Here is a 55,859-nt window from a genome sequence, read left to right as displayed (position 1 = left end):
GTGATTGTAACGGGAGGGATGCAAAACCACAAGGGTGATTTTGCGGGAATTGCAGGGAATGTTCGAAAAGCCGTTTCGAACATGCATTCAGGCACCAGTTTTTCGGCTCCAAGCATCAAGACGTCATTTCCGCGAAGGCGGGAATCCAAGTTTTTGGCGCACCGTGGGCGCTTTACCGTATGCATCCGGCACCGGACAATGGCATCGGGTTCCACCTTCGCGGGAACGACGGTTTTTCTGCTAACGGAAGAAAAAGAGTGCAGTGGTGCGCGGTCACCCCTGCCCCAGCGCCGCCAGAACCTGCCCCTTGAGCGCCTTGATCAGGGCGGTCTCGTCCGGCGGCACGCCTTCGGGTGCCGTATTGGCGCGGTCCGCATAGAGCAAGCCCAGCTGGGCCTTGCCCACCACCAGCGGCAGCACGATGAAGCTGCGCGCGTCGGGCAGCAGCTTGCGGTGCCACTCGGGCAGCAGGTCGCGGATCTTCGGGCTGGAGGCGTCCGAGATCATCAGGTCGGCATCGTTTTCCATTGCGAGGTGAAACAGGTCGCGCGCGGCGGCGGTGGGGAACGCGAAGCCCGCCTGCAGACGGCTGCCGTCCTCGCCCAGCGCCAGCCGCGCCCGGTACTGCCCGGTGCGCGCATCTTTGAGGCACACGGTGGCAAAACGAAATCCCAGTGCGCCGTACAGGGTTTCGAGTACCGCCAGCACCACGTCGTTGAGCTTGCCCTGTCCGGATGCGCGCAGCTGGGTCACGTCCTGCACGCCTGCCAGCAGCAGCTCGCGGGCGTTCTTCGGCTTGCCGCTCGGGTGGCAACCATCCTGCTCCTGCTCGCCCGCATCGAGCGTGGCCAGCAGCAGCACATCGGGCAACCCGTCCTTGGCCGCCTGGGGTACGGTCTTGGGCGCCGGCTGCATGTTCATGCTCTCCAGCAGGCCGCGCATGCCTTCCTGCACTGCCGCCATCAATTCCTCCATGCGCGCGCCGTCCAGGCCGAGCGCCTCGCCATAGCGTGCCTGCAGGCTCGCCGCCGCCAGGGTACCGGCGGGTTCGTGGGTCTGCGCCAGCAGGCGCGCCACGTCGAGGCCGAAGGAGGCCACTTGGCGCATCCACTCGCCGCGGTTGCCTGCCATCCGTATGCCGGTGGGCGGCAAGGCGGCCTGGGCGCGCACGATCACGTCCGGGATCTTCCACTCGGTGAGCACCGCCTGCGACAGCATGTCGTAGCTGCAGCCGAGGATCATCTGCGAGGCCTGGCCGGCCGTGTGCTTGCCGCCGGCGACCAGGGCCGCGATCTCGCGGTAGCGCTCGTGCTCGTGGCTGGCCACTAGCAGCGGGCCGAGGTTCTTGAACAGGGCGCAGATGGCCGCTTCCTCGGCGCCCTGGTAAAAACTGTGGCGCGCCATCTCGCGCCCCACCAGGCTGGCGCACAGTGCCGCTTCCAGCTCCACGCGTACGCTGCCCGCGTGTTCCGAGCTGTCCAGCGCATCGACCAGCAGCATCGCCAGCGCCGTGGCCTTGACGTTGTCGAAGCCGAGCAACGAGATCGCGCGCGAGATCGTGGTGACCGGCGTGCCGGACGCGGTGCGGTACTGGATGGTGTTCGACAGGCGCAGGATGCGCTGGGTCAGGGCCACGTCCGACACCACGTAATAAGCCAGGTCGTGGGTGCCCTGGTCGTCGCTGGACGCCATCTCGATCACCCGGGCGATCGAGGCGCCGAGGGCGAACATCTCTTCGTCGCCGCACACCTTGTGCATCAAGGCGGCACGCACGCGGCGGGTCGCGCCTTCGGACGGCGCGGAAAATTCGTTCATTACTTATCTGCTTTCCTGGATTGCTTTCTGGACCGGAGCGGCCTTGACGACGCGGCCTTGCCCATTGCGGTCGTATTTCCTGAGCACCTGGTGGTGCAGCGCCGAGAGGGCGCCGAGCTTGGGGTTGCCCGGGTCGAGCTGGCGCACGTTGCCGATCAGGCCCGTCACCTGCTGGCCGAGCCGGTCTTCCCAGCCTTCGTGCTCGAGGCAGCGCAGCAGCGCCAGCGCGGCGTTGAAGGCCACCGAGGGGTTGCTCGGCAGCTTGGCCGCCGCTTCCAGCATCAGGTTCACCGCGCCCTTGTAGTCGCCGCCCCGGGCGCGGGCGGCGCCGTCGGCCACCAGGTCGACCACGTGCTGGCGGCTCTCCTGCGCCAGCGTGCGCGCCAGGTCGGGGAAGCCCGCGCTTTCGAGCACGCCCATGGCGCGCGCCATGCCGGCATCGTTCGACGCGTTGCGCATGACTTCGCGCACCAGCTCGGCGCCGCCCTCTTCCATGTCGTTCTCGAGGCAGGCGCGCGCCAGCTCCAGCTTGAGGTCGGCCGACAATCCGGGCGCCTCCCTGCAGGCGCCCAGGGCGGTCGCGAGCGCCTCGCTCAGGCGCGCCGTGTTGCCGGTGTACTCGTGCAGCAGTGCCGACGAGATCGCGCTGCACAGGGTGGTATTGGGGCGCCCGCCCATCGAGCGCTCGAGGTCGCGGATGACCGAAGCGGCCGCTACCGGATCGCCCTTCCTCACCAGGGTGCGCACCAGCTTGACGTGGTCTTCGGGGTCGCGGAATTCGGAATACCTGGCCTTGGCCAGCACCTGCTTGAGCGCCTTCTCGGCGGCCCCGGTGTCGCCGGCCTCGAAGGCGGTCTCGCCCAGGGTGCGCAGGCGGCGCACCGCGTGCGGCGACACCGCCACCGCATCGGCCAGGACGGCCTGCGATTGCGCCAGGTCGCCGACTGCCGCGTGGGTGCGCGCCAGCCAGTCGTAGGCATCGACGAAATTGCGGTTGCCGTCGACCAGTTCCTGCAGCACCCCCTTGGCTTCGTCGAACTGCCTGCGCAGGAACAGGGTCTTGGCCAGGCCGAGGCGCGCCCAGGCGATGGCCTTGACCTCGATGAGCTGGCGGTAGATCGGCTCGGCCTGCTCGGGCTCGCCCAGGAACATGTGCAGTTCGGCGCGCAGGCGCAGGAAATCGACCGCATGGCGCGGGTGCAGGCGCTGGCCGGCGATGCAGGCCTCCACCGCGTCGCGCTGGTCGCCGGCTTCCATCAGGGTGTACACGGGCATGAAGGCGGCCCGCTTGTCGAGGGCGCGGGCGATGCGTTCCAGCAGCCGGTCGGCGGTAAACGGTTTCAGGACGTAGTCGGTCGGCGCCAGCTCGGCGGCGCTGACGACCTTGCTGTGGTTGCCCTCGGCGGTGACCATGAAGAACATGGTCGCCAGCGGCATCAGCTTGTGGTGGCGCATGTCCTCGAGCAACTGCTGGCCGTCCTGGCCGCCTTCGAGGTCGTATTCGCACAGGATCAGGTCGAAGCTGCGCAAGCCCAGGTGCTTGATCGCCTGGTTCGACGAACTGGCGTGCTCGATGCGCGTGAGCCCGCACATGTTGAGCATGCTGTGCACATTGGCACGCATGCCCGCATGGGGCTCGATGATCAGGGCCGTGAGGCCTTCCAGTTCGTTCATGGGATTCCGTAAGCCTGCGTTGGGCGTGGGCAGCTGCTACATGGGCGCGCCGTATGGACCGCACTGAGCGGTCCAGTATATTACGGCCAGGGAACGAAATAGTTGAATTGGGTAAAGAGGCTGCCCGAACCGGCAGTTGATGCTGGGAAAAAGAGACAGCCGAAGTGGATCAGCCGCCCGGGGAGAAGGCGGCAGCCTGGCGCAGCGGCGTGCGGCGGCCGTTGATGCATTCGGACCTGCCGTCGCCGACGATGATGTTCTGGTAACGGACTTCGTATTTGCCGGCCGTGAGCTTGTCGATCAGGAAAGTCGCGCGCGGCTGCACGAAGGCGTGGCGCACGTTCGAGCGGCGGTCGAGGTCGTACAGCTTGACGAAGATCGGCGAGGCGTTGGCGCTGTTGTCGATCATGACCTGCATCTCGCTGCCGCTGTTGCCGAACGGGTAGCCCGGCAGGTAGCCGGACTCGGCCGGCCACGGGTCGCCGCTCGGCGCCGTCAGGGTCTGCAGGTCGGTGCCGCAGTCGGGCGCCCTGGCCGGCACCACCAGCTGGGTGACGGCGAGCGCCTTGATCTCGGGTGGCGGTTCCTTGCCCTCGCCGCCGAAGCGGCGGGCCCAGCCTTCGGTGCTGGTGTCGGCGCCGAGCTCGTCCGGCCGGGCCTCCGTGACGGCGGCAGTGGCCGGCTCCGGCTTGCCGGCCCAGGCCAGGGCAGGCGGCAGCTTGCCGGGTTCCGGCTCCACCAGCAGCACCGCGGCCGCGGCGCCGGCCACGAAGCAGGTGGTCAGGCCCAGCCACCAGCGCGGGTCGCGCAGCAGGCTGCCGCGCGGCTGCGGTTCCGCAGGGCGTGCCTCCCAGCTTTCCGGGCGGGCGCGGCCGTTGCTGCCGGTCTCTTCGGTACCGGTGCTCTCCAGCCATTCGACTTCCCACTCCTCGGACGCGATCCACTCGTCGTGCTCCTTGCGGCGTACCGGGTCGGACAGGGTGTTGTAGGCGGTGTTGACGATCGCCATGATGCGGGCGGCCTTCTCGTCGCCCGGATTCTTGTCGGGGTGATACTTCTGGCTGAGGGCCTTGTACGCCGCACGAATGACTTCCTGCGGCGCGCCGCGCGCGACCTTCAGGTTGTCATAGTGGGTGTGGATCTTGGCCATGTTGTCAGGGGTACCCGCTGTTGTCGTCCTTGCTGATCCGGTGCGCGTGTTGCAGGGTGGTACAGCTTAGCCGGATTTGTATCCAGAGCGCAAGATGTCAAAAATTCTACAGGCGGTGCGTCCGATCCGCCCGCACGATTGCTTCCGGCAAGTCCACGTCTTTACCGACCACCAATACCTTGAACAGTTCACCCATCTCGGCCGGCGACACCAGTTTCTGCACCGCCTTCGACTGCGGCAGGTAACGCAGCGCATCAAGTGGATCGAGCTCCTGCAGCAGCTCGCCGATGCCGCAGGCAAGCAGGAACGAAGCCTGGTTCATGTAGGCCAGCACCGGCAGCCCGGCGTCCTGGGACGCCAGCGCCATGGCCGTGAAATCGACGTGGGCGGTAATGTCCTGCAGGCCCGGCAAATAAAACGGATCGGGATGGGAATGGTGGCGGTAATGGCACATCAGGGTGCCGCCCATGCGCTGGTCGAGGTAGTACTCGTGCGCCGGGAAGCCGTAGTCGAGCAGGATGGCGGCGCCACGGCCGCCTTTCATCATGCCGGCCAGCGAAGCCATGAAACCTTGCGCCACCGGGTGGATTTCGGTCACGTAGCCGTCGGGCAGCAGCTCGGCATCGGGAATCTGGCGCGCCACCTGCTCCGCCAGGTGCTGCGGCAGCGCTTGCTGCACGAAGGCGAAGGCGCCCTCGTGCACCGTCACCATCTGGCGCTGCCAGCTGCCTTCGTTGCGGACGACGAGTTCCACCGGCATCGCGTCGAGCACCTCGTTGGCCAGCACCACGCCGCTGAAGCTTTCCGGCATGTCGTCGCGCCAGCGGACCTGGGGCAGGTCCTGCAAGGCTTCCTGCTGGCGCGCGCGCAGCTCGCCCGACAGTTCGATGATCGTGTACGAGTTGACCTGCACGCCCATCCGCTCGAGGGCGGCCAGGACGTCGCGCGCCAGCTTGCCGGTGCCGGCGCCGAATTCGATGATGTCGGGCGCGCTTTGGGCGATAATAGCGGCGGCCGCGCGCGCCAGCGTTGCCCCGAACAGGGACGACATCTCGGGCGCGGTCGTGAAGTCGCCGCTCGCCCCCAGCTTGGAGGCGCCGCCGCTGTAATACCCGAGCCTGGGCGCATACAGCGCCAGTTCCATGAACCGTGAAAACGCCATCGCTCCGCCGAGCTGTTCGATCTCGGCGGCGATCAGTTGTTGCAGGGAGTGGGACGCGGCGAGCGCGTCGGGAGCGGGTGCGGGCAGGGACATGCCCGCATTGTAGCGAACAGTTGCCAAACCAGCCTAGATCAACAACGTCCTGCAAGCCAACGATGACGGACCACACCGCAAACGCTTCCCCCAAAGTGGCGCTCGTGACCGGCGCCGGCCGCCGCCTGGGCCGCGCCATCGCGCTCGGCCTGGCCGCCGCCGGCTGGGACGTCGCCGTGCATTACCGCCATTCCGAACGGGAAGCGGTCGAAACCGCCGAGTCGATCCGGGCGCTCGGGCGGCGCGCCGCGCTGCTGCAGTGCGACCTGCTGGACGAGGCGGCGGTGCGCGCCCTGCCCGGCCGCGTGGCCCGGGAACTGGGCGTGATCCATTGCGTGGTCAACAACGCATCGTTGTTTGAATACGACAGTGCCACGAGCTTCTCCCCGGCCTTGCTGGCCACGCACATGGGAGCGAACGTCGCAGCACCGCTGCTGCTGGCGCAAGCCTTGCACGCCATCACGCCGGTCGGTTCCCAGTCGGTGGTAATCAACCTGCTGGACCAGAAACTGTACAATCTCAACCCGGATTTTCTGTCGTACACGCTGTCGAAGGCGGCGCTGCACACGGCCACCACGATGCTGGCGCAGGCGCTGGCGCCCTCGGTGCGCGTGGTCGGCGTGGCGCCCGGCATCACGATGGTGTCGGGCGACCAGACCGAGGAAGGTTTCAGCAAGGCGCACCGGATGACGCCGCTGCAGCGTTCCTCGACCCCGCAGGACATCGCCGACGCGGTCGTGTACGCCGCCGGCGCGCGCGCCCTGACCGGCACCACCTTGCTGGTCGACGGCGGCCAGCACCTGATGGCCTCGCCGCGCGACGTGATGTTCCTGACCGAACCCACCAATAACCATACATAAGGCATTACCATGTTATCCGCCCTGATCCACCCGAGCTTGCGCGACTGCCGCCGGCTGTTCCTGCGCAATTACGAAGTCATGATCAACATCGGCGTGCATGACTTCGAAAAGACGGCGGAACAGCGTGTCCTGATCAACGTCGACCTGTACATCCCGCTCGAGCAGTCGACCCCGAAGGCCGACCAGTTGTCGGAAGTGGTCGACTACGACTTCATGCGCGAAACGATCGCCAGGCGCGTCTCGAAAGGCCACATCCACCTGCAGGAAACCCTGTGCGACGACGTGGTCAAGGCGATGCTGACCCATCCGCGCGTGCGCGCCGCGCGCGTCTCGACCATGAAGCCGGACGTCTATCCGGACTGCGAGGGCGTGGGCGTGGAAGTGTTCCAGATGAAGGAAGAAGCATGAGCGAAGCGGATCTCGACCAACTGAACCCCGATGCCGCCAGGAAGGCGGAGAAGGTGGCGTTCGAAAACAACAAGCTGCACAAGCGCCTGTGCCGCCTGGTGGGCCAGGCGATCGGCGACTTCAACATGATCGAAGACGGCGACAAGGTGATGGTCTGCCTGTCGGGCGGCAAGGACAGCTACGCCCTGCTCGACATCCTGATGACCTTGCGCGAGCGCGCGCCGATCCACTTCGACATCGTCGCAGTCAACCTCGACCAGAAGCAGCCGAACTTCCCTGCCGAGGTGCTGCCTGCCTACCTGGACAAACTCGGTGTGCCGTACCACATCGAGAATCAGGATACTTACAGCATCGTCAAGCGCCTGATCCCGGAGGGCAAGACCACCTGCTCGCTCTGCTCCAGGCTGCGGCGCGGCATCCTGTACCGCGTGGCGGACGAGCTGGGCTGCAACAAGATCGCCCTGGGCCACCACCGCGACGACATCCTCGAAACCTTCTTCCTGAATATGTTCTTCGGCGGGAAGCTGAAGGGCATGCCGGCCAAGCTGGTCTCGGACGACGGCAAGCACATGGTGATCCGCCCGCTGGCCTATGTGAAGGAAGCGGACACCGAGCGCTATGCGGAAGTCAAAGGCTTCCCGATCATCCCGTGCGACCTGTGCGGCTCGCAGGAAAACCTGCAGCGCAAGCAGATCAAGGCCATGCTGCGCGACTGGGAAAAGAAGCACCCGGGGCGCGTGGAGAACGTGTTCTCGTCCCTGAGCACCGTGGTGCCTTCGCACCTGCAGGACCGCAACCTGTTCGGGTTTGTCGACCTCAAGACGGACGGCCTGCCGAACCCGCTGGGCGACATCGCTTTTGATGAAGAGCCGTGCTCGACGCCGGCGAACAATACGATCTCACTGCAGCAGTTGTAGATTGCGACGAGGCGGCGGCATCTGCCGCCGCCTTGGCCGGGTGCAGCAAGGAGTGATGTGTGCGCAACAGGTCGTTGCCGGATCCGCTGCTAAGATGGGCGGACCTGTCCTGTGCATGGACCTCGGGAGGCGAGATGCAAAACAAGTCCTTGTGTGGTGCCGTCCTGGCGCTGGCTGCCACATCCGCAGCAGCCAATACCACGATGACGCCGGTCGATTCCTGGAATTTCGCCTGGACCGGCTTCATTACTACCTCGCCGAGTCAGGCGACGGCCTTCTGGCCCGAGGCCACGCTCACCGGCTACTTCACCGGCAGCGATACGGACGGTGACGGCGTCGTGACGAAAGGTGAATTGAGCGAGTTCGTCTTTGCCGGCAAGATCTTTGCTGGCTGCCGCAACGATGCCTACGAGACCTGTTCGATCGAACACTTCAGCTTTACGCCCGACCATCAATTGTCCTTCGCCACCAATTGGACCTGGAGCAACCCAGGTGGCCAGATGCCGGACTTCCGCACAAGAGGCTTTACCAGGACGGGCGACGAACATTACTGGTACTGGGACCAGCCGGGCGACGACTGGTACACCAGCATGCTCTGGACCGACCAGACCGTCTTCAGCATCGCCCCGGTGCCGGAGCCGTCCGCACCGGCGCTGGCATTGGCCGGCCTGGTGCTCCTGGCGCCGGTGATGCGGCGACGGCTGCACCGGCCGGCGCGAGCCTAGGGTCTGTCTAACGGAGTGTCAAGCCGCTACAAGGTAATTCGGATCGAGGTTCGTACGGAGGCCGGCTGTGCCGACCGCGCGTTCAGCACCCTTCCGTTTGACGGGCGGCTGTTCATTCCCTGATTGAACACGTGTACGGCGAAGCCATAAACCCTACGGAAATGCGGACTCCAGCCCGTTCTTGTCAGGCAGCCCCTAACTCCAGGCCGGACGCACCCGCCAGCGGCGCGCGCCGAGCACCGCCGCCAGGCCTGCCACCAGCATCAGGCCGCTCGCCGGCTCGGGTACCGCGGATACCTGGGTCACCTGCAGGGTGGTGTCCTCGGTCCAGTAATAGGTGCCATACCGCTGCCGGTAGAACTCGTAGCGGTATACCTCGCCGGTCTGGACACTCGCATTGAACTCGCCCCCGTACCATGTGCGCTGGTACCACTGCCCGGTCATCTCGAAGACGGGCCCGAGCGGCCCGTCGGGCGCGAACCGGAAGTGGCTCAGCGAACAGGTATTGCTGTAATCGTCTGGAGCCTCGCAAGTGACGTAGTTGCCGGTGATGCCATCGTTACCGAACCTGAGTTCGCTCAGCTCCGACATGTCGAGCCAGCCGTCGCGGTTACGGTCCTCGCCCTTGACCAGGCCACTCAAGGTGGTCCGGGTGAAAGGCGGCACCGGATCCTGGCCCCAGGTAAAGGTATACGACCGGCCGCTGATTTCCAAAAAGTCCACCCGCCAGGTGATTTCCTGGCCGTGCACCCCTGTCACCGCCAGCGCCAGCGCTGCGGCCAGCAAGCGTCGTTTTCCCATTTCACTCTCCTCCTGTAGAAAGTGCACGACTGAAGCCTGTCGGCACCAATCGCCGGGCGGCCTCGACAATAGAGTAGCGCCGGCTGCAGCGCGTGTCGCGACTGCACCAATTGTGTGCACCAAAAAGCAACTCAGCAGCATGGCGCAATCCGCCGGAAGGAAATCGCAGCCGTGTTACCCTGCGTTTTTTCATCCCCCATACCTAGAAGAGGATGCCAATGAGACTGCCCGCCCGCCTGTTCCGCCACCTGTCCCCGCGCCTGTTCCTGAGCCTGGCCCTGCTTGCGCCCTGCGCGGCAATGGCCGAGCCGAGCGCCATCTACCTGGTGCGCCACGGCGAAAAGCAGAGCGAGAACGGCGATCCGGAACTGACCGCCCAAGGACGCGCACGGGCGCAGCACGTCGGGATCCTGCTGCATCGGGCCGGCATCACCGGCATCTTCAGCACGTCGACCAAGCGCACGCGCCAGACCGCCGAGCCCCTGGCACAGCGCACGGGTCTGGCCGTGCAGCTCTACGATCCGCGCAACCCGAAGGCACTGGTGGAAAAAGTAAAGGGATTGACCGGCGCGGTGCTGGTGGTCGGGCACTCGAACACGCTGCCGGAGCTGGTGCGCCTGTTCGGCGGTGTGCCGGGGGCGGAGATCGGGGATGACGAATACGACCGGCTGTACCAGCTGACGCCGACGCCGGGCGGGGCCGTGAATACGGTGCTGTTCACGACGCCGTAATCGTGGCGTGGGCGCCGGCGCCTGCCGCCGCCATGCCGGTGCGAACACCGCCGTTCAGTCATGGGATAGGAGGGTTACGGCTGGCGCTCCCGACCTCTGCGCCGTCTTTGGCGGACGGCAGGGCACCGAGCGCCGCGGCGTTGATCCGTTCGCGCTCGTCGTCGAACCACCAGCCCCATTTGTTGAAGTAGCGTACCGCGGACACGGTGTGGTGGCACAGCAGCCGCCAGTCGTGGTAGGAACCGCGCCCATACTCGTGCACCACCGTCACGTGCGGATAGAACACCGTGCGCCCGACACGCGCCAGCCGCCGTGACAGGTCGACGTCTTCGAAATACAGGAAGAAGCGTTCGTCGAACAGCCCGGCCCTGGCCAGCGCATCGGTGCGTATCAGCATGAAGCAGCCGGACAGGACCGGCACATCCATGATGCGGTCGTAGCCGCTGGCATGCATCTCGTAGTCGCGCTGGCTTCCCGCGCGCCGGTGCAGCCACGGCAGGAAACGCCGCACCGCCAGGCCGACCGGGGCCGGCAACAGCTTGCACAGCGGTTGCAGGCGGCCGTCGGGAAAGCAGATGCGCGGCGCCAGCACCGCCACGTCGGGATGGCTTTCCATGTACCCCAACAGGCGTGGAAAGGTGTCGGGAGCAAAATGAATGTCGGGGTTGAGCACGAAGTGATAGCGGCTGCCGGCTTCCATCGCGGCGCGCATGGCGCGGTTGTGCGCGCGGCCGAAGCCGGGATTGTCGGGCTGGTGCCAGTACAGGGCCTCGAAGCGCGGCGCCAGGCTGCGCAGGCTGTCGCTCGGGGAGTTCTCGACCAGGTAGACCAGCAGCCGCGGCCAGCTGCCGGCGACCGCACGCAGCAGGCGCTCGATCTGCTCGGGCGCATTCGCGTACGCCACCACCGAACAGCTGGCCAGCACTGGTTCCGGGCTCATTTCCGCGGCCCGCGCAGGTGGAAAAAGGCCATGTGCACGAGCCGGACGTCGCCTGATCCAGGGCAGGCGCCGTGGCAGTCGTCAGTGCCGGCGATCTCCTCGACATCCGTGAGCGATTCGCCATAAAGGGCCGTCTGCATGCGTGCGTACTGCTTCGGATAATCGTCCATGAAGGTCTCCGGGCCGGCCTTCCAGCCGCATGCCATCTCAGACGGCGTGGCAGGGTGCGCAGTTGCATCTGGATAGCGCGCGATTGCGCAAGATCAGCCACGTGTGGACACGGCACGCCAGAATCGCCCTTCATGTCCATCACCACTTCCACCACCATGAACGGCAGCGTGCGCAAAGTCCTGGCCGGGCCTGCCCTGACCGACCTGCGCCGCGCCTGGGAACTGCTGCACGTGATCGCCTTCATCGCGGCCAGCGACCTGCGCGCGCGCTACCGGCGCAGCGTGCTCGGGCCGTTCTGGATGACGCTCGGCACTGCCGCAGGCACGCTCGGCCTCGGCCTGGTCTGGAGCGAATTGCTGCGCATGGAACGCGCCAGTTTCGTGCCATCCCTCACCTGCGGCCTGATCATGTGGCAACTGCTCAGCGGTTGCATCCTCGAATCCACCACCACCTACTGGCGGCAGGCGGCGCTGATCCGCAACCTCAGCATGCCGCTGTCGATGCCGCCCATCCAGATGGTGGTCAAACACCTGATCAATTTTGCGCACAACCTGCCGGTGCTGCTGGTGGTCGGGCTGCTGTTCGACGTGGCCGTCACGCCCCAGACCCTGCTGGCCCTGCCCTGCCTGCTGCTGCTGACGGCCAACCTGCTGTGGATCGCGCTCCTGCTGAGCATGCTCGGCGCGCGCTTTCGCGACCTTGAATACGTGCTCGCCGCCGCCATGCCGCTGCTGATGTTCCTCAGTCCGGTGTTCTACCGGCCCGACTACCTGCCGTTCAACGCGCTGTTCGTCTGGTTCAATCCGTTCAGCCATTTCATCGAACTGATGCGCTATCCGCTGCTGGGAACGGCGCCGCCCGGGTTCGTCGTGCTGACCAATGCCCTGCTGTGCCTGGCAGGCTGGGTGGGCACGCTGTGGCTGTTCAATGCCAAACGCAACCGCATCGCCTACTGGATCTGATCATGGCCCGCCTCGAATTCGACCGCGTGACGGTCCAGTATCCCGTCTACGACGTGCGCGCCAAGTCCTTGCGCCGGCACCTGGTGCGGGTATCGACGGGCGGGCGCATCGAGTCCGAAGGGGCGGGAATCCAGCTCGTCACGGCACTGCGCGACGCCAGCTTCAGGCTGGGCGACGGCGACAGCGTCGGGCTGCTGGGGCACAACGGCGCCGGCAAGAGCACCCTGCTGCGCACCATGGCCGGGGTGTACTGCCCATCGGCCGGCACCGTGGTGCGCGAGGGCCGGGTGGCCACCGTGTTCGAGCTGGGCGCCGGCATGGAAAGCGAACTGAGCGGCTACGAGAATATCCGGCGCATGGCGATGCTGCTCGGGATCGGCACGCGCGAGATCGGCGCACGCATGCCGGACATCGAGGAATTCACCCAGCTCGGCCCGTTCCTGCACCTGCCGGTGCGCACCTATTCCGCGGGCATGGCCACGCGCCTGATGTTCGCGGTGGCCACCTCGACCCGGCCGGACATCCTGCTGGTCGACGAGATCTTCGGCGCCGGCGACGCCGAGTTCCAGCAGAAGGCCGCCAGCCGCATGGAAGAGCTGATCTCGTCGGTGCGCATTTTCGTGTTCGCCTCGCACGACATCACGGCCCTCAAGCGCCACTGCCGCCGCTTCTTCCGGCTCGAGCACGGGCTGTTGCGCGAAGTCGACGGCGACGCGTTGTAGGCCGCTGCGAACACCCGTGCGCACGATAGACATGGATCAGAAGTCCTCTCCCCACCCTACCTATGCTTGACGCATGAAACGGCTCATTATCGACCTCGACGAAACCATCGCCCACTCGACGGGCGAAGGCTATGTCCACGCCCTGCCCAACCTGGCCCTGATCGCGCGCCTGCGCGATTACCAGCGCGACGGCTTCGACATCGTCATCAGCACCAGCCGTAATGTGCGCACCTATGACGGCAACATCGGCAAGATCAACCTGCACACGCTACCCCTCATCGTCGACTGGCTGAAGCGGCACGGCGTGCCATGCGACGAGCTCCACGTCGGCAAGCCATGGTGCGGTACGCAAGGCTTCTACGTCGACGACAAGGCAGTGCGGCCGTCGGAATTCCTGCGCTACTCGCTCGCCGACATCACGGCCCTGCTGGCGGGCGAACGGCGCGAGGCCTGAATGCTGCTCATCACCTCCGGCGCCTACGTCGACAGCGAGCTGTACGCTGAATTCGGCAGGATTCCCCCGGCTTTTCTTCCCGTGGGCAACCGGCGCCTGTTCACCTACCAGGCCAGGCGCCACGGCACCCGCCATGCGCAAGTGGTCATGACAGTGCCGGGTGACTTCGTGCTCGACGAAGCCGATGCCGCCTGCCTGGATGCGTGCGGCATCACGCTGTACCGCACCGAAGCCGGCGCCCCATTGGGCTGGGCGGTGCACGACTTCCTCTCCACGCACGGCATCGCCGGGCCGATCGAGATCCTGTACGGCGACACCCTGATCGACGACCCGCCACGCCAGGGCAGCGACTGGCTGGCGGTGGGCCAGACCGACGAGTACTACGACTGGTACCACGAGATCCCCGCACACGGCCAGCCGGGTGGCATCTGGACTGGCATGTTCGCCTTCTCGGATGCCGCACGGCTGCGCGAACTGCTGGCCGAACGGGGCGACTTCATCGCCTCGGTCGTTGCCTACGAGCGCAAGGTCGGCCTGGCGCACTGGCCGGTCGCCCATTGGCTCGACTTCGGCCACGTGCACACCTATTTCGATTCCAAGCGCACCGTCACCACCCAGCGCCACTTCAACCAGTTGCGCGTGGCCGAGGGCGTGGTGACCAAGACGGGAGACGACACGGCCAAGATCGCCGCCGAAGCCGAATGGTTCGAACGGGCACCGCCCTCCGTCAAGCCCTTCCTGGCCCCGTATATCGGACGCACGGCAGGCACCTGCGGTTACCAGCTCGAGTACCTGCACCTGGCCACCCTGAACGAGCTGTACGTCTTCGGCCGGCTGCCCGAACGGGTCTGGGGACGGATCTTCCGTGCCGCCGACGCCTTCCTGCGCACCGCGCGTGCCGTCCCGGTGGACCAGCCGCCGTCGGGCGATGCCATCCGCCAGACCTACCGCGACAAGACCCTGGCCCGGCTCGACGCGTATGCGGCGGCGACCGGATGCGACCTCGACGCCGGTTGGGCGCTCAACGGGGTGCGCACGCCTTCGCTGCGCACCATCGCCGAACAGGCCAGCGCGGCGGTGGAAGCGGGTGCGTCCGAAGCGAGCTTCCTGCATGGCGATTTCTGCTTCAGCAACATCCTGTTCGACTTCCGTGCCGGCCGCGTCAAGACGATCGATCCGCGCGGAATCGACGCCAGCGGCCGCCCGACCTGCTTTGGCGACCTGCGCTACGACATCGGCAAGCTTGCCCATTCGGTCCTGGGGCTGTACGACCACATCGTGGCCGGCCATTTCGTGCTGGAAGACGATGACGGGTTCGTGCTCGACGGACAGGCGGACTTCCAGCCGGATGTTGAGCCAGGGGCCGGCCGGGGCGCGTGGTCGGGAAGCCCGCCGGGCAACCGGCAAGGGGGGCAGCCGGCTGGGCAGGCGGGCAGCCGGATGGGCGGCCAGCCAGGCGCGCGCCAGGGGGCGCAAATGAGTGGCCTCGCGAGTGGACAGTCGGGTACCCCCCTGAGCGCGCACCTGAACGCGCAGCGCAGCGCTCCGATGCACGCCATGCTGGACGACCCGCTGTACGGCCTGGCCGGCCAGCCGTCATCGGGCCAGCCCGGCAGCCTGCACGAGCAACTGCGCCCCGGCCATGCGCTGCGGTTTCGCGTGCTCGCGCAACGCACCGGCCCGATCCGGGAGCTGTTCCTGGCCACGCCTTTCGCCGGACGCCTGCCCGCCGCATGGGACTGCTATCCCGTCATGGTGCTGCTGTTCCTGTCGATGCTGCCGCTGCACGCCGACGTTCCGCAGCGCCAGCGTGCCCTGCTGGCCAATGCCATCCGCCTTTACCTCGAATGGAGTGCGCATGATCGTGATCCCGATGGCGGGAATGAGCCGCCGTTTCTTTGACGCCGGCTACACCCGTCCCAAGTATGAACTCCCGCTCGGCGGACAGACGCTGTTTGCCTGCTGCGTGCGCTCGTTCGACCACTATTTCGGCAGTGAGCGCTTCGTGTTCGTCCACCGTCACGCCTACGATGCCGGCGACTTCATCGCCCGCGAGTGCGACAGGCTGGGCCTTGAAGACTATGTCACGGTCGGCCTGGACGATACCACGCGCGGCCAGGCCGAAACCGTGCTGCGCGGCCTCGAAGGCGCCGGCGCCGGCGACAGCGATGCCCTGCTCATCTTCAACATCGACACCATCCGCCCGCACTACCGTTTTCCGGAGGCGATGGGCGCCGGCGACGGTTACCTGGAAGTGTTTGCCGGAGAGGGCGAGCACTGGTCCTTCGTGCGTCCCGCCACCTCCTTCTACCCCCTGGTTGCCGAGACCACGGAAAAGCGCCGGATCTCGCCGCTGTGCAGCACCGGGCTGTACTATTTCTCGCGCGCGGCCGATTTTGCCGCCGGCTGCGAACACGCACTGGGCGATGGCGGCCGCTTCCTGCGCCAGTGGGGTGAACTGTACGTCGCGCCCCTGTACAACGACCTGATCTCGGCGGGCGGGCGCGTGATGTACCACCAGGTCGGCGCACACGAGGTGCACTTCGCCGGCACCCCGCAGGAGTACCGTGCGTTGCACGACGGCGCACGGAGCCTGTTTTGATCTACGTATCGCTCCCCGTGCACACGCAGCCGCAGGTGGTTGCAGGACAGGCCAGGAACTTCGCCGCCTTCCTGCCCGAGGCGCGCGTCGTGCTGCACGTCTCGGCCAACGCCCGTTTTACCCTGCCCGAGCTGGACACCGCGCTGCGCGCTGCCGGCTGCAGCAACGTCGTGCTCAATCCGGTGCGCCTGGCCACGCGCTGGGGCGGCATCCTCCATGCACACCTGGCCAACATCGGCTGGATCCGCCGGGCCGGCGGAGCCACCCGCATCTGCCTGCATGCCTCGAACGACATGCTGGTGCGCCCCGGCCTGGCCGAATGGCTGGGACGCGGCGGCAATTTTCTGCAGACGCGCCCGATCCACCCGGGCAGCCGCTGGCGCTTCGCCGCGCCGGCACTGGCCGACCAGCAGCTCGCGGCCCTGTGCCGGCAGCTCGGCTGCGCAAGCCTGGTAGGTTCGCAGGCCGAGGGCAGCAGCTACGAGGCGGCACTGCTGTTCGAGGTGGCGCGCCTGCTCGAACGCCACCTCGGCGACGCCCCCGCTACCGCCTATCCGCGCGAGGAAGTCTGGCTTGCCACCGTGGCCCATGCGCTGGGAGCGCCAATCGGCGGGCGCCCCTACGTGCTGTCCGAAGTGCACCGCTTCGACCGCGCCTTCTGGCGCGTGCTGCGCTATGCCGACCCCTTGATCGGCCGGCGTGGCGATCCGCTGCACTTTCCGCGCCGCCTGATCGAATACCTGATGATCCGCAGCGGCTTTCACCGGATACGACGGCGCTGGGTCGACCGCATTGCCGCCGACGATGTCGCCTGGCTCGCACGCTACGAATGGATGTCGGACGGGAACAACATGTGGCGCGTGTTCGAGCGCCACGGCCTGTTCGGGGTCAAGCGGGTGCCGCGCCGTCCCGACCACCCGTTGCGCCGCCACATCGACGCATTGGCCGACACACGCGCTTTCCGCTCCGGCATCCGCGCCGAAGCAGGCACCCCTGCCCCACAACCGCCTGTCGCGCCATGAAGACCTCCGACATCACCCTCGTGTTCCAGGGCGCGTTCAAGCCCTACATCACGCGCGAGCGCGATGCCTTCCTGCGCAACATCCGCCTGACGCGCCAGGCGCTGCCCGGCGCGCGCATCGTCCTGTCCACCTGGGAAGGCAGCGACCTGCCGCGCAACCTGGGGGTCGATACCGTCGTGCTCAGCCCGGACCCGGGGCCGCTGGCGCCGCTCAAGCTCGACGACGACAAGGCCAACAACGCCAACCGGCAACTGGCCAGCACGCGCGCCGGACTCGCCGCCGTGCGTACCCCCTACGCGGTCAAGCTGCGCACCGACTGCTTCCTCGAACATGCGGGCTTCCTCGACTTCGCGGCCGAACAGCGCCGGCGCGACGGCGGGCGCGAACGGCTGCTGGCCTGTTCGTTCTTCACGCTCGATCCGGCCATGTTCGAACGCCTGCCCTACCACCTGAGCGACTGGTTCCATTTCGGCCCCACCGAATTGTTGCAGGCCTACTGGTCGGCCGCGCCGATGGACCCGGCCGATGCGCGCCATTACGAGAACCGCGCGCATCCACCGGGCTCGTCGATCTTCGAGCGCCGTTTCCGGGCCCGCTTCGCCGTCGAGCAGCACCTGTGCACCCAGTTCGCCGCCACCCGCGGCTACGCCTGCCCGCAGGTGCTGAACGACGCTTCCGGGCCGGTACTGCGCGACCATGCGCGCTTCATGGCCCACGAAGTGATGCTGCTCGACCCGTGGCAGATCGGACTGGTGTTCCCCAAGTATGCGTGGGTGGGCGGGTCGCGCTTCCAGTGCATGAACAACCTGATGCACCTGGACTGGGTCGCGCTGCAGGGGCCGGAACTGGCCGGCTTCGCGGATGCGGCCGGCCTGCGCCGGCTGATCCAGGACCGGATGCGCAGCAAGCGCTTGAGCGCCCTCGCCTTTCGCCACAGCCGCCTGCTGCATTCCCTGCTGTTCGATCCGCAGCGTGCCAACGAGCCGGTGCGCCGCATGGTCGGCCGGCTCGCACGCTACCTGTAGCCGGCCATGCGGATCGTCGCCGTCGTCGTCACCCGGGACCGCCCGCTGCTGCTGCAGCAGGTGCTGGCGGCGCTGCAGGCCCAGCACCGGCCACCGGAACACATTGTCGTGGTCGACAACGGCAGCGGGCCGGAAACCGGCGCCGTGCTGGCGCGCTTCAGCGGCGCCCCCGGCGGCGTGGAGGTATTGCGGCCGGCCGGCAACCTCGGCGGCGCCGGCGGCTTCGCGCTCGGCATGCGCCAGGCGCTCGCCGGCGGCTGCGACTGGATCTGGGTGCTGGACGACGATGCCGTACCACGCCCGGACGCGCTGGCGCAACTGACGCGGGCACTCGAGGCGCCGGCGGCGGGCCCGCTGGGATATCCAGGCGCCGTGGCGCCGGCCGTCATCGAATTCGGCGCCCTGGCGCTGGCCCATCGGCGCCGCTACAGCCTGGTCAGCGGCATCGAACGCGTGGTCGCTCCGGCCCTCTACCGCCGCGCCGTCGTGCCGGTCGACACCGCGTCCTTCGTCGGCCTGCTGGTATCAGCCCAGGCCGCCAGGGCGTGCGGCCTGCCCGACGCCGCCCTGTTCCTGTCCTACGACGATACCGATTATTGCCTGCGCCTGCGCCGCGCCGGGTGGGCCCTCTGGCTGGTGCCAGGCAGCGTCATCGACCACTTGCGCCTGCCCGGGAACCGGCTGCGCGCCGGACCAATCGGCGCACGGCATTACTACAATCTGCGTAACCGGGTCGTGGTGGCGCGCCGCCATGCACGCCTGCCGGCGCTGGCAGCCGGCGTCGCGACCCTGACGGGGCTGGGATTGTGGCTGGGGTGCAGGGGACGCTTCCGGAACGGCGCCTGGCGTATTGTCAGGCAGGCGCTGGCCGACGGCTGGGCGAACCGGCTGGGCGCCTTCCCCGGCACCCTGGCCGGCCGGGTGCCGGACGGCGTACCCGAGCCGGAGGCCGGCCGTGAACGGCTGGTCAAGGAGGGGCTGGTGAAGGACGGATTGGTGAAGGACGGATTGGTGAAAGACGACTGGCGCAGGACCCCGTAAGCCCGGCAGCGAACGGCGGGCGCTCCATCATGCGCGCCCGCGCGCGCGGCCCGTCTCCAGGCAACAGGCCATGAAGGCGAACACCAGGATGGCATACAGCAGGCTCGCCTTCATCGACCAGAACATCACCTCGCTCAAGCCCGACATGGCATAGGCCACGACGACCAACATGCCGGCCAGCGCCGGCGCCGCCTGCACCCCGTCGGCGGCACGGCGCAGGGTGCGCGCAAACCAGCACAGCGGCGCGAGCATGATCGCCAGCCAGCAGGCCAGTCCAGGCAAGCCGCGCGTCACCAGGGCCTGCAGGGCATCGTTGTGCAGGTGCGGCGGTTCCGGCGGCGCGAAGACGGCCGGACTGAGTTTGCCTTCGGCGATCCAGGTCCGCATCTGCGCCTTGTAGGCGGCCGTGTCGATCCCGGCCAACGGGTGTTCCCTTGCCAGCATGCCCGCCGCCTTCCACAGTTCCAGGCGCACGCTCAGCGAGGTCGGTATGGGATTGCCTTCCAGGTACAGGTTCAGGTCGCTGAGCCCGACCTCGACCCGCTCCCGGACCCCGGTGGCCGGCACCGCGTACGCCAGTACCACCAGCACGACGCTGGCCAGTGCCAGGCCGCCCGGTAACATGCGCGGCAGATGATGGCGCTGGGTCCACAGCAGCAGGAAGGCCGGCGGCAGCGCCAGCCAGCCGCCACGGCTGCCCGACAGCAGCGAGGCAGCGGCCCCTGCCAGCGCGGCAACGGCGACCCACCGCCAGTGGCGGCGCACACGCGGGTCCGCCAGGCCGGCCAGGGCCACCAGGGCCAGGACCAGGGCCAGGTTGCCGAACACGATGGGATTCAGGAAACCGCCCGCACGCTCGAACCCGGCGCCCCAGCGCTCCCAGGCCGCGAGCCCGGCGGCAGCCAGTGCGCCCGCGCAGGCGCCCTGCCACCACGGCCGCGCATCCAGCGCCGCCACCCGCAGGACCGGCACGACCGCCACGGCGAGCAGCATCCGCAAGGGCGCATCGAACGTGTGCCACCCTGTTGCGCGCGCCAGGTGCAGGAACAGTGCATAAGCGGCGTAGGCGGCAAACGCGAGCACGACCGGGCGCAGGGCCGGCCAGTCGCGGGACAGCACCGCGCGGCTGGCGCGCCAGTGCCACAGTGCGATGGCAAGGAACAGGAAGCCGGCCAGGCCGATGCCGAAGCCGGTGACCAGGCAGGACAGGAGGAACAGGACGGGCAGCGTGGCGGTCCAGGCGCGACTGCCGGACAGGACGGGAACACGGCAGGCGCGCATGGGAGGGAGCAGGCGGGCAGCGCAGGATGGCGGCAACCCTGGCAGTCTAGCGGATCGGCGCCGCCCCGGGGGCGGCATGCGATGTGCGCTTGATCCTGGTCGCGTGCCGGATCAAGCGCGGCACGACGCTCAGGGAGCGGCGTTGGTGCGCAGCACCGGATACAGGTTGTAGCGTTCGTCCCACGAGGCATGGCGCTTGTAGAAGAACTCCAGGCGCGCATGCGGATTCTTCGCGAATGCCGGGTCGGTCTCCAGGCGGCGCTTGAACTCGGCGGCGAGCGCCGGATCGGCAGCGAGCTGCTCGCGCGCCACGTCCTCGGCCACGTACTCTTCCATGTATTCCTTGCGCTCGTAGGCATTGTTGAAGAAGCCCCAGGCCAGCAGCGAGTCCGGCGCCTGCGGCTCCAGCATCGCCACCACCAGGCGCGCCTTCGGCTGCGCGACCGGCACGTAGAGCGAACCGGCCAGCACCGCACGCGGCTCGGCTTTCCAGCTGCCCTCCACGGTCAGGCGCTGGTGCGATTCGAACGAGGTGGCGCCGAAGGTCGCCTTGTCGGCGCGGAAGGTTTCGACGTCCGCCGCGGCCAGCGGCTTGTCCAGCTTGCGAAAAGCAATGCCGTGCAGTGCGAGCTTGTTCGCCACGATGTCGGCGTAGGCGGCCGGCACGATGTAGCCGGCGCGCGGCGCGCTCACCTGCAGGTCGGGCACGACTTCCTCGCGCAGCGGCACGCGCCACACCTGCGGCTTGCTCTCGTCGTAGCGGGTCATCAGCATGCCGGAGATATCGGATTGGGTGCGCGTGTATTCGTAGCCCTGGAACTCGACCATTTGCGTCTTGTCGGTAGTGCGGTAGGTCAGCGCCACCGGGCTGCCGGCCAGCGTCGCCGCGCGCGCATCGGCCTGTGCGGCGGCCTGCTGCCATTGCTTGCCGTTCTTCGCCACCTGCTCGAGGATCGAGATCACGGTGTTGTGGGTGACCCGCACGCGGGTCGGGTAATCCTTCCACGAGTGCGTTTCCACCAGCACCGCCATGCGGTTACGCAGCGGGAAGTAGCCGGTCGAGAAACGCGGGTCCGACGCGCCGTCGATGAAGCCCGACATCGGGTCGTCGGTCTTGGCGAAGGACATGTAGTAGGACTGCGGCATCGAGCCTTGACGAGCGATGTCGGCGATCACGTTGCTGCGCAGCGCCAGGCCGGCCTTGCGGAATTCCGGGTCGCCCGAATACACCGGCTCGACCTGGATCGACACGTCATGCTGGAACTTGGCGCCGTCGGTCACGTGCAGGTCGACGTAGGTCAGCGGGTCCCAGGCGTTGACCAGCTTGAGCATGGCGCCCATTTCGGGCGCGTCGGCCTTCACGTAGTCGCGGTTGAGGTTGAAGTTCTGGGCGGTGGTGCGCCAGCCCATTTCGACCGGACCGCGCTGGTTCGGGCGGTTCCACTTGCCGAAGCGCTCGTGGCCATCGACATTGAACACCGGGACGAAGACCAGTACCTGCTTGCCCAGGGAGCCTTGCGCCAGCTTGCCGTTCAGCACCTCACGCAGCGCCAGGAAGCCGGCGTCCTTGCCGTCGATCTCGCCCGCATGGATGCCGCCCTGGATCAGCGTCACCGGCAGGCCCTGCTTTTTCGCGGCCTGCGGCGTGAAGGCGGACGTCGCGCTGGCGACCAGCGCCAGCATCGGCCGGCCTTCCGGCGTGCGGCCGAATTCGATGCACTTCACCTGCTTCGGATAGGCCTTCTGGAAGGCCTTGCACAGATCGACGACTTCATCGTAGCGGCCGGTTGTTTGAAAACCCGAGCGCTCGGACACGGTAGTCAGGTCCGGCGCGGCGGCGTGGGACAGGGAGGCGGACAGGGGAACGGCGGCCAGCAGGGCCAGCAACAGGGCAGAACGGATCATCGAAGCTCCGGCAATTGATGAGGTGACAAAGCCGAAGATTATAGACCTGATTAACCAAATGAAACGGCCCGGACAGCATGCTGTCCGGGCCGCTGGTCGGCAAGCGCCGATCCCGATTACGGCCGTGGTGCCGTATAGATCGAGATCTCCTGCACCGGCGGACGCACGATTTCCATCGGCACCATGCGGGCGCGGGTGGCCGGCGGGCAGGTGCCGGTCTGGCGGTAGGCCAGCGCCGCCGCCAGTAGGCCCTCGGCGGGATCGCCGAGCGGACGCGACAGGTCATCGGCCACCTGGCAGGTCGGCGCCAGGCCGTCCGCGAAGTCGCCGAAGCCCTTGTTGTTCACGCCCTTGAATTCGATCGAGAAATAGGTGGTCCCGCAGTTCGGCACCGGCGTGAAGCCATAGGGCTTGCCGCAGGTCTGGCTGCCGATCACGTCGACCTGGATGTCCGCGCCGCGCAGGCCGTTGATCACCGCTTCGCTGGCCGAGCAGGTGCCCGAGGTGGTCAGCACCGTGACGCGCTTCAGGCCCAGGTAAGGCAGCGGCGTACCGGCGCGCACCGGGTTCGGCGAGCTGAAGCCGTAGGCGGTGGAGCGGAACGGGATCGCTTCCTGCGGCGCGGTCTTGTCATTGTACTGCGAACGCTCGAAGATCTTGCCCCTGGTCTGGTCCGGCCCGGCGATCATGTACGACAGCTCGCTGGCGATGTACAGCAGGCCGCCGCCGTTGTAGCGCATGTCCAGCACCAGGTCGCTCACCGCGGCCTGTCTGAAGGTAGTGAAGGCGTCCACCAACTCTTTTTCCGATACCGCATTGTGGGTCTCGAAGCTCAGGTAGCCGACCTTGCCGCTCGGGGTGTCGAGCACCTGCACGTGCTTGACCGGGTCGACGCGGACCTCGGTGGCCGTCATCGTCACGTCGAAGGTCGCGCTGCCGCGCTGCAGGGTGAAGCGGTGCGCCACGCCGGCCGTTTCCGGGAACAGGCCTTCGTTGATCTTGTCGACTGCCTCGGTGCCGGTACCGTTGACGAAGTCCACGCCATCGACGTTCAGCAGCATGTCGCCGCGTTGCAGTCCGGCAGCGGCGGCAGGCGAACCCGGCTCCACCAGCGTGACCAGCCAGGTGCGCGGTGCAGTGGCGCTGTTGCGCTTCCAGGTGACGCCGTAGCCGAGGTTGATGCCGGCACTTTGCATCTTCTCCCATTCCTCGGTGGCGTAGGTGAAGTGATACCTGTCCTTCGGCTGGCCCGATTCGGTCAGCGCCGGCGTCTTGAGCACGTTGAAATAATCGATGGGATTGGTGAAATCCGCCATCCTGTAGGTATTCGGGATCTCGTTGTACCAGAGATAGTAGCGGTGCGACCAGGCGCGCAGGAATTTCAGCTCATCGAGCAGCGTCCCCTGTCGATCTGGAAACGGCCGCCCCTGGAAATCGACCCCGGTGCGCGGCTTGGCGCACAGGTTCATGTACTGGAACGGGTCACCCAGGACGCTGGCGTCGATGTCGGCCGCGGTCTGCCCGCCAGGGCCAGGCGCCGGCGTGGCCGGGGGCGGCTGCTGCGACGACTGCGTGGCGCCGGGCGAACCGCCGCCACCGCCGCATCCGGCAAGGACGAAGGCTGCGGCAAGCAGCGAAACGATCAAGCGGGGAGCGGTCGCCGGGCGACCCTGGGCGAGGAGCGGTTTCATGCGTCCGATTATAGACGTGGCTGCCTGCGCGAAGTGCAACCAACTGTAACAGTTGGATGTGAGAAACAACAAACAATGCTAGGAAGAATGACAGAAGATTACGGCCGGGCGAACCGGCCGTAGCAGCTTGCCAGCGTGACGTCGTGCAAGACGCCCCGCCGATGCGCTCAGGCCGCCCGCGGGGCTGCGCCGGCAGGCGCATGGAAGGCCGCGACCAGGGCCGCTTCCTTCTGCTTGGCCGCCTTCAAATGGCGTTCCTTCACGTGGCCGTAGCCGCGGATGTCTTCCGGAATGCTGGCGATGGCCACCGCCTGAGAAAGATTCTCCGCGGTCAGCTTCGGCAGCAGCGCTTCGACCGTTTGACGATACTCCCCGATCAGCGCACGCTCGGTGCGGCGCTCGGCGGTATAGCCGAACACGTCGAACGGAGTGCCGCGCAGCTTTTTCAGTTTTGCCAGCACGCCGAACGCCCCCATCATCCATTGGCCGTATTCCTGCTTCATCGCACGGCCTTCCTTGTCGTGCTTGGCCAGCAGCGGCGGCGCCAGGTGGAACTTCAGCTTGATGTCGCCTTCGAACATGCTCGCGATCTTCGCCTTGAACGCCGGATCGGTGTGCAGGCGGGCTACTTCGTACTCGTCCTTGTAGGCCATCAGCTTGTAGTAGTAGCGCGCCACGGCCTCGGCCAAGCGGGTGCCCTTGCCGAGTTTGGCTTCCTCGGCGCGCACCTGGTCCACGAAGGCCTGGTACCTGGCGGCATACGCGGCGTCCTGGTAGGCCGTGAGCAGCTCGACGCGGCGGGCAATCACGTCGTCCAGGCTCTCGGTGCGCTTGAACTCGATCACCTGGCTTGGGGCGGTCAACTTCTTCACCGACGCCAGGTCGTGCGCGGCGCTGCGGCCCCAGTTGAAGGCGGCCTTGTTGAACGGCACCGAGACGCCGTTCAGTTCGATCGCTTTCAGGAGCGACGCTTCCTGCAGCGGCACATGGCCCTTCTGGAAGGCGTAGCCCAGCATGAACATGTTGGTGGCGATCGCGTCGCCCATCAGGGCGGTGGCGATTCTCCCGGCATCGACGAAGTCGACGTTGTCTGCGCCGCAAGCCTGCAGGATGGCGCCCTTCGACCCCTCGGCCGGGAACTGCCAGTCCGGGTTTTTCACGAAGGCGGCAGTGGTGGCCCCGGTCGAGTTGACGGCGGCCCAGGTGCGGCCCTCGCCCATGCGGGAGAGCGCATCGCGGCTGGCCGTGACGATCTGGTCGCAGCCGATCACCAGGTCGGCGCTGCCGGTACCGACGCGGGTCGAGTGCAGGTCGGCCTGGTGCTCGGCCAGGCGCACGTGCGACATCACCGGGCCGCCCTTCTGGGCCAGGCCGGACTGGTCGAGCACGAGGGCGCCTTTGCCTTCCACATGGGCCGCCATCGCCAGGATCTGGCCGACGGTGACCACGCCGGTGCCGCCGACGCCGGCGATCAGGATGCCGAACGGCGACTCGACCGACGGAATCCTTGGCATCGGCAGGACCGGCGGTGCGGCTTCAGACGTCGCCGCTTTCTTCGGCTTTTTCAGGCCGCCGCCTTCGACGGTCACGAAACTCGGGCAGAAGCCGGAGACGCACGAGAAATCCTTGTTGCACGAGGACTGGTTGATCTGGCGCTTGCGGCCCAGTTCGGTTTCCAGCGGTTCGACCGACAGGCAGTTCGACTGGCTTGAACAGTCGCCGCAGCCTTCGCACACGGCTTCGTTGATGACGGCGCGCTTGGCCGGGTCGGGGAACTCGCCTTTTTTCCGGCGGCGGCGCTTCTCGGATGCGCAGGTCTGGTCGTAGATCACGGCGCTCACGCCGGGCATCTCGCGCAATTCCTTCTGCACGTCCATCAGTTCGGAACGGTGGCGCACGGTGACGCCTTCGGCCCAGGCGTAGTCGGCCGGGTATTTTTCCGGCTCGTCGGTGACGACGATGATCGGGCGCACGCCTTCGGCGGCGATCTGGCGCGTGATCATGCCCGGATCGAGCGGGCCGTCGACGTTCTGGCCGCCGGTCATCGCGACCGCGTCGTTATAGAGAATCTTGTAGGTGATGTTCACCTTCGCGGCCACGGCCGCGCGGATCGCCAGGATGCCCGAGTGGAAGTACGTCCCGTCGCCCAGGTTCACGAACACGTGCTTCTCGTCGGTGAACGGGGACTGGCCGATCCAGGTCGTGCCCTCCGCCCCCATGTGGGTGAACGTGGAGGTTTCGCGGTCCATCCACAACACCATGTAGTGGCAGCCGATGCCGGCCATGGCGCGCGAGCCTTCCGGCACCTTGGTGGAACTGTTGTGCGGGCAGCCCGAGCAGAAGTACGGGATGCGGTCGGTTTCCGGATTCGCCTTGGCCGGGATGTTCTTCAGCACCAGCTCTTTCGCTTCCAGGTACGCGATGCGCTGCTTCACGCGTTGCTCGACCGGGTGGCCGGCGCAGTAGTGCGAGATGCGCGAGGCGATCGCGCGGGCGATTTGCGCCGGGTTCAGCTCGTAGGTGGCCGGCAGCAGCCAGTCGCCGTGGCCCATGCGGTCCTTGTTGCTCCACTCGCCGGTATCGTCGAATTTGCCCACCACGCGCGGACGCTCGCCGTCCGGCAGATTGTACAGCGCTTCCTTCAGGGCGTATTCCATCACCTGGCGCTTTTCTTCGACCACCAGGATCTCGTCCAGGCCGCGCGCGAACGCGTGCACGCCTTCGGATTCGAGCGGCCAGGTCATGCCGACCTTGTACAGGCGCAGGCCGATATCGGCCGCCGCTTTTTCGTCGATGCCGAGGTCGGCCAGGGCCTGGCGGGTGTCGAGATAGCTTTTACCCGCGGTGATGATGCCGATTTTTGGTGTCGGGCTGTCCCAGATGATGCGGTTGAGCTTGTTGGCGCGCGCATAGGCCAGCGCGGCGTACCACTTGAAGTTGCTCATCCGGACTTCCTGGTCCAGCACGGCGTCCGGCCAGCGGATGTTCAGGCCGCCCGGCGGCAGTTCGAAGTCGGTCGGCAGCGCGATCTGCACCCGGTCCGGGTCGAGGTCGACCACGGCGCCCGACTCGATGATGTCGGTGACGCACTTCATCGATACCCACAGGCCGGTGTAGCGGCTCATGGCCCAGGCGTGCAGGCCGAAGTCCAGGTACTCCTGCACCGACGACGGGTACAGCACCGGGATGCCGCAGTGGGTCAGGATGTGGTCGGACTGGTGCGCGGTCGACGAGGATTTCGCCGCATGGTCGTCGCCGGCCAGCACCAGCACGCCGCCGTGCTTCGAGGAGCCGGCATTATTGCCGTGTTTAAACACGTCGCCGCAGCGGTCCACGCCCGGGCCCTTGCCGTACCACATGGCAAAGACACCGTCGTACTTGGCATCCTTGTACAGGTTCGTTTGCTGGGTGCCCCAGACGGCGGTGGCCGCCAGGTCCTCGTTCATGCCCGGATGGAATTTCACATGGTGGGCGTCGAGGTGCTTCTTCGCCTTCATCGCGGTCTGGTCGACGGCGGTGACCGGCGAGCCGCGGTAGCCGGTGATGTAGCCGGCCGTGTTCAGGCCCGCCTTGACGTCGCGCTCGCGCTGGAGCATCGGCAGCCGGATCAGGGCCTGGGTGCCGGTCATGAACGCACGGCCGCGTTCGAGCGTCCACTTGTCGTCGAGAGTGATGTCGTGCTGGGGCAGCGCCAGGTTGGCGCGCTCGAGGGGTGCGTTCATGCGGTGTCTCCGTGATTTTTCACTAGGCAAGCGGGACTTGGCGCCTTTGGCTCTTGATGGCCAGTGGTACGCGCGCGGCTGGACTGACCAGCCTGCTCCCATATCGGCACAGTATAGTCCTGCCCTCCCAGCATTAAATTCCAAACAATTCCCCCCGCCGGGCAATTTGCGCAATAAAATTGCCGGGTTGGCGACTACACCGAGGAAACCATGTCAAAAATCGAGCTCGACAAGACTGACCGCAAGATCCTGGCGGTCCTGCAGACGGATGGCCGGCTGTCGAACCAGGACGTCGCCGAGCGCGTCAACCTGTCGCCATCGCCCTGCCTGCGCCGCATCAAGCGGCTGGAAGAAGCGGGCGTGATCCGCCAGTACGTGGCGCTGGTGGACCCGGACAAGATCGGGCTCGGACTGCTGGCCTATGTGAACGTGCGGCTGGAAAAGCACAGCGAGGTCGCCAGCGCCAGCCGCGCCCCGGGCCTGCCGGCCACGTCGCCACGCAACGATTTCGCGGTGTCGGTAGGCACCTGGCCGGAAGTGGTGGCCTGCTATGCGATGACCGGGGAGATGGATTTCCTGCTGCGCGTGCATGTGGAAGACATGGACCACTTCTCGCGCTTCATGATGGGGACGCTGCTCAAGCATCCGGCGGTGCTGGATGTGAAGTCGAGCTTTGCGTTGCAGAGGATTAAGGAGACGACGGCCCTGCCGGTAGCGGGGTGAGGCATCTCATGCCGATCGATCTGCTAACAGCGGAACGCGGCGGACTTGGCTGCATAACAACTACTTCTTCGGCATCAGCCACTTCGCCGCCGCTCGCGCATTCGCCTTCATGGTGTAATCGATCACCGCAAACTGCTCCTCGAGCGCCTCGGCCATCACGCTCGCCGGGCTCGGCGGCGGCAATTGGAGGTAGGCATCCGCCTCGCCATATTCCCGCTTGATCTGCATCCCCGCCTTCTTGGCGATGTGCATCATGGTCTGGTTCGAGGTCAGGCATTGCATGTACAGGGTGTCCACGTCCGCATTGCGGCAGTGGATGGCCGCGCGCTCGAACAGGCGCGAGCCAATGCCCTGCCCGCGCGCCGACTTCGATACCGAGACGCCGAATTCCGCCACCCGCGCCTTGCTGGTCGGCTTGCCCTTGTCGGCGGGGGCAAAGGCCAGGTGGCCGACGCCGACGAGCTGGAACACCCGGCTCACCACGCCGAACACGATGTCGCGCTTGAAATCGAGCTTGTTGACGTAAGCAATGATCTGTTCGTCCGGGATCATGCTGCCAAAGCGCAGCAGCCGGTCATGGTTGTCGAGCGCGAGAAAATGCTTGAGGATGCGGCGACGGTCGCGCTCGCCCAATTCCTTGACCAGTACGGTCGAACGGCCTTCCCTGCCGCTGAGGGCCCGTAGCCATCGTTTCACGGGATTGTCCAGCATACATGTCCTTTTTGTGCAGTGCACCAATACCGCGATTGTAGCGGAATCCTGCTGGGCACGCGTTATACGCGGACATTAGCTTGCTGTATGCCATTGCGCTTGCGAACTGACGACGAACACGCCCTTGCCTGCCTGCTTGGCCTCGTACATCGCCTTGTCGGCCTCCGCCAGCAGCGCGGCCGAACCGCGCGCGGCGCCGGCGTGGCCGCGCGCGCTGGAGATGCCGATGCTGGCCGAGATCGAGACCGGGTGGCCGTCGGCCTCGGTCACCGAACGGATCTGGTCGAGCGCGATCTGGGCCACCCGCAGTGCGCCTTCGCGCGAAGCGACCTCCTCCAGCATGATGACGAACTCGTCGCCCCCCAGCCGCGCCAGCGCATCCTCGGCGCGCAGCTTGTCCTGTACCCGGCGCGCGACCATCTGCAGCACCAGGTCGCCGGTGGCGTGGCCCCAGGTGTCGTTCACGGCCTTGAAGCCGTCGAGGTCGATGAACATGAGGACGACCACGGTATCGCGCCGGCCGGCCCGCGCCAGCGCCCGTTCCAGCAGGCGGGTCAGCTGGCGGTAGTTGATCAGGCCGGTGAGGCTGTCGTGCTGGGCGAGGCGCTCGAGCTGCTTCGACTGCGCTTCCAGCTCGGCGGTGCGCTCGGCGACCCGGAGTTCCAGGTTTTCGTTGGCGGCCTGCAGCCGGTGGTTCACTTCGCCGATGATGCGGTAGCTGCGCCACAGCCGCACGCCGGAATAGGCCAGCAGCACCAGCAGCAGCGCGGAATAGGCAAACAGGTAGCCGCGGTAGCGCTCGCGCACCGCCAGCGCAGTGTCGAAGGTGCGGTTGAACTCGCGTCCCAGGCGGTCGAGCGCCGCGTCGGTGGAGGTGGCGGCGATCTGCATTTCGAGCCGGTTCTCCAGCGGCCGCTTCTCCAGGATGACGCGCGCGGCCTGGATGATGGCATCCATTTTCTCGACCACGGCCGGGGAAAACGCGATTTCCTGCGCCGCGATGTCGCCCAGGATCTCGTCGATGCGCCCCGCCAGTGCTGCCGAGGGGGCGGCGTTGTAGCGCAGGATCTCGGTCAGGAGCGCGTTGAGCGAGGCGTCCAGGCGCACCACCAGGCGGGCCGGCGCCAGCGCGCCTTCGATGCCGCCCAGTTCGGTCTTGAGGTCGGCCACGGCCGGCGGCAGGAACACCAAGGCCTCGCGCAGCGGCGGATTGTGGCGTGCGAACTGGGCCACCAGCAATTCCTTGCGCTGCAGGGCGTCGCCGAGCTGGGTGTAGGCGGCGCGTATCGCCGGGCTGTCGCTCTCGGGCGTGGCTTCGCCCAGGTGGGTGAGCAGGTCGCGCATGCGCGGCAGCTGGTTGTTCAGGTGGGGGCCGGCAGGCGCGCGCCCGATGTGGGCGCGCAGGATGTTCGCGTCCCACTCGGCGTCGAGCTTTTCGAGCTCGCGCAGGTTGAGCATCACGTCGTTGCGGACCTCGGGGTCGGCCGCATCGGAGCGGATATACAGGAAAGCGAGCAGCAGGGCCAGCACCAGCACCAGCACGCCGGCGAGTTGCAGGCGGCGACGCGGTTTCAGGCTTGCCACCCGCTGCGCCAGCACGGCAACCATCTTCTCCTCCGTTACACGGTTACTTTGATACGTTATGCAAAGAGGATAACAAAAGCTTGCGGTTCAGTCGCGCACGTCCCGTAGCTCGGCCTTGACGGCGGCGACCCGGGCAGCGTGGACAGCCTCGGGAATCTTCGCCCGATCGTCCGCGAAGCGCGCCGCGACCTCGCCCGCATTGACGGCGCGCGCCGCGTCGAGCGCGCGCAACAAGTAAGTGCGCTGCGGATAGTCGCGGTAGCGCATCTCGTGCGTTTCATGCCCGCGGCCGCGCGCATCGCACTCGGACGCCAGCAGCATCTGGGCAAAGCGTTCCGGCTTGCGGAAGGCGTCGCAGCGCTCGAACAGGGTGACGATGGTGTTCGGACGCAGTTCCAGGGCGCGGCCGACGTTGCCATGCTCGCGCGCCGTCATGAGGGCCAGGTCGCGGCACTCGTTCGGCACCTTCAGGCGCTTGCACACGCCGGTGACCAGCTTCATGCCCAGGAATTCATGGCCATGGTGGGCCGGCCATTTCTCTTCCGGCGTAATACCTTTGCCCAGGTCGTGCATCAGGGCCGCGAAGCGCACTTCCAGCCGGTGGCCCTGCTGCGCGGCGTAGTCGATCACGAGCATCAGGTGCACGCCGGTATCGACTTCCGGGTGGTGCAGCGGCGGTTGCGGCACACCCCACAGCACGTCGAGCTCGGGCAGGATACGCCCCAATGCGCCGCAATCGCGCAGCACGGCGAACATGCGCGACGGGCGCTCTTCCATGAGCCCGCGCGCCAGTTCCTGCCAGACACGCTCGGGCACCAGGGCGTCGACTTCTCCGGCTTCCACCATGGCGCGCATCAGAGCATTGGTGGTCTCGTGCACGCGAAAGTCCGGGAAGCGCGCGGCAAAGCGCGCCAGGCGCAGAATGCGCACCGGGTCTTCGGCGAAGGCATCGGAGACGTGGCGGAAGATGCGGTTTTTTAAATCGGCCTGGCCGCCGTAGGGGTCGACGATGCTGCCGTCCTCGGCGCGCGCCATCGCGTTGATGGTCAGGTCGCGCCGCACCAGGTCCTGCTCGAGCGTGACGTCGGGCGAGGTGTGGAACACGAAGCCGTGGTAGCCGGGCGCGGTCTTGCGCTCGGTGCGGGCGAGCGCGTATTCCTCCTGCGTTTCCGGATGCAGGAACACCGGGAAATCCTTGCCGACCGGACGGAAACCCTCGGCCACCATCTGCTCGGGGGTGGCGCCGACGACCACATGGTCGCGGTCTTGCACCTGCCGCCCGAGCAGCTCGTCGCGCACGGCGCCGCCCACCACGTAAGTCCGCATCGCACCGCGCATGCTCATTCGCGCGGCAGGTCGAGGTCGTGCTGCGGGGTCGGGTCGTCCTCGCGCATGGCTTCCTCGACCCAGCGCGCCACGGCCGGATGGGCCAGCACGCGCTCGCAATAGGCCTGCAGCGCCGGCGCCAGCGCCACGCCATAGGTCTTGAAGCGGCACACGACCGGCGCATAAAAAGCGTCGGCGATGGAAAAATCGCCGAACAGGAAGCCGTGGTGGCCGAAGCGGGACAAGCAGTCTTCCCAGATTTCGCAGATGCGGCCGATGTCGGCCTGGGCGCCCGGCGTGCGGCCGCGGCCCGGCAACCGGGCCTGGATGTTCATCGACATGGCGCTACGCAGCTCGCTGAAACCCGAATGCATCTCGGCCACGATCGAGCGTGCCAGCGCGCGTGCGGCGACGTCCTGCGGCCACATGTGCTTGTCGGGGAACTGCTCGGCCAGGTATTCGACGATGGCCAGGCTGTCCCAGATCGTCATCTCGCCCGCCAGCAGCACCGGCACCCGGCCCGCGTGCGAATAGCGTGCGATGTTGGCAGCGGTGTCCGGCGTGTCCAGCAGGACGCGTACCTCGGTGAAGGGAATGCCGAACGCAACCGCGGCTACCCAGGGCCGCATCGACCACGACGAGACGTTCTTGTTGCCGATGACGAGGGTCAGGCCCGGCTGGCGGGCCTGCTCGAGGGTGGAAGACAGGGTCGGGTCGAGTTCGATGGTCTGCATTGGGTTCCTGTGGTCGATCGGTGGTCGGAAAATCAGCGGCCGGCATGATGCGCGTCGAGCCTCTTGCCCCGCGCCAGGTAGTGCGGCGCGACGGCCTCGAGCGACGTGAGCTTGATTCCCAGCGCGCCGGCTGTCAAGGCTTGTGTTTGCGGATCGACCACGTTGTCGGTTTTCATCGAGTCGAGATTGTCGCGGCTGATGACCGGATCGCCCGGCAGCATCTCGAACAGCCGCGCCTGCATGTGCGCCGCCCAGTCGGGCAAGCCGACCACGCGCCGCTCGTGACCGGACAAGCGCCCGGCCAGGCGCACCAGTTCGGCCAGCGTGTACACCTGCGGGCCTCCCAGCTCGATGGTGGCGCCACGCGTATGCGGATCGCGCAGCGCTTTCGAGAAGGCGGCGGCGACGTCCTCCACGTACACGGGCTGGAAGCGCGCGTCCGGGCAGGCCAGCGGAATCACTGGGAAATGGCGCTGGAGCGCCGCGAACATCGTCAGGAAATGGTCGCCGGGGCCGAACACGACCGAAGGACGGAAGATGGTCGCCGCCACCGACGGCTCGCTGCGGGCCGCCACCTCGCCGTCGGCCTTGGAGCGCTGGTACATCGAGGCGCCGCGGCTGCTGGCGCCCAGCGCGCTCATGTGCAGGTAGCGCGGCACCCCGACATCGCGGCAGGCCTGGACGATGCGGCGCGGCAGGTCGACGTGCAGGCGGCGGAAACCCGGCCCGTAGGGAGTGCCGTGGCCGCCGTGCAGGACCCCGACCAGGTTGATGACGGCGTCGCGCCCTTCCAGGAGCGAGCGCAGCACGGCGTCGTCGTGGATGTTGGCGACCTGCAGGTCGAGGTAGGGCAAGGTCGTCAGGTACTTGGCGCTTTCGTAGTGGCGCGCCGGCACGACCATGCCGATGCCGTCCGCGGCAAGGCGCGCCGCCAGGTGTCCGCCGATGAAGCCGGTGGCGCCGATCACCACCACATTCCGGTCACGCATGGCGAAATCCTCGGATGGCTTCAGGGCAGGACGGCGGCGCGCTCGCGCGGCTGCACCGGACGCAGGCGGGTCCGGATCGATTGTGGCTTGTTCTCGAACACGGCGGCGTAGTTGGTGGCGTTGGCCAGCACGTTGCGCACGTAGCCGCGGGTTTCGGAGAACGGGATCGACTCGACGAAGATGGCGCCTTCCATCGGGGCGTCGAGCAGGCCGCGCCAGGTGCGCGCGCGCGACGGCCCGGCATTGTAGGCGGCCGTGGCCAGCACCTCGTCGCCGTTGAAGTTTTCCAGCACCATGTTCATGTAGTTGGCGCCGAGCGTGATGTTGGTCCGCAGGTCGTTGAGCATGCTGTGCACGAAGTTGTTCATCCCGATCTTTTCCGCCACCCACTTGCCGGTGGCCGGCATCACCTGCATCAGGCCGGAGGCGCCGACGCCGGAGCGCGCGTCAAGGATGAAGCGCGATTCCTGGCGGATCAGGCCATAGACCCAGGCCTTGTCGAGGCCCAGGCCGTGCGCGGTCGGGTGCAGGACGTCCAGGTGTGGCGCCGGGAAACGCTGCGCGTAATCGACTTCGGTACGCGTGCGCATCGAGGTCTCGACCATGCGGTCGAGCAGATCGTTGCGGCGAGCGAGTTCGCCGGCGGCCAGCAACTGACGTTCAGACATCCCGCGCAGCCCCCAGTTCCATTCGCGGTTGCCTTCGGCGCGCAGGCGCAAGGCATAGAACTTCAGGGCGCGCTGCAAACTCGGGTTGGCGCCGGCTTGCGCCAGCTCCGCCGCGCTGACCGGCTGTACCGGCGGCGGCGCGCTCACCTGGCGGCCGAGCTCGTCCAGGGCGAGCTGGCCATAGAAATGGTGCGGGCTGGCGACGCGCTCGAACAGCGCGTTGGCCTGCGTCGTGCGGCCGTCATGCTTGTCGGCACGGCCCAGCCAGTAGACCCAGGCGTTCTCGTCGCGCAGCGGCGGCGGCATCGCCTCGATGGTGGCGCGTACCGTTTTCCAGTCGCCACGGCGCAGCGCGATGCGGGTCTTCCATTGCATCTGTTCGCTCGTCAAGGGCACGCCCTTGGTGCGCTGCCAGTAGGTGGCGGCATCCGGCGACAGCACGATCGAGGCCGCATGCGCGATGCTGGCCCAGCCGATGGCGCGCTCCTCGGCGCTCAGCTGCGGGCTGTTCTTTTCCAGGGCGACGGTCGCCAGCTTGAGGCTGGTACGCGCCATGCGGCCGACGGCGACCAGGTAGATCGCGCGCTCGGCGCGGGTCTTGCCGATGCCGCGCGCCATGGCCACGGCCGGCGTGTCCACCGCCTGCGCGGCGCGGGTATCGGACGCGCCCAGCAGCAGCGCGGTGCGGCGCGCCGGCCCGGTGGCATTGGCTTCCCCTGCCAGGCGCAGCTGCCACAGCAGGTCGTCCTCGCTGAACTGGCGGCTTTGCGCCAGCTGGGCGATCAGGGCGGCACACGGCTCCCCATAGTTGCCTGGGCTCAGCAGCAAGGCGCGCGCTTCCTGCGCCACCTGTTCGCCACGGCTGGCGCGCGCCAGCAGCGCGTAGCAGCGGATCTGCAGGTTGCTGCCCGCCAGCTGCCCCAATTCGCGCTCGAAGTTGCCCCAGTCGCGCCGCCGTCCCAGCTCGAGCAGCCATTCCGCACGCAACTGCTCGGCGACGGCGGTCCCCTCGTGGCGGCGCAGCACCTCGCGCACTTCCTCGGCCGTGGCGTCGCGCAGCCGGGGTTTCAGACGATAATAGTCGACGTAGGACGCCAGCGGATAATCCGGCAGGCGCGAGGCAAGCGCATTGGCGCGGGCGGCATCGTTCTGGCGCACGGCTTCGCGCAACAACATGAAGGTGTCGTCGTCGGCGCGGCCGTCTTCGGCGGGCGCGCCGGGTGCACTGGGCACGGTAGGGGCGCCGCCCGCAGGCACCGGCGGGACGGCCTGGGCAGCCTGCGCGGCCGATGCCGGTTGCGCGGCATCAGGCGCGGGGCGGGCGTGGGCTGCACCTTGATACAAGGTCCACAAGGCAAACACTACGGCAAGGGCGACCGGCATGGCGCCGGTTGTCAATCTCGATTGAACCATCCACAACTCTCACTATACGCTGCATTCAAACCATGACCGGCGAATCAAGAATACCATGCACATCAGGGCTCCTGCCAGACGCTGGCGCAAGCACAGACGGGGCGATCACTGCCGATAAACCATTGCTGCGCCGCACGCTCAAGGAGCGGCGCCGCGCGATCGAGCCTGCCGTCAAGCAGGCTTGGGACGACCGGATCGGCGCACGGGTGCGCGACTGGGTCCGGGCCCATCCGGTGGCATCGCTGGGCGTCTACTGGCCGCTTGCAGGCGAACCCGACTTGCATCCAGCCTACGCGGAATTGGCCGAGGCAGGCGTACGCCTGGCCCTGCCGGTCGTGCTGGCACGCGACGCGGCGCTCGGGTTTGCCGAATGGATACCGGGCGAACCGACCGTGGCCGACAGCATGGGGGTGGCGGTGCCGGCGGACTTGCGGATGGTGGCGCGGCCGGATGTGTTGCTGATTCCCTGCCTGGGCTTCGATGCGCGCGGCTACCGGCTGGGCTACGGTGGGGGGTTTTATGACAGGACGCTGGCCCAAGAGCCGCGCCCGACGACGCTGGGCATCGCGTATGCGTGCCAGCAGGTGGCGTTCGCGATCGGGGAATACGACATTCCGCTCGATCGGATCATCACGGAACTGTAGGGTGACCAGCATTCCAAACGCTCATGCGGCGAACGACGTGGCCGCATCCGATGTTGCGCCAGTCCACCAGCTGAACGCGCGGCCGGCAGAGCCGGCCGCCCTACAACAAGCAGCGCCGCTTACTTCACCAGCCTCTGCCAGATCGCCGTGGTCGCCACCGCCTGGTTCATGCTATAGAAATGCAGACCCGGCGCGCCGCCGGCCAGCAGGCGTTCGCACAGGCCCGTCACCACATCCAGCCCGAAGGCCTTGATCGAGGCCGTGTCGTCGCCGAAGCTGGCCAGTTTGACGCGCACCCAGCGCGGGATTTCGGCGCCGCACATGTCCGAGAAACGCATCAGCTGCGTATAGTTGGTGATCGGCATGATGCCCGGCACCACCGGCACGTCGACGCCGAGCTTGCGCGCGTTGTCGACGAACTGGAAATACGCGTCCGCATTATAAAAATACTGCGTGATCGCGGCGTTCGCGCCGGCCTGCACCTTGCGTGCAAACGCCTGCAGGTCGTCCTGCGGCGAACGCGCCTGCGGGTGCATTTCCGGATAGGCCGCCACTTCGATGTGGAACCAGTCGCCCGTTTCCTGGCGGATGAACTCGACCAGTTCGTTGGCGTAGCGGAATTCGCCGGCGCCGCCGTAGCCGCTCGGCAGGTCGCCGCGCAGCGCCACCAGGCGGCGGATGCCGTTGTCGCGGAACTGCTGCAGGATGGCGCGCAGCGATTCGCGGGTGCCGCCGATGCACGACAGGTGCGGCGCCGCCTCGTGGCCTTCCGACTGGATCTCGAGGACGGTCTGCAAGGTGCCCTGCTGGGTGGTGCCGCCGGCGCCGAAGGTCACCGAAAAATAGGTAGGCCGCAGGTCGGCCAGCTTCTGGCGCACGAGGCGCAGCTTCTCGGCACCTTCGCCGGTCTTCGGCGGAAAAAACTCGATACTGAAATTAGGGGTTTCCATCGTTGTCCTTGAGGAGCAAGCTAGAAAGCGCCCACGAAATGATGCTGTACAGGATGGCTGCCAGGAAGGCGGACCAGAACCCGGCCACCTCGAACCCCTCGATCCAGCGCGACACCAGCCAGAACAGCAAGGCATTGATGACGAGGATGAACAGGCCCAGCGATATCACGGTCACCGGCAGGGTCAGGATCACCAGCACGGGACGGATCAGGGTATTGACCAGCCCCAGCACGAGCGCCGCGATCAGCGCGGTCGTGAAGTTGGTGACGGCAACGGACGACATCAGGAACGGCAGGGCCATCAGGGCGACGGCATTGATCAACCAGGTAACAAGCAAGCGCATTGCATCGACTTTCGTGGTACACGGGCGCCCTCTCCCATCACGGAGAGGAAACGGCGCCCGGCTGTTGGAAAAACGGGCGCGGGTTGCATCGACAACTCCGCGCCCGCGTCTGGATCTACAACTGGCTACCGATTAATAACGGTAGTGGTCCGGCTTGTACGGACCTTCCTTGCTCACCGAGATATAGGCGGCCTGCTCGTCGGTCAGCGTGGTCAGCTGGGCATTGAGCTTTTTGAGCTGCAGGCGGGCGACCTTCTCGTCCAGGTGCTTCGGCAGCGTGTACACGCCGACCGGGTACTTGTCGGTGTTGGCGAACAGTTCGATCTGGGCGATGGTCTGGTTCGCGAACGACGAGCTCATCACGTACGACGGGTGGCCGGTACCGCAGCCGAGGTTCACCAGGCGGCCTTCGGCCAGCAGGATGATGCGCTTGCCATCCGGGAAGATCACGTGGTCGACCTGCGGCTTGATGTTTTCCCACTCGTACTTCTTGAGCGCGGCAACTTCGATCTCGTTGTCGAAGTGGCCGATGTTGCAGACGATGGCCTGGTCCTTCATCTTGAGCATGTGCTCTTCGGTGATGACGTGGTAGTTGCCGGTGCAGGTGACGAAGATGTCGCCGTGCTCGGCAGCGTAGTCCATGGTCACGACGCGGTAGCCTTCCATCGCGGCCTGCAGGGCGCAGATCGGGTCGATCTCGGTGACCCAGACCTGGGCCGACAGCGCGCGCATGGCCTGGGCCGAGCCCTTGCCGACATCGCCGTAGCCGGCGATCACGGCGATCTTGCCGGCGACCATGACGTCGGTCGCGCGCTTGATGCCGTCCACCAGCGATTCGCGGCAGCCGTACAGGTTGTCGAACTTCGACTTGGTGACGGAATCGTTGACGTTGATCGCCGGGAAGGCCAGCTTGCCTTCCTGGTGCATCTGGTACAGGCGGTGCACGCCGGTGGTGGTCTCTTCGGTCACGCCCAGGATGCACGGCAGGCGCTTCGAGTACCACGACGGGTCACGCGCCAGGCGGCCCTTGATGGCGTTGAACAGGCAAATTTCTTCTTCCGAACCCGGCTTGTCCAGCACCGAGATGTCCTTCTCCGCGCGCACGCCCAGGTGCAGCAGCAGGGTGGCGTCGCCGCCGTCGTCCAGGATCATGTTGGCATTGGTGTTGGCAGACCCGTCACCCGGCCATTCGAAGATGCGGTGGGTGTATTCCCAGTACTCGTCCAGGGTCTCGCCCTTGATGGCGAACACCGGGGTGCCGACCGAGGCGATGGCGGCGGCGGCGTGGTCCTGGGTCGAGTAGATGTTGCACGATGCCCAGCGCACTTGCGCGCCGAGGGCTTCCAGGGTGCGGATCAGGACCGCGGTCTGGATGGTCATGTGCAGCGAACCGGCGATGCGCGCGCCCTTCAGGGGCTGGGCGCTGGCGTATTCCTCGCGGATCGCCATCAGGCCCGGCATTTCGGTTTCTGCAATACGGATTTCCTTCTCGCCCCAGGATGCCAGGGAGATGTCGGCGACGATGTAATCGGGAGTTTCTTTGAGTACGGCGCTCATCACGCCCTCCTTTCAATGGTTGAAAAAAGTAACGTGAGCGCGGTTGCTGATATCCGAGCCTGGCAAAGAGGAATCTCTTCGTCGCAACGCTCCTCGGAATTCATAAGTTTAACACGAGTGGCGGTAGGTTGTGGCCGCTGGTGTTGTTTGGGGATGCTTGGGTTTGTGGTGCAAGGATGCCCGGATGGAGTGCGACGAAATTGGGTCCCCGCCTGCGCGGGGACGACGTTGGTCGGGGTAGGGCGAATACCGTTACCGTAACTTCGGATACGTCCTCTGATACGTCGTTCCCGCGAAGGCGGGAACCCAATTTGGCATGCCTACCACTCCGGCACGCACAAGCGACTAATTACGACAGACCCGCCTCGGCACGCAACAGCGCCGCCTTGTCGGTGCGCTCCCAGGTGAACTCCGGCTCTTCGCGGCCGAAATGGCCGTAGGCGGCGGTCTTGGCGTAGATCGGGCGCAGCAGGTCGAGCATCTGGACGATGCCCTTCGGGCGCAGGTCGAAGTGTTCCATCACCAGCTGGGCGATCTTCTCGTCCGGGATGACGCCGGTGCCTTCGGTGTACACGGTGATGTTGATCGGACGCGCCACGCCGATGGCGTAGCTGACCTGTACCTGGCACTGGCGCGCCAGGCCGGCGGCCACGATGTTCTTCGCCACGTAGCGCGCGGCGTAGGCGGCCGAACGGTCGACCTTGGACGGGTCCTTGCCCGAGAACGCGCCGCCGCCGTGCGGGGCTGCGCCGCCGTAGGTGTCGACGATGATCTTGCGGCCGGTCAGGCCGCAGTCGCCCTGCGGGCCGCCGATGACGAAGCGGCCGGTCGGGTTGACCAGGAACTTGGTACCTTCGAGCCATTCGCGCGGCAGGACCGGCTTGATGATCTCTTCGACGACCGCTTCCTGGATCTGCGAGTGGCTGATTTCCGGCGCATGCTGGGTCGACAGCACGACGGTGTCCACGGCCACCGGGCGGCCGTCGACGTAGCGCAGGGTGACCTGCGACTTGGCGTCCGGGCGCAGCCACGGCAGGCGGCCATCCTTGCGCAGCTGCGACTGGCGCTCGACTAGGCGGTGCGCGTAATAGATAGCGGCCGGCATCAGTTCCGGGGTCTCGTCGCAGGCATAGCCGAACATCAGGCCCTGGTCGCCCGCGCCCTGGTCCAGGTCGAGGCCGGCGCCTTCGTCCACGCCCTGGGCGATGTCCGGCGACTGCTTGTCGTAGCAGACCATCACGGCGCAGCCCTTGTAGTCGATGCCGAAATCGGTGTTGTCGTAGCCGATGCGCTTGATGGTATTGCGCGCCACGCTGATGTAGTCGACATTGGCGTGGGTGGTGATTTCACCGGCCAGCACCACCAGGCCGGTGTTGCACAAGGTTTCGGCAGCGACGCGCGCGCGGGGATCCTGTTCCAGGATGGCGTCGAGGATCGCGTCGGAAATCTGGTCGGCGACCTTGTCGGGGTGGCCTTCGGAGACGGATTCGGAAGTGAAGAGGTAGTCGTTGGACATGGTGGCTCCAGTTACTGCTGTGTTATGCGGTTGGTAAAGAAGGTGCCGCAGCAACGGGTGCCTGCGACGCTTTAGCGACATTTATATTCCGCTTCGCAAGTTGTCTATTAACTCGGCGGATCCTGCATAAAGTGGTATTTTACGCTTCCTTCGAGAATTTTGGTGTAGCAAGTCTCGTTCCATTCAATTCTGGTCAATCGCATGTTAGTTTCCTTATTCCGTGCACTATCGGTACTCCCATTGCCGTTTTTGCACGCCCTCGGGTCGGCGCTCGGCTGGCTCGTGTACCTGCTGTCCCCATCCTACCGCCGGCGCCTGCGCTCCAATTTGACCCAGGCCGGGTATGGGCAGCACCTGAACGCGGCCGTTGCCGAAGCCGGCAAGGCCATCGTCGAACTGGCCTTCGTCTGGTGCGCCAAGCCGGAGCGGGTGGCGCGCCACGCCAGCGTCGAGAACTGGGCGCTGGTCCAGGAACGCCTCGATGCCGGCCGCGGCATTGTCTTTTTGACGCCACACCTGGGCTGCTTCGAAATGACGGCCCAGCAGATCGCGCTCAAGACCGCCCTCACCGTCATGTACCGCCCTCCCCGCAAGAGCGCGCTCAAGCCGCTGGTCGAAGGCGCGCGTGCCCGCCATAACCTGCACCTGGCGCCGGCCAACCTGTCGGGCGTGCGCATCCTCGCCAAAACCCTGAAGGGCGGCCAGCCGATCGGCCTGCTGCCAGACCAGGTGCCGCAGGAAGGCGAAGGCGTGTGGGCACCGTGGTTCGGCCGCAACGCCTATACCATGACCCTGCCGGCCAAGCTGGCGCAACTGGGCAAGGCCGACATCCTGCTGGTGTATGCCGAGCGCCGCCCGCGCGGCGCCGGCTATATCGTCCGCTTCGTGCCCTTCGACGGCGATTTGTCCGGGACCCCGGCCGAACAGGCGGCGGCGATCAACCGCGCCATGGAGCAACTCATCAGCCGCTGCCCGGCGCAGTATTTCTGGAGTTATAACCGCTACAAGCAGCCGGATGGCGTGGCGGGCCCGGAAAGCGAGGCCGCGGCATGAGGATCCTGCTCGGTTTCATGTGGCTGCTGCATTTTTTACCACTGCCCATCCTCGGCCGCCTCGGCGAAGCGGTCGGCAGCCTGATGTTCCTGATCCTGGGCAAGCGCCGCCGGATCGCGCTGACAAATCTGCGCCTGTGTATGCCCGAGAAATCGGACAGCGAGCGCCACGCCATCGCCAGGCAGCACTTCCGCGCCTACGCGCGCAGCATTTTCGAGCGCTCGTTGCTGTGGTGGGCATCGGAGGCGCGCGTGCGCAGCCTGATCCAGGTCGAGCCGGCGGTGCCGCAGGCCGAGATGGAAGCGGGCCCGACCATCCTGCTGTGCCCGCATTTCGTGTGCCTCGACGTGGCCGGCGTGGCCGCACGCGTGATTCCCCTGTGCAGCATGTACGTGCCGCAGAAGAACGAAGCCTTCGACAAGCTGCTGCGCCACGGCCGCGAGCGCTACGGCCCGGTGCGCCTGGTCACGCGCAAGGAAGGCATCAAGCCGATCCTGCGCGCGCTGCGCGACGGCCTGCCCTACTTCATGCTGCCTGACATGGATTTCGGCGAGAAGGATGCCGAGTTCGTGCCCTTCTTCGGCATTCCGGCCGCCACCCTCACCGCGCTGGGCCGCCTCGCCGCGACCACCGGCGCCAAGGTAATCCCGGTGGTCGCGACCTACCTGCCGAACTACCAGGGCTGGCGCGTGCGCTTCTATCCGGCGTGGGAAAATTATCCGGGCGACGACATGGTCGAAGCGACGCGCCGCATGAACGCCTTCATCGAGGAGCGCGTGCGCGAGGCGCCGGCCGAATACTTCTGGACGCATAAACGCTTCAAGACCCGCCCGCCGGGCGAGCCCTCGTTCTACGATTGAGCCGCCATTAAGCTGCGCTAATCCAAATTAAAAATGATTAAGCTGAACTGAAGCGACACCGACATGAAACTGAAATTCACCAAGATGCACGGCGCGGGTAACGACTTCATCGTCGTCGACGCCATCCACCAGGACGTCTCGCTCAACGCCGAACAATGGCGCCGGCTGGCCGACCGCCGTTTCGGCATCGGCGCCGACCAGATCCTCGTCGTCGAGCGCCCTGTGCTGGACGGCTGCGACTTCCGCTACCGCATCTTCAACAGCGATGGCGGCGAAGTCGAACAATGCGGCAACGGCGCGCGCGCCTTTGCCCGCTTCGTCAGCGACAAGGGTTTGTCGACAGAGCGCAGCATCCGTGTCGAAACCATGAAAGGCATCATCGCGCCGCGCCTGGAAGACGACGGCAGCGTGACGGTGGACATGGGTGCGCCACGGCTGGACCCGGCCGAGGTGCCCTTCGACAGCGCCGGACTGGGTGGCTGGGCCGAAGGAGAAGACACCACCTGGCCGTTGCCGGTGGGCGGCAAGACGGTCTTCGTGTCGGTGGTCTCGATGGGCAATCCGCACGCGGTGCAGGTGGTCGACGACGTCGATACCGCACCGGTAGAACAGACCGGCCCGGCGATCGAGGCGCATGCGCGCTTCCCGCAGCGGGTGAACGCCGGCTACATGCAGGTGGTCGACCGCCACCATATCCGCCTGCGCGTGTACGAGCGCGGCGCCGGCGAGACCCTGGCCTGCGGCACCGGCGCCTGCGCCGCCGTAGTGGCCGGCATCCGGCGCGGCCTGCTCGATTCGCCGGTGCGCGTGTCGGCCCGTGGCGGTGAGCTCAGCATTGCATGGAACGGCGCCGGCCAGCCGGTATACCTCAGCGGGCCGGCGGTGACGGTCTTCGAGGGCGAAGTCGAGATTTAAAACAATGCGTTAGTTGCGGCCGGCCATTTGCCCAGCCATTTTTTTGTCGTCGACGGGCGGCCTCAGGCGGCCAGCCCGAAGTCGGCCGCCGGCTCCTCGCCCTCGCCATCCTTTGCTGCGGCGCCCAGCAAGGTCCGCAACCGGTACAGGCGCTGCCGGTAATTTCCTTCCGGCCCGGACGGGCCGCAATCGATCCCTTCGAACAGGCGCGCGATGCGGTCGAGCGCATGGCGCTCCTGCGCCGTCTCGACCAGCACCAGCCGGCGCTTGCTGCGCCCATAGCTGGCGCGAATGTCGATCACCAGGCAGTGGCCGTGGTCGGCGGCGGGAATGTCGAGCAGCAGCGCTTCCGCCCGCGACAGGTTGAACAGCGCCGCCAGCTCCAGCCGCGCCGCCAGCAGCGGATGGGCCGGCCCGCCGTCGCGGTGGCCGGCATCCCGTCGGCCGAGCTCATGGCATTTGGCGAGCAGCTTGCCGGTGTCGACGTAGGGGGGCGTGGACAGGCGCGGCGCGATCTTGCGCAGCAGCTCCACCGCCTCGCTCGCCCCCTGGGCTGCCGCCTTCTGCAGCCAGTAGACGGCGCGCACGTCATTGTTCTCGTTTTCGCGGCGCGCCCGCCAGGCATTGTTACCGCATTCGAGCTGGGCTTCGCGGTAACCCATCTCGGCCGCGCGTTCGAGGTAGCGCTGGGCATCGGCGACATTACGCTGTGAGAACTCGGGCTTGATATAGATGCGCGACAGGGCATACCAGGCCTGTGCCAGCCCCTGCTCTCCCGCCAGCGTCAGCCAGCGGATCGCCTTCTTGAAATTGGCCGCGCCACTGCCCCCGGCGACACGGCGTCCGTCGACCTCCATGCGCGCGCAGCGCAGCCCCATCGCCAACTGCGCATGGCGGTCGTGCTCGGCCGCCGCCAGCTCCCAGAAGCAGAGCGGCTCGTCAGGCGCCAGCGCCAGGTCGTGCTGGCCGCCTTCGAGCAGGCGTGCCACGCGCGACAGCAGCGCGATGTCGCCCGGTGCCAGCCGGTGTACCCCGTCGTTGCCGGAGGCCGTGCGCACCAGTGCGCGTGCCAGCGGCAGGGCGCGCGCCAGGTAATCGTTCCATTGGCCGGCCTCCCATGCCTGGTCGAGCACGGCGAGCTGGGCCTGGGCCACGCCGCTGTCGGCAGCGCGCTTCAGCCAGGCTTGCGCCGCCGGACGCACCGGCGCCGTGCCGGTGCCATCCGCTCTCTGCAGCGGCTGCGCCGGCGCTTCGTGCTGGCGCGCCAGCAGCCACTGGGCGTCGGGGAAGCCGGCGCGCGCCGCCTCTTCGAGCGCACGCAGGGCCTTGGCGCGCAGCGCCTCCGGGACGGCATCGAGCGCCGCGCCGGTACCGTCGGGCACCGCCGCGTCGAGCACCAGCTGGGCAAACACCAGTCCGGCGTGCACGCTGCCGTCGTCGTAGGCGCGCTCGTACCAGGTCGCGAGCGAATGCGCGCTGCGCTGCGCCAGCCCGAGGGGGATGTGGTTGCCGATCAGTTGCCAGGCTTGCTGGCAGTCCTGCCGCGCGGCCCGCTCGAGCCAGTGCAGCGCGGTCGGCAGGCTTTGCGGCAAACCGGCGCTGCCGAACAGGTAGAGCTTGCCCAGTTCGAGCTGGGCGGCGGCCTGTCCGGCGCGTGCGTTGCGGATGATCGCCAGTTCTTCGCGGTTAGCCATCGTGTCGTGTCGTGGGGTGGATGTCAGCGCGGCGCGAAGCGGAAGGCTGGGATCGCGGGCGGCATCCATGCCGGCCCTCACCCCAAAGTTTCCAATATACAAGGATTTCCGATTTCCCGTCGCCGCGCACCTTGGTTGACGCAGAGTCTAAGCCGCCCTTGCCGCCGCTCCGATTCAATCCCCTTCTTCCTTGAGGCGGCGCAAACCGTCCAGATAGCGAACTGAACTCTATTAGCGCCGAATTTGTGACATCTTTCATGACACGCGTTTCAAAAATACAACAGCACGATTGGATTTATTGGCTTTCCACCAACTGCGCCCGTCATAATTGACCAAACCTACAATCTTGACGACTCAAGCATTTAAGGTGCAGCTTATCCGGGTATTCAGCCTTACCGTCTCAATGCCCAGGATGACTGAGATTCACTTAAGAAAAGGAATACAAATAATGAAACACTCCCTCCTGGCCGTCGCACTGCTCGGCGCATTCGCCGGCGCTGCACAAGCACAGACCGCTGTTCAGATCTACGGCACCATCGACGCTGGCGTCATCAAGCGCAGTGGCGAGACCCTGAACATCGGCAAGCGTGCTTCGAACACCCTCGGCTTCAAAGGGACCGAAGACCTGGGCAATGGTCTGAAAGCACTGTTCCAACTGGAAATGCGTTACGAGCCGGACACCGGCACCAATGAAATCGGCGGCAACGGCACCCAGCGTCCGCTGTTCCAGGGCCAGAGCCGTGTCGGCCTGCAAGGTGATTTCGGTATGGTTCGCATTGGTCGCGGCTTGACGCCGTACCATGAGACCATCGGCGCCTTCGAGCCGTTCCACGCCTCGCCGAGCCCGGCTGGCTTCTGGACCGACATCGCTGTTGCAGGCTACGGCTCGCAGCCGCTGGACCAGGCCGGCTACTCGAACAACCGCTTCTCGAACGGCGTCTGGTACAACTCGCCGATCGTCAGCGGCTTCCAGCTGAACACCGCAATCGCCACCAAGGAAGGCGGCGGCGCCGCTGCCATCGTCGGCCGCGGCACCACGGCCAACCCACAGTACCCGGCGGGCGGCGAAGCATCGGCCAACCCGTTCTCGATCACCGGTACCTACAACAACGGCCCGGCGGCCTTCATGGCCGGCTACGAGCGCAACGCCATCGAATCGAAGGTGTGGTCGATCGGCGCGTCGTTCGCAGCGACCCCGGAACTGAAGCTGATGGGCCTGTATTCCAAGCAGGACCAGGAAAACACCCGCATCGTCAACGCCAACACCAAGGCATGGGTGCTGGGCGCCAACTACACCATGGGCCCGGGCAAGTTCCTGGCTGGTTACGGCCAGAAGGACGTCGACGGCCTGCAGAAGGTCAAGCAGCTGTCGCTCGGCTACGAGTACAGCCTGTCGAAGCGTACCTACCTGTACGTGGACGCATCGCGCAAGAAGGGCATCAACGCCCTGCAGTCGACCGTCAACCACTACGACGTGGGCGTGAACCACTCGTTCTAAGTTGAACGCGGGCCGCAAGGCCCCTTTTTCGGGGCGGACATGGGCAACCATGCCCGCCCCGGCTGTTTCAACCGATTTTCTGTAGTTTTTAAGCAACGCCTGTCAAGGCACCGGCAATACGCGCGTCCAGAATCTGTACAGTGCGGCCGTGCAATGGCATATTGGCAAGGCGATTAACAAAACGCTCGTTCGCAAAATAACATTGGAGATGCAATGAAGAAGAGTATCCTGGCCGCGCTGCTCGGCACCTGTTTCGCAACCTCGGCCTTCGCGCAGTCCAGCGTGCAAATCTACGGCATCGCCGACGCCGGCGTGATGTGGCAAAAAGGCGGCCCGACCAAGATCTATAGCGGTGGCGCCGACGGCTCGCGCCTTGGTTTCAAGGGCACCGAAGACCTCGGCAACGGCTACAAGGCGATCTTCAACCTCGAAGCGCGCGTCGAACTCGACACCGGCACCCAGCAGCCGACCCTGATGAACGACAATCCGGGCACCTACCTGCTGCGCGGCATGAACGGCATCCCGCCGACCATCCTCTCGCGCCTGCAATCGCTGATCCAGCCGCCGGGTGGTCCGGCCGTGAACCAGGAACGCGCCCTGTTCGACCGTACCGCGATGGTCGGCCTGATCACTCCGGTCGGCGCCATCCTGCTCGGCCGCATGTACACCCCGGGCTATGAAGTGTTCAACAAGGCCGACACCTTCGAGTCGGGCACCGGTGGCACCTGGGGCCACGTGACCGGCGGCACCGCCGGCTTCACCGCGCTGGGCGCCGACATCCGCTCGCAGGAAGCGATCCAGTACCGCATCGCCCTGCCGAACGGCATCGGCGGTTCGCTGATGTATGGTCCGAAGGGTTCGGGCTACCTGGGCCGCTACAACAAGTTCCGCGCCGGCGCCCTCACCTACACGGCCAACGGCTTCGACGTCGGCATCGGCTACAACCACGGCTACGACCAGCAGAACCGTCCGAGCCTGCGCACCACCACCGTGGGCGGCTCCTACCAGCTGAACGAGACCTGGAAACTGTTCGCCGGCTTCCACAGCCAGCGCAACAGCAACTCGGTCCTGATCGCCGACTACACCGCCGGCTGGGATGCGGGCGTGGTGCCGGCACTGGCCCAGCAAGGCGTGCCGGCAGCCAACCAGGCTGCGCTGCGCAACATCTTCCTGAACGCCATCCGCAACAACACCCAGCAGGACGCCAACAGCTACCAGGTCGGCGCGCACTACAAGGTGGGCAGCGGCCGCATCATGGCGCAGTACGCGCACCAGAACGACCGCACCCCCACCAACAGCGACGCCAACCTGTACGCGATCGGCTACGACCACTTCCTGTCGAAGCGCACCGACGTGTACACCGTCGCGGCCTTCATCAAGAACAAGGGCCTGGCGCAGTACTCGCCGGGCACCTCGGGCAACCCTGGCGGCTTCACCGAAGCGCCGGGCGCGGACGGCCGTTCGCTGCAGATCGGCGTGCGCCACCGCTTCTAAGGGTTCACACCCTTTCCAAAAGACGCCTGCGGGCGTCTTTTTTTATGTCTGCCGGTTTCTAGCCGTCAGGTAAAATGACAGCCAAATCTTTCTCCTTGATCAGCACCTCATGACCACTGAAACGCTCGACGCCAAGGCCGTCGCCCAATACCTCATCGACCACCCGCAATTTTTCGAGGAGCACGCCGGCCTGCTGGGCGAAGTAAAACTGTCGAGCCCGCTGACCGGCCGCACCGTGTCGCTGCAGGAGCGCCAGATGGAGGTCATGCGCGGCAAGTACCGCACCCTCGAGCTGCGCCTGTCCGAGCTGACCCGCCGCGCCGAGGAAAACCATGCGATCGCCAACCGCTTCCATGCGTGGAACCAGGCCCTTCTCAGATCGGATGGCGGCGCCGCCATGCCGCGCGACCTGGTCGACGCGCTGCGCACCGAGTTCATGGTGCCGCAAGTGACCCTGCGCCTGTGGAATGTGGCACCGGAACATGCCGACGCCTGGTTTGCCAGCGGCGTCTCAAGCGACGCGCGCCTGTTCGCGGCCAGCCTGCGCGCCCCGTATTGCGGCCTGAACAACGACTTCGAAGCGGTGCGCTGGCTCGACGACGCGGCCTCGGTGCGCTCGACCGTCCTGATGCCGCTCGTGCATGAGGGCAAGACCTTCGGCCTGCTGGTGCTCGGCGCGCCGGATGCGGAGCGCTTCACCTCGACCATGGCGACCGACTTCCTGGTCCACATCGCGGCCACCGCCAGCACTGCGCTGGCCCCGCTGCGCGCCTGAACATGGACACGGCGGCGCAGATGCAGTCGCAATCGCAGCCTCGAAACGACTGGCCCGCACGCTACCTGGGCGAGCTGGCCACCCAGCGCCAGCTGTCGCCGCACACCATCGCGGCCTACCGCCGCGACCTGCAGGAACTGGCCCAGCTTGCCGGCCACGAGAACTGGCCGCTACTGACCCACCACGACATCCGCCGCTTCACGGCGAAACTGCATGCCGGCGGCCAATCGCCGCGCTCGATCGCACGCCGGCTGTCGGGCTGGCGCGGCTTCTATGCCTGGCTGTCGCGCCAGGTCGAGTTGCCCGGCAATCCGGTCGAAGGCGTGCGCGCGCCGCGCCGCCCCAAGACCTTGCCCAAGGCCCTGTCGGTCGACGACGCCGTGAGGCTGATGGAAGCCAACACCCATGGCCACCCCGAACCGGGCGAACTGTGCGACCGCGCCATGTTCGAGCTGCTGTACTCGAGCGGCCTGCGGGTATCGGAACTTGCCGGCCTCGACATGGTCTACACCGAAGGCGACAGCGCCACGGGACGAGCGGCATCGCTCGGTTGGCTCGACCTGCAGGCCGGCGACGTCGTCGTCACCGGCAAGGGCGGCAAGATGCGGCGCGTACCGGTCGGCGCGCCGGCACGTACGGCGCTGGCGGCCTGGCTGGCGGTGCGTCCGGCAGCGCGCGACGGCAGCGCCGCGCTGTTCCTGTCCGCACGGGAGGTGCGCATCACGCCGCGCGTGGTCCAGCACCGCCTGAAGCAGCACGCGCTACGGGCCGGCATGCCGGTGCATGTGCACCCGCACGTATTGCGTCATTCGTTTGCGTCGCACGTGCTGCAATCCTCGGGCGACCTGCGGGCGGTACAGGAACTGCTCGGCCATGCCAGCATCACCTCGACCCAGGTGTACACCGCGCTCGACTTCCAGCACCTGGCCGCCGTGTACGACCGGGCCCATCCCCGCGCCAAGGCAAAGTAGTCCCGCACGGTAGCGGTCGCATCGCGCATGCGCGCTGTGTTCAAGATGAATACGATCTGAGCCGCGTCAAGACGTTGCACGGTTGATGGTGGTGTTGCAAGAAATCCGGCATAATCCCCCGATTCTCCCGCCCCGGCGCGGGCGCAACCGGACTGATTAGAGAATATGGAACCCATCCCCAGCACCATCCTTACCGGCTTCCTTGGCGCGGGCAAGACCACCCTCCTCAACCGTATCCTGCACGAGGAGCACGGCTTGCGCATCGCCGTCATCGAAAACGAGTTCGGCCAGGAAAACATCGACAACGAAATCCTGGTGCGGGATACCGGCGAGCAGATCGTCGAGATGAACAACGGCTGCATCTGCTGCACCGTGCGCGGCGACCTGATCGTGGCGCTCACGAACCTGGCGCAAAAGCGCGCGGCCGGCGAGCTGCAGTTCGATCGCGTGGTCATCGAAACTACCGGCCTTGCCAACCCGGGCCCGGTGGCGCAGACTTTCTTCGTGGACGAGGAAGTGGGCGCTAACTACATGCTCGATGCCGTGGTGACCGTGGTCGACGCACGCCATGCGATGGACCAGCTGGACCGGCACGAGGAAGCCCAGCGCCAGGTGGGCTTCGCCGACAAGATCCTGCTCTCGAAGACCGACCTGGTCGATGCCGCCGCCGTCGACGCCCTCAAGGCGCGCCTGCACCGCATCAATCCGCGCGCACCGATCACGACCAGCGATTTCGGTCGTGCGCCGATCTCGGAAGTGCTGGACCTGCGCGGCTTCAACCTGAACGACAAGCTGGAGCTGGACCCGGACTTCCTGCGCGCCGACGAAGGCCACGACCACGATCACGACCATGAACACGGTGAACACTGCGGCCATGAGCATGCGCACGGCGAGGCCTGCAACCACCACGACCACCACCACAGCCACCACAGCGACGACATCGCCGCCTTCGTCTTCAAGAGCGAACGCGCCTTCGACCCGGAGCGCCTCGACCAGTTCCTGGGCAGCATGGTGCAGGTATTCGGCCCGCAGATGCTGCGCTACAAGGGCGTGCTGTCGATGCTCGGGGCCGACCGCAAGGTCGTGTTCCAAGGCGTGCATCAAATCATGGGCAGCGACCTCGGCGCAAAGTGGGGCGATGGCGAACCACGCGGCAGCAAAATGGTGTTTATTGGTAAAAATTTACCAAAAGACGTATTTATCCGCGGACTTGAACAGTGTTTGGTATAAACTACATCAGTTTTGCGGGCACGTCCGGGCCCGCCTAACGACCTGCCACGACAGTTGGCAGGCCGGGCGCACTGCGCATCCGGGCATCGTTCCACCCCGGGCCCCACCGGATTGGAACAGGCAGTGAACGACGGCGATGGCCGTCCGGGCGGCTCTCTCGCCGCACACAACTTGTTGCAAACTTGTTAAGGCTGAGTTTGCTGCTAAAATGAAAACCTCTGTCGTATCGAAGGCATCATGACTAAAACAACGAAACCGAATACCGCCGCGCAGCTCGAAGAACGCCTTCTGACGGAAGAAGAAATTCGGGCGATGAGCGACGACGACTACATGAATCCAGCCCAGCTGGCGTTCTTCCGCAACCGGCTGCAGGAACTTGAAAAAGAACTGCTGAAGAACGCCGGCGAAACCACCGAGCACCTGCGCGAAACCGTGCTGGTGCCGGACCCGGCCGACCGCGCGACCATCGAAGAAGAGCACGCGCTGGAACTGCGCACCCGCGACCGCGAACGCAAGCTGCTCAAGAAAGTGCAACAGTCGCTGCAGGCCATCGAAAACGGCGAATACGGCTGGTGCGAAGAAACCGGCGAACCGATCGGCATCCCGCGCCTGATCGCCCGCCCGACCGCTACCCTGTCCCTGGAAGCCCAGCAGCGCCGCGAACTGAAGCAGAAGCTGTACGGCGACTGATCCACTCTTTCCAACATTGCTCGTGAAAGGCATGCGCCGCCAGGCGCATGCCTTTTTCTTTTGCCGGCCACGCAGTGTCCTGCATGCGCGGCATGCATCTTTTTCGTTTCCCATCGGATACACTAGCAGGCGCATGCTGGCACGCATGCTGCCGGGCGTGTGCGCAGTACGCGGCGACCGCAGCCGTGCTACCGTCATGCACGTTGCGGACTTGTCTATTTATCCACTGGCGACCATGGGGCTGTTCTCCTTCCTGAAGAAAAAGAACGACGCGCCTGGCGAGGATGCCCTCGCTGCGCTCGGGTCGCGCCTGCGCGCGGGCGAGCCTTCGCGCCTCGACAGTGAAGCCGAACGCGAGCGCCAGCGCGCCATCGCCCGCGCCACCGCGGCCAAGATCGACGAGATCGAGCTGGCCATGGCCTCCGACATGTTCGATGACGAGCCGGCCTGGGGCAGCGCGGCGCGGCGCCCGGCGGCCACCCCGGCCAGCGCGCCAGCGCCGGTCGCCGCTGTCGACGCCGCCGACGAACTCCCCGATGCCGCGGCGACGCCCGCCAGTGCCCCGGCCGTCGAGGAAAGCGCCATCCTGTATGCCAACGGCCAGGCCGCCGCCGCCGAAGCAGTGCTGCGCGACAGCCTCGCCACCCTCGGGCGAGGCGAACGCCTGCCGTGGTGGATGCTGTTCGACCTGTACCAGGCAACCGGGCGCGAAGCGGAGTTCGAAAGCATCGCCATCGACTACGCCAGCCATTTCGAGACCTCGCCACCGGCCTGGCAACCCGTGCTGCCGGCGTCGGAACCGGCGCCCCTGGCCGGCGTGGCCACGGCGGAAGTCCTTCCCCCTGTGCTCGACAGCGCAGTCGCTCCGCGCCTGCAACGCCTGCTCGCCTCCAGCTCGCCGCTGGTGCGCGTCGACGCCGGCGCCGTGCGCAGTGCCGACACCGAAGGCTGCGCGCAGTTGCTCAATGCCTTGCAGTCGCTGCGCAACAGCGAACGCGAACTCGTGCTGGCCGGCGCCGACACCCTGCTGGCCGTGCTGCGCCCGATGCTGGCCGTCGGCGAGCGCGGCTCCGGCGAAGCGCCCTGGCTGCTGCTGCTCGAACTGCTGCTGCTCACCGACCGCGAGAAGGATTTCGAGGAATCGGCCATGGATTACTGCGTCACCTTCGAGGTGTCGCCGCCCTCGTTCGAAAAGCCGCGCCACGTGAGCACGGCCGCGCCGGCTCCGGTGGCGGGCGACCGCTTCCTGCTGCCGCCGATCGCCAGCGGCGACTGCGCCGCGCTGTTCGATGCGATCGACGCCTACGCCGAAGGACGCGAGACCCTGGTGCTGGACTGCTCGCGCCTGGCGCGCATGGACTACGCCTGCGCGATGGCGCTGCAGGGACGGCTGCGCGTGCAGACGCAAGCGGGCCGGCGGGTCGAGCTGCGCGAACTGAACCATCTCGCTTGTGCCCTGCTGCGCCTGCTCGGCTACAGCAGTGGCGGCGGCAACGACGGGGGCGACGATCGCATCCGTCTTTACCCGCACCGTTACTAGGAACTGCCGCGGTTCGGTTTTGCCTGCCCGACAGTTTTTAGGCGGGATTGTCTTGCAATTTGATGCACCCACCCCATCTGCGGGGGGCTAGACAACCACGAGGCTTAATATGGAACAATTTCACGGCACCACCATCGTCAGTGTCAGGCGCGGCAACCAGGTTGCGCTGGGCGGCGATGGCCAGGTCACGCTGGGCAACGTCGTCATGAAGGGCTCGGCGCGCAAGGTGCGCAAGCTGTACCAGGGCAAGGTCCTGTGCGGATTCGCCGGCGCCACTGCCGACGCCTTTACCCTGCTCGACCGCTTCGAAGCCAAGCTGGAGAAGCACCAGGGCAACCTGCTGCGCGCCTCGGTCGAACTGGCCAAGGACTGGCGCACCGACCGCATGCTGAGCAAGCTGGAAGCGATGCTGCTGGTGGCCGACAAGGAATCGACCCTGATCATCACCGGCAACGGCGACGTGCTGGAACCAGAAGACGGCCTGGGCGCCATCGGCTCGGGTGGCGTGTATGCCCATTCGGCTGCGAAAGCCCTGTACGAGAACACGGATCTGCCGCCGGCCGACGTCGTCAAGAAGGCGCTCACCATCGCCGGCGAGCTGTGCATCTACACCAATCTGAACCACATCATCGAGACCCTGGAATGAACCAGTCCCCCATCATGAACATGACGCCGCCCGAGATCGTCTCGGAACTGGACAAGCACGTGGTCGGCCAGGGCAAGGCCAAGCGCGCGGTCGCGATCGCGCTGCGTAACCGCTGGCGCCGCCAGCAGGTCGCCGAGCCGCTGCGCCACGAGATCACCCCGAAGAACATCCTCATGATCGGCCCGACCGGCGTCGGCAAGACCGAGATCGCGCGCCGCCTGGCCAAGCTGGCCGATGCGCCCTTCATCAAGATCGAAGCGACCAAGTTCACCGAAGTCGGCTACGTCGGCCGCGACGTCGACACCATCATCCGCGACCTGATCGACATCGGCGTCAAGCAGACCCGCGCCAGCGAGCAGAAGAAGGTGCGCCAGCGCGCCGAGGATGCGGCGGAAGACCGCATCATCGACATCCTGGTACCCCCGGCGCGCGACTTCGGCTTCAACACCGGCGGCAGCGAGAACAAGGAAGGCGACGCGACGCGCCAGACCTTCCGCAAGCGCCTGCGCGAAGGCGCGCTGGACGACCGCGAGATCGAGATCGACGTCGCCGACGCCATGCCGCAGATGGAGATCATGGCGCCGCCGGGCATGGAAGAAATGACCGAACAGATCAAGTCGATGTTCGCCGGCGTCGGCAACGCGCGCAAGAAGCCGCGCAAGATGAAGATCAAGGAAGCGATGAAGCTGCTGGTCGACGAAGAGGCCGCCAAGCTCGTCAACGAGGACGAACTGAAGCAGAAGGCGATCGCCAACGTCGAGCAGAACGGCATCGTGTTCCTCGACGAGATCGACAAGATCGCCACCCGCTCCGAGCACGGCGGCGCCGACGTCTCGCGCGCCGGCGTGCAGCGCGACCTGCTGCCGCTGGTCGAGGGCACGACGGTGAACACCAAGTACGGCATGATCCGCACCGACCACATCCTGTTCATCGCCTCGGGCGCGTTCCACCTGTCGAAACCGTCGGACCTGATCCCGGAACTGCAGGGCCGCTTCCCGATCCGCGTCGAACTCGAATCGCTGTCGATCGAGGATTTCAAGAGCATCCTGACCTCGACCGACGCGAGTTTGACCAAGCAGTACGAGGCGCTCCTGGGCACCGAAGGCGTGAAGGTGGAATTCCTGGACGATGGCATCCACCGCCTGGCCGAGATCGCCTTTTCCGTCAACGAGCGCACCGAAAACATCGGCGCGCGCCGCCTGTACACGGTGATGGAAAAGCTGCTCGAGGAAATCTCGTTCAGCGCGGGATTTGAAAAGGACCAGGTGGTCCGGATCGATGCGGCCTACGTCAACGGGCGGCTCGACGCGCTGGCGGTCAACGAGGACCTGTCGCGCTACGTACTGTAATGCGCGCGCTGTAATTTCTTTAAAAAGGAGGACTGGCGATGGCAAACAAGGCACTGGCAACCCGGCAAAAGATGCGGCTGCGGGTCGAGCCGTCCCAGAACTTCGGCAAGCC

50 protein-coding genes and 1 riboswitch (1 of these 51 running past the window's edge) are annotated in these 55,859 nt (G+C 66.4%); of the genes, 28 read left to right on the top strand and 22 right to left on the bottom strand.

The annotated features are described in order from the left end of the window. Positions 1-273: 273 nt before the first annotated feature. From ACFFJK_RS04165 to ACFFJK_RS04150, 4 genes are all read right to left on the bottom strand, one after another. Positions 274-1,815 (bottom strand): HDOD domain-containing protein, encoded by a 1,542-nt coding sequence (locus ACFFJK_RS04165; protein WP_379677854.1) that lies wholly within the window; start codon positions 1,813-1,815, stop codon positions 274-276. Positions 1,816-1,818: 3 nt separating this feature from the next. After that, entirely contained in the window at positions 1,819-3,489 is a 1,671-nt protein-coding gene (locus tag ACFFJK_RS04160; protein ID WP_379677853.1) for a response regulator, read from the bottom strand. Between the two features lie 169 nt (positions 3,490-3,658). Beyond that, the gene (locus tag ACFFJK_RS04155; RefSeq protein WP_379677852.1) at positions 3,659-4,639 is read right to left on the bottom strand and encodes a J domain-containing protein; all 981 of its coding nucleotides are present in this window, start codon (positions 4,637-4,639) and stop codon (positions 3,659-3,661) included. Between the two features lie 106 nt (positions 4,640-4,745). Then, a complete protein-coding gene (locus ACFFJK_RS04150; protein ID WP_379677851.1) occupies positions 4,746-5,894 on the bottom strand; it encodes a class I SAM-dependent methyltransferase in 1,149 nt (382 codons plus the stop codon). 62 nt (positions 5,895-5,956) lie between these two features. Between ACFFJK_RS04150 and ACFFJK_RS04145 the strand changes: the two genes are divergently transcribed. From ACFFJK_RS04145 to ACFFJK_RS04130, 4 genes are all read left to right on the top strand, one after another. Further along, a complete protein-coding gene (locus ACFFJK_RS04145) occupies positions 5,957-6,754 on the top strand; it encodes an SDR family oxidoreductase (protein ID WP_379677850.1) in 798 nt (265 codons plus the stop codon). 9 nt (positions 6,755-6,763) lie between these two features. Then, positions 6,764-7,162, top strand: a complete 399-nt coding sequence (locus ACFFJK_RS04140) for a dihydroneopterin aldolase (RefSeq protein WP_379677849.1) — start codon at positions 6,764-6,766, stop codon at positions 7,160-7,162. Next, the gene (ttcA, locus tag ACFFJK_RS04135; protein WP_379677848.1) at positions 7,159-8,079 is read left to right on the top strand and encodes a tRNA 2-thiocytidine(32) synthetase TtcA; all 921 of its coding nucleotides are present in this window, start codon (positions 7,159-7,161) and stop codon (positions 8,077-8,079) included. The genes ACFFJK_RS04140 and ttcA overlap by 4 nt, the downstream gene beginning before the upstream one ends. A gap of 134 nt (positions 8,080-8,213) precedes the next feature. Further along, positions 8,214-8,804 carry a hypothetical protein gene (locus tag ACFFJK_RS04130; protein WP_379677847.1) on the top strand — a complete coding sequence of 197 codons (591 nt, stop codon included), beginning with the start codon at positions 8,214-8,216 and terminating at the stop codon, positions 8,802-8,804. A 195-nt stretch (positions 8,805-8,999) separates the two neighbouring features. Here the strand turns inward: ACFFJK_RS04130 and ACFFJK_RS04125 are convergent, their stop codons facing one another. Beyond that, a complete protein-coding gene (locus tag ACFFJK_RS04125; protein ID WP_379677846.1) occupies positions 9,000-9,605 on the bottom strand; it encodes a PEP-CTERM sorting domain-containing protein in 606 nt (201 codons plus the stop codon). Positions 9,606-9,823: 218 nt separating this feature from the next. Here ACFFJK_RS04125 and ACFFJK_RS04120 point away from each other — a divergent pair, with 218 nt between their 5' ends. Further along, on the top strand, positions 9,824-10,336 hold the full coding sequence (locus ACFFJK_RS04120) for a SixA phosphatase family protein (RefSeq protein ID WP_379677845.1): 513 nt from the start codon (positions 9,824-9,826) through the stop codon (positions 10,334-10,336). Between the two features lie 58 nt (positions 10,337-10,394). Here the strand turns inward: ACFFJK_RS04120 and ACFFJK_RS04115 are convergent, their stop codons facing one another. Both ACFFJK_RS04115 and ACFFJK_RS04110 read right to left on the bottom strand, forming a co-directional pair. After that, positions 10,395-11,276, bottom strand: coding sequence for a glycosyltransferase family 2 protein (locus ACFFJK_RS04115; protein WP_379677844.1), 882 nt, complete (start codon positions 11,274-11,276; stop codon positions 10,395-10,397). Further along, a complete protein-coding gene (locus ACFFJK_RS04110) occupies positions 11,273-11,446 on the bottom strand; it encodes a hypothetical protein (RefSeq protein WP_379677842.1) in 174 nt (57 codons plus the stop codon). Before ACFFJK_RS04110 ends, ACFFJK_RS04115 begins: the two co-directional genes overlap by 4 nt. 132 nt (positions 11,447-11,578) lie before the next feature. On the opposite strand from ACFFJK_RS04110, the gene ACFFJK_RS04105 reads away from it, so the two are divergent. The 8 genes from ACFFJK_RS04105 (at position 11,579) to ACFFJK_RS04070 (ending at position 19,275) form a co-directional block, all read left to right on the top strand. Beyond that, complete coding sequence (locus ACFFJK_RS04105; RefSeq protein ID WP_379677841.1) at positions 11,579-12,409, top strand: ABC transporter permease; 831 nt, start codon at positions 11,579-11,581, stop codon at positions 12,407-12,409. 2 nt (positions 12,410-12,411) lie between these two features. Further along, positions 12,412-13,131, top strand: coding sequence for an ABC transporter ATP-binding protein (locus tag ACFFJK_RS04100; RefSeq protein WP_379677839.1), 720 nt, complete (start codon positions 12,412-12,414; stop codon positions 13,129-13,131). 73 nt (positions 13,132-13,204) lie between these two features. Beyond that, positions 13,205-13,585 (top strand): HAD family hydrolase, encoded by a 381-nt coding sequence (locus tag ACFFJK_RS04095; RefSeq protein WP_379677838.1) that lies wholly within the window; start codon positions 13,205-13,207, stop codon positions 13,583-13,585. Further along, positions 13,586-15,487, top strand: coding sequence for a phosphotransferase (locus ACFFJK_RS04090; protein ID WP_379677837.1), 1,902 nt, complete (start codon positions 13,586-13,588; stop codon positions 15,485-15,487). It abuts the gene before it with no gap. After that, entirely contained in the window at positions 15,444-16,187 is a 744-nt protein-coding gene (locus ACFFJK_RS04085) for a glycosyltransferase family protein (RefSeq protein WP_379677836.1), read from the top strand. The genes ACFFJK_RS04090 and ACFFJK_RS04085 overlap by 44 nt, the downstream gene beginning before the upstream one ends. Next, positions 16,184-17,209: a hypothetical protein gene (locus ACFFJK_RS04080; protein ID WP_379677835.1), complete on the top strand. Its 1,026-nt coding sequence runs from the start codon at positions 16,184-16,186 to the stop codon at positions 17,207-17,209. The genes ACFFJK_RS04085 and ACFFJK_RS04080 overlap by 4 nt, the downstream gene beginning before the upstream one ends. After that, a complete protein-coding gene (locus ACFFJK_RS04075; protein WP_379677834.1) occupies positions 17,206-18,234 on the top strand; it encodes a WavE lipopolysaccharide synthesis family protein in 1,029 nt (342 codons plus the stop codon). Before ACFFJK_RS04080 ends, ACFFJK_RS04075 begins: the two co-directional genes overlap by 4 nt. A 6-nt stretch (positions 18,235-18,240) precedes the next feature. Continuing rightward, entirely contained in the window at positions 18,241-19,275 is a 1,035-nt protein-coding gene (locus ACFFJK_RS04070; protein ID WP_379677833.1) for a glycosyltransferase, read from the top strand. 27 nt (positions 19,276-19,302) lie between these two features. Here the strand turns inward: ACFFJK_RS04070 and ACFFJK_RS04065 are convergent, their stop codons facing one another. The 4 genes from ACFFJK_RS04065 to ACFFJK_RS04050 all read right to left on the bottom strand — a co-directional run bounded on the left by ACFFJK_RS04065 (position 19,303) and on the right by ACFFJK_RS04050 (position 27,874). Continuing rightward, positions 19,303-20,556: an O-antigen ligase family protein gene (locus ACFFJK_RS04065; RefSeq protein WP_379677832.1), complete on the bottom strand. Its 1,254-nt coding sequence runs from the start codon at positions 20,554-20,556 to the stop codon at positions 19,303-19,305. Positions 20,557-20,685: 129 nt separating this feature from the next. Further along, positions 20,686-22,461 (bottom strand): M14 family metallopeptidase, encoded by a 1,776-nt coding sequence (locus tag ACFFJK_RS04060; RefSeq protein WP_379677831.1) that lies wholly within the window; start codon positions 22,459-22,461, stop codon positions 20,686-20,688. A 116-nt stretch (positions 22,462-22,577) separates the two neighbouring features. After that, the gene (locus ACFFJK_RS04055; RefSeq protein WP_379677829.1) at positions 22,578-24,152 is read right to left on the bottom strand and encodes a S41 family peptidase; all 1,575 of its coding nucleotides are present in this window, start codon (positions 24,150-24,152) and stop codon (positions 22,578-22,580) included. A gap of 167 nt (positions 24,153-24,319) precedes the next feature. Continuing rightward, positions 24,320-27,874 (bottom strand): indolepyruvate ferredoxin oxidoreductase family protein, encoded by a 3,555-nt coding sequence (locus ACFFJK_RS04050; protein ID WP_379677827.1) that lies wholly within the window; start codon positions 27,872-27,874, stop codon positions 24,320-24,322. 210 nt (positions 27,875-28,084) lie between these two features. On the opposite strand from ACFFJK_RS04050, the gene ACFFJK_RS04045 reads away from it, so the two are divergent. Then, positions 28,085-28,597 carry an Lrp/AsnC family transcriptional regulator gene (locus ACFFJK_RS04045; protein ID WP_379677826.1) on the top strand — a complete coding sequence of 171 codons (513 nt, stop codon included), beginning with the start codon at positions 28,085-28,087 and terminating at the stop codon, positions 28,595-28,597. A gap of 60 nt (positions 28,598-28,657) precedes the next feature. Here ACFFJK_RS04045 and ACFFJK_RS04040 read toward each other — a convergent pair whose 3' ends face one another. From ACFFJK_RS04040 to ACFFJK_RS04015, 6 genes are all read right to left on the bottom strand, one after another. Continuing rightward, positions 28,658-29,308 (bottom strand): GNAT family N-acetyltransferase, encoded by a 651-nt coding sequence (locus tag ACFFJK_RS04040; protein ID WP_379677825.1) that lies wholly within the window; start codon positions 29,306-29,308, stop codon positions 28,658-28,660. Between the two features lie 75 nt (positions 29,309-29,383). Continuing rightward, entirely contained in the window at positions 29,384-30,916 is a 1,533-nt protein-coding gene (locus ACFFJK_RS04035; protein WP_379677824.1) for a DAHL domain-containing protein, read from the bottom strand. Positions 30,917-30,979: 63 nt separating this feature from the next. Further along, positions 30,980-32,218, bottom strand: a complete 1,239-nt coding sequence (locus ACFFJK_RS04030) for a multifunctional CCA addition/repair protein (protein WP_379677823.1) — start codon at positions 32,216-32,218, stop codon at positions 30,980-30,982. 14 nt (positions 32,219-32,232) lie between these two features. Further along, positions 32,233-32,952, bottom strand: coding sequence for a glutathione S-transferase family protein (locus tag ACFFJK_RS04025; RefSeq protein ID WP_379677822.1), 720 nt, complete (start codon positions 32,950-32,952; stop codon positions 32,233-32,235). Between the two features lie 32 nt (positions 32,953-32,984). After that, positions 32,985-33,941: a complex I NDUFA9 subunit family protein gene (locus ACFFJK_RS04020; RefSeq protein ID WP_379677821.1), complete on the bottom strand. Its 957-nt coding sequence runs from the start codon at positions 33,939-33,941 to the stop codon at positions 32,985-32,987. Between the two features lie 20 nt (positions 33,942-33,961). Then, the gene (locus ACFFJK_RS04015) at positions 33,962-35,992 is read right to left on the bottom strand and encodes a lytic transglycosylase domain-containing protein (protein WP_379677862.1); all 2,031 of its coding nucleotides are present in this window, start codon (positions 35,990-35,992) and stop codon (positions 33,962-33,964) included. A 62-nt stretch (positions 35,993-36,054) separates the two neighbouring features. Here ACFFJK_RS04015 and ACFFJK_RS04010 point away from each other — a divergent pair, with 62 nt between their 5' ends. Continuing rightward, the gene (locus ACFFJK_RS04010; protein WP_512700274.1) at positions 36,055-36,666 is read left to right on the top strand and encodes a 5-formyltetrahydrofolate cyclo-ligase; all 612 of its coding nucleotides are present in this window, start codon (positions 36,055-36,057) and stop codon (positions 36,664-36,666) included. A gap of 119 nt (positions 36,667-36,785) precedes the next feature. Here ACFFJK_RS04010 and metF read toward each other — a convergent pair whose 3' ends face one another. The 4 genes from metF to metK form a co-directional block, all read right to left on the bottom strand. Continuing rightward, complete coding sequence (gene metF / locus ACFFJK_RS04005) at positions 36,786-37,616, bottom strand: methylenetetrahydrofolate reductase [NAD(P)H] (RefSeq protein WP_379677818.1); 831 nt, start codon at positions 37,614-37,616, stop codon at positions 36,786-36,788. Further along, the gene (locus tag ACFFJK_RS04000; RefSeq protein ID WP_379677817.1) at positions 37,603-37,959 is read right to left on the bottom strand and encodes a phage holin family protein; all 357 of its coding nucleotides are present in this window, start codon (positions 37,957-37,959) and stop codon (positions 37,603-37,605) included. The genes metF and ACFFJK_RS04000 overlap by 14 nt, the downstream gene beginning before the upstream one ends. Positions 37,960-38,091: 132 nt before the next feature. Then, positions 38,092-39,516, bottom strand: a complete 1,425-nt coding sequence (gene ahcY / locus ACFFJK_RS03995; RefSeq protein WP_379677816.1) for an adenosylhomocysteinase — start codon at positions 39,514-39,516, stop codon at positions 38,092-38,094. Between the two features lie 28 nt (positions 39,517-39,544). After that, a riboswitch (S-adenosyl-L-homocysteine riboswitch) is annotated at positions 39,545-39,617 on the bottom strand. A 248-nt stretch (positions 39,618-39,865) separates the two neighbouring features. After that, on the bottom strand, positions 39,866-41,032 hold the full coding sequence (metK, locus tag ACFFJK_RS03990; protein WP_379677815.1) for a methionine adenosyltransferase: 1,167 nt from the start codon (positions 41,030-41,032) through the stop codon (positions 39,866-39,868). 201 nt (positions 41,033-41,233) lie between these two features. Between metK and ACFFJK_RS03985 the strand changes: the two genes are divergently transcribed. The 3 genes from ACFFJK_RS03985 to dapF all read left to right on the top strand — a co-directional run bounded on the left by ACFFJK_RS03985 (position 41,234) and on the right by dapF (position 43,860). Then, positions 41,234-42,085 (top strand): lysophospholipid acyltransferase family protein, encoded by an 852-nt coding sequence (locus ACFFJK_RS03985; RefSeq protein WP_379677814.1) that lies wholly within the window; start codon positions 41,234-41,236, stop codon positions 42,083-42,085. Then, a complete protein-coding gene (locus ACFFJK_RS03980; RefSeq protein WP_379677813.1) occupies positions 42,082-42,945 on the top strand; it encodes an LpxL/LpxP family acyltransferase in 864 nt (287 codons plus the stop codon). The genes ACFFJK_RS03985 and ACFFJK_RS03980 overlap by 4 nt, the downstream gene beginning before the upstream one ends. A 63-nt stretch (positions 42,946-43,008) precedes the next feature. Beyond that, the gene (gene dapF, locus ACFFJK_RS03975; RefSeq protein WP_379677812.1) at positions 43,009-43,860 is read left to right on the top strand and encodes a diaminopimelate epimerase; all 852 of its coding nucleotides are present in this window, start codon (positions 43,009-43,011) and stop codon (positions 43,858-43,860) included. 62 nt (positions 43,861-43,922) lie between these two features. On the opposite strand, the gene ACFFJK_RS03970 is transcribed toward dapF, so the two are convergent. Further along, positions 43,923-45,554, bottom strand: a complete 1,632-nt coding sequence (locus ACFFJK_RS03970) for a tetratricopeptide repeat protein (protein WP_379677811.1) — start codon at positions 45,552-45,554, stop codon at positions 43,923-43,925. Positions 45,555-46,002: 448 nt separating this feature from the next. Between ACFFJK_RS03970 and ACFFJK_RS03965 the strand changes: the two genes are divergently transcribed. The 10 genes from ACFFJK_RS03965 to ACFFJK_RS03920 form a co-directional block, all read left to right on the top strand. Continuing rightward, the gene (locus tag ACFFJK_RS03965) at positions 46,003-47,052 is read left to right on the top strand and encodes a porin (protein WP_379677810.1); all 1,050 of its coding nucleotides are present in this window, start codon (positions 46,003-46,005) and stop codon (positions 47,050-47,052) included. A gap of 213 nt (positions 47,053-47,265) precedes the next feature. Next, positions 47,266-48,546, top strand: coding sequence for a porin (locus ACFFJK_RS03960; RefSeq protein WP_379677809.1), 1,281 nt, complete (start codon positions 47,266-47,268; stop codon positions 48,544-48,546). Positions 48,547-48,655: 109 nt separating this feature from the next. Continuing rightward, positions 48,656-49,321 carry a DUF484 family protein gene (locus ACFFJK_RS03955; protein WP_379677808.1) on the top strand — a complete coding sequence of 222 codons (666 nt, stop codon included), beginning with the start codon at positions 48,656-48,658 and terminating at the stop codon, positions 49,319-49,321. A 2-nt stretch (positions 49,322-49,323) separates the two neighbouring features. Next, entirely contained in the window at positions 49,324-50,292 is a 969-nt protein-coding gene (locus ACFFJK_RS03950) for a tyrosine recombinase XerC (RefSeq protein ID WP_379677807.1), read from the top strand. A 165-nt stretch (positions 50,293-50,457) separates the two neighbouring features. Further along, positions 50,458-51,522 carry a CobW family GTP-binding protein gene (locus tag ACFFJK_RS03945; RefSeq protein WP_379677806.1) on the top strand — a complete coding sequence of 355 codons (1,065 nt, stop codon included), beginning with the start codon at positions 50,458-50,460 and terminating at the stop codon, positions 51,520-51,522. 237 nt (positions 51,523-51,759) lie between these two features. Next, complete coding sequence (dksA, locus tag ACFFJK_RS03940; RefSeq protein ID WP_036246387.1) at positions 51,760-52,212, top strand: RNA polymerase-binding protein DksA; 453 nt, start codon at positions 51,760-51,762, stop codon at positions 52,210-52,212. 133 nt (positions 52,213-52,345) lie between these two features. Next, positions 52,346-53,752, top strand: a complete 1,407-nt coding sequence (locus tag ACFFJK_RS03935; protein ID WP_379677805.1) for an STAS domain-containing protein — start codon at positions 52,346-52,348, stop codon at positions 53,750-53,752. Positions 53,753-53,861: 109 nt separating this feature from the next. Further along, complete coding sequence (gene hslV, locus ACFFJK_RS03930; RefSeq protein ID WP_379677804.1) at positions 53,862-54,398, top strand: ATP-dependent protease subunit HslV; 537 nt, start codon at positions 53,862-53,864, stop codon at positions 54,396-54,398. A 14-nt stretch (positions 54,399-54,412) separates the two neighbouring features. Next, positions 54,413-55,747: an ATP-dependent protease ATPase subunit HslU gene (hslU, locus tag ACFFJK_RS03925; protein WP_379677861.1), complete on the top strand. Its 1,335-nt coding sequence runs from the start codon at positions 54,413-54,415 to the stop codon at positions 55,745-55,747. A 38-nt stretch (positions 55,748-55,785) separates the two neighbouring features. Next, a protein-coding gene (locus tag ACFFJK_RS03920) for a hypothetical protein (RefSeq protein ID WP_379677803.1) crosses the window boundary here: on the top strand, positions 55,786-55,859 show its 5' portion. It continues 130 nt past the right edge of the window; only the first 74 of its 204 coding nucleotides appear in the window; the start codon lies at positions 55,786-55,788; its stop codon lies off the right edge, out of view.

The organism is Massilia consociata, from assembly GCF_042432755.1.
Lineage (GTDB): Bacteria > Pseudomonadota > Gammaproteobacteria > Burkholderiales > Burkholderiaceae_D > Telluria > Telluria consociata.
This window is presented reverse-complemented; position numbering and strand designations above follow the sequence as displayed.

Excerpts from the sequence above, each read along its gene's own strand:
- dapF (WP_379677812.1), top strand. The coding sequence starts at position 43,009 with ATGAAACTGAAATTCACCAAGATGCACGGCGCGGGTAACGACTTCATC.
- hslV (WP_379677804.1), top strand. The coding sequence starts at position 53,862 with ATGGAACAATTTCACGGCACCACCATCGTCAGTGTCAGGCGCGGCAAC.
- ACFFJK_RS04025 (WP_379677822.1), bottom strand. The coding sequence starts at position 32,952 with ATGCAGACCATCGAACTCGACCCGACCCTGTCTTCCACCCTCGAGCAG.
- ACFFJK_RS04145 (WP_379677850.1), top strand. The coding sequence starts at position 5,957 with ATGACGGACCACACCGCAAACGCTTCCCCCAAAGTGGCGCTCGTGACC.
- ACFFJK_RS04115 (WP_379677844.1), bottom strand. The coding sequence starts at position 11,276 with ATGAGCCCGGAACCAGTGCTGGCCAGCTGTTCGGTGGTGGCGTACGCG.
- metF (WP_379677818.1), bottom strand. The coding sequence starts at position 37,616 with ATGGAAACCCCTAATTTCAGTATCGAGTTTTTTCCGCCGAAGACCGGC.
- ACFFJK_RS04050 (WP_379677827.1), bottom strand. The coding sequence starts at position 27,874 with ATGAACGCACCCCTCGAGCGCGCCAACCTGGCGCTGCCCCAGCACGAC.
- ACFFJK_RS04155 (WP_379677852.1), bottom strand. The coding sequence starts at position 4,639 with ATGGCCAAGATCCACACCCACTATGACAACCTGAAGGTCGCGCGCGGC.
- ACFFJK_RS04020 (WP_379677821.1), bottom strand. The coding sequence starts at position 33,941 with ATGCGTGACCGGAATGTGGTGGTGATCGGCGCCACCGGCTTCATCGGC.
- ACFFJK_RS04045 (WP_379677826.1), top strand. The coding sequence starts at position 28,085 with ATGTCAAAAATCGAGCTCGACAAGACTGACCGCAAGATCCTGGCGGTC.
- ACFFJK_RS03950 (WP_379677807.1), top strand. The coding sequence starts at position 49,324 with ATGGACACGGCGGCGCAGATGCAGTCGCAATCGCAGCCTCGAAACGAC.
- ACFFJK_RS04035 (WP_379677824.1), bottom strand. The coding sequence starts at position 30,916 with ATGGTTGCCGTGCTGGCGCAGCGGGTGGCAAGCCTGAAACCGCGTCGC.
- ACFFJK_RS04125 (WP_379677846.1), bottom strand. The coding sequence starts at position 9,605 with ATGGGAAAACGACGCTTGCTGGCCGCAGCGCTGGCGCTGGCGGTGACA.
- ACFFJK_RS04105 (WP_379677841.1), top strand. The coding sequence starts at position 11,579 with ATGTCCATCACCACTTCCACCACCATGAACGGCAGCGTGCGCAAAGTC.
- ACFFJK_RS04140 (WP_379677849.1), top strand. The coding sequence starts at position 6,764 with ATGTTATCCGCCCTGATCCACCCGAGCTTGCGCGACTGCCGCCGGCTG.
- ACFFJK_RS04075 (WP_379677834.1), top strand. The coding sequence starts at position 17,206 with ATGAAGACCTCCGACATCACCCTCGTGTTCCAGGGCGCGTTCAAGCCC.
- ACFFJK_RS04110 (WP_379677842.1), bottom strand. The coding sequence starts at position 11,446 with ATGGACGATTATCCGAAGCAGTACGCACGCATGCAGACGGCCCTTTAT.
- ACFFJK_RS04095 (WP_379677838.1), top strand. The coding sequence starts at position 13,205 with ATGAAACGGCTCATTATCGACCTCGACGAAACCATCGCCCACTCGACG.
- ttcA (WP_379677848.1), top strand. The coding sequence starts at position 7,159 with ATGAGCGAAGCGGATCTCGACCAACTGAACCCCGATGCCGCCAGGAAG.
- ACFFJK_RS04150 (WP_379677851.1), bottom strand. The coding sequence starts at position 5,894 with ATGTCCCTGCCCGCACCCGCTCCCGACGCGCTCGCCGCGTCCCACTCC.
- ACFFJK_RS03960 (WP_379677809.1), top strand. The coding sequence starts at position 47,266 with ATGAAGAAGAGTATCCTGGCCGCGCTGCTCGGCACCTGTTTCGCAACC.
- ACFFJK_RS04000 (WP_379677817.1), bottom strand. The coding sequence starts at position 37,959 with ATGCGCTTGCTTGTTACCTGGTTGATCAATGCCGTCGCCCTGATGGCC.
- ACFFJK_RS04065 (WP_379677832.1), bottom strand. The coding sequence starts at position 20,556 with ATGCGCGCCTGCCGTGTTCCCGTCCTGTCCGGCAGTCGCGCCTGGACC.
- ACFFJK_RS04130 (WP_379677847.1), top strand. The coding sequence starts at position 8,214 with ATGCAAAACAAGTCCTTGTGTGGTGCCGTCCTGGCGCTGGCTGCCACA.
- ACFFJK_RS04060 (WP_379677831.1), bottom strand. The coding sequence starts at position 22,461 with ATGATCCGTTCTGCCCTGTTGCTGGCCCTGCTGGCCGCCGTTCCCCTG.
- ACFFJK_RS04010 (WP_512700274.1), top strand. The coding sequence starts at position 36,055 with ATGACCGGCGAATCAAGAATACCATGCACATCAGGGCTCCTGCCAGAC.
- ACFFJK_RS03980 (WP_379677813.1), top strand. The coding sequence starts at position 42,082 with ATGAGGATCCTGCTCGGTTTCATGTGGCTGCTGCATTTTTTACCACTG.
- ACFFJK_RS03935 (WP_379677805.1), top strand. The coding sequence starts at position 52,346 with ATGCTGGCACGCATGCTGCCGGGCGTGTGCGCAGTACGCGGCGACCGC.
- ahcY (WP_379677816.1), bottom strand. The coding sequence starts at position 39,516 with ATGAGCGCCGTACTCAAAGAAACTCCCGATTACATCGTCGCCGACATC.
- ACFFJK_RS03985 (WP_379677814.1), top strand. The coding sequence starts at position 41,234 with ATGTTAGTTTCCTTATTCCGTGCACTATCGGTACTCCCATTGCCGTTT.
- metK (WP_379677815.1), bottom strand. The coding sequence starts at position 41,032 with ATGTCCAACGACTACCTCTTCACTTCCGAATCCGTCTCCGAAGGCCAC.
- ACFFJK_RS04160 (WP_379677853.1), bottom strand. The coding sequence starts at position 3,489 with ATGAACGAACTGGAAGGCCTCACGGCCCTGATCATCGAGCCCCATGCG.
- ACFFJK_RS04100 (WP_379677839.1), top strand. The coding sequence starts at position 12,412 with ATGGCCCGCCTCGAATTCGACCGCGTGACGGTCCAGTATCCCGTCTAC.
- ACFFJK_RS04085 (WP_379677836.1), top strand. The coding sequence starts at position 15,444 with ATGATCGTGATCCCGATGGCGGGAATGAGCCGCCGTTTCTTTGACGCC.
- ACFFJK_RS03965 (WP_379677810.1), top strand. The coding sequence starts at position 46,003 with ATGAAACACTCCCTCCTGGCCGTCGCACTGCTCGGCGCATTCGCCGGC.
- ACFFJK_RS04055 (WP_379677829.1), bottom strand. The coding sequence starts at position 24,152 with ATGAAACCGCTCCTCGCCCAGGGTCGCCCGGCGACCGCTCCCCGCTTG.
- ACFFJK_RS04030 (WP_379677823.1), bottom strand. The coding sequence starts at position 32,218 with ATGCGGACTTACGTGGTGGGCGGCGCCGTGCGCGACGAGCTGCTCGGG.
- ACFFJK_RS03945 (WP_379677806.1), top strand. The coding sequence starts at position 50,458 with ATGGAACCCATCCCCAGCACCATCCTTACCGGCTTCCTTGGCGCGGGC.
- ACFFJK_RS04040 (WP_379677825.1), bottom strand. The coding sequence starts at position 29,308 with ATGCTGGACAATCCCGTGAAACGATGGCTACGGGCCCTCAGCGGCAGG.
- dksA (WP_036246387.1), top strand. The coding sequence starts at position 51,760 with ATGACTAAAACAACGAAACCGAATACCGCCGCGCAGCTCGAAGAACGC.
- ACFFJK_RS04120 (WP_379677845.1), top strand. The coding sequence starts at position 9,824 with ATGAGACTGCCCGCCCGCCTGTTCCGCCACCTGTCCCCGCGCCTGTTC.
- ACFFJK_RS04090 (WP_379677837.1), top strand. The coding sequence starts at position 13,586 with ATGCTGCTCATCACCTCCGGCGCCTACGTCGACAGCGAGCTGTACGCT.
- ACFFJK_RS03970 (WP_379677811.1), bottom strand. The coding sequence starts at position 45,554 with ATGGCTAACCGCGAAGAACTGGCGATCATCCGCAACGCACGCGCCGGA.
- ACFFJK_RS04070 (WP_379677833.1), top strand. The coding sequence starts at position 18,241 with ATGCGGATCGTCGCCGTCGTCGTCACCCGGGACCGCCCGCTGCTGCTG.
- ACFFJK_RS03955 (WP_379677808.1), top strand. The coding sequence starts at position 48,656 with ATGACCACTGAAACGCTCGACGCCAAGGCCGTCGCCCAATACCTCATC.
- ACFFJK_RS04015 (WP_379677862.1), bottom strand. The coding sequence starts at position 35,992 with ATGCCGGTCGCCCTTGCCGTAGTGTTTGCCTTGTGGACCTTGTATCAA.
- ACFFJK_RS04165 (WP_379677854.1), bottom strand. The coding sequence starts at position 1,815 with ATGAACGAATTTTCCGCGCCGTCCGAAGGCGCGACCCGCCGCGTGCGT.
- hslU (WP_379677861.1), top strand. The coding sequence starts at position 54,413 with ATGAACATGACGCCGCCCGAGATCGTCTCGGAACTGGACAAGCACGTG.